We start from the raw sequence: 51,684 nt of genomic DNA, 5'->3' as shown, positions 1-51,684 counted from the left end.
GCTCCCCCCGGGGGGGGGGGGCCCGGGGGGGGGCGGCGGCGGACCTTGGGCCGCCCCCCCCGGGGGCGCCCGGGGGGGGGCCGGGGCGGGCCGCCCCCCCCCGCGTTCGGGTGCTCAGGGGGCGCGCAGGACGAGGGCGGCGTTGAAGCCGCCGAAGCCGCGGGCGACCACGAGGGCGGAGCGGACCCGTGACCGGCGCGGCCGGTCCCGTACGAGGTCCAAGCCGTGGTCCGGTACGGGCTGCTCGACGCCGACGGTGGGCGGGATGACACCGTCGCGGATCGCGAGCAGTGCCGCGACGACGTCGAGTGCCGCGCCGCCCGCGTAGAGGCGGCCGGTCATCGTCTTCGGGGCGGTGACAGGGACGCGGCCGGGCCCGAAGACGCCGGTGAGCGCCTCCGCCTCGCTCCGGTCGAATTCCGGCACGCCCATGGCGTCGGCGAAGACGACGTCGATCGCGTCGGGTTCCATCCGGGCGTCGGCGAGCGCGTTCTCGATGGCGCGGGCGAGGGTCGGAGGGCGGTCGCTTCCGGGGGGCGGGTCGAACGTCGCGGCGTAGCCGGCGATCTCCCCGTAGACGCGGGGGGCGCCGCGTTCGGCGGCATGGTCGGCGTCCTCGACGACGAGGAGGGCGCCGCCTTCGCCGGGGACGTACCCGCAGGCGTCGACGTCGAAGGGCAGGTAGGCGCGGCGGGTGTCGTCGCGGGTGCTCAGCCGGCCGGAGCTGAGCTGGGCGACGAGGCCGTACGGGCACAGGGAGGCGTCGGCGCCGCCGGAGACGACGAGCCGGGTGCCCTCGCGGATCAGGCGGCGCGCGTGCGCGAGCGCGTCGAGCCCGCCGGCCTGTTCGGTGGCGATGACCCCGCAGGGGCCGCGCATGCCGTGCCGGATGGAGATCTGGCCGGTGGTCGCGGCGTAGAACCAGGCGATCGACTGGTAGGCGCCGACGAACCGGGGGCCGCGGCCCCACAGGTTGACCATCTCCTTCTGGCCGAACTCGGTGCCGCCGGAAGAGCTGGCGGTCACGACGGCCATCTCGTACTCCGGCAGGGTGGCGGGGTTCACGGCGGCGTCACCGAGCGCCATGTCCGCCGCTGCGACGGCCATGTGGGTCCAGTGGTCGGTCTGGACGATGAGGCGGCTGGGGACGTGGTCGCGGGCGGTGAAGTCGCGGACTTCGCCGGCGATACGGACGGGGTACTGCGACGGGTCGAAGCGCGTGATGGGCCCGAGGGCCCGGCGCCCGGCCAGCGTCGCCAGCCAGTAGGCGCCGGTGCCCAGGCCGTTCGGTGTGACGGCTCCGAGGCCGGTGATGACGGCTCTGCTCACGTCATGCCGTCCCGGGGCGGGCGAGGAGCATGGCGGTCTGGAATCCGCCGAAGCCGCTGCCGACGCTCAGTACGACGTCGGTCCGGTGGTCCCGTGCGACGCGGGGCACGTAGTCCAGATCGCATTCGGGGTCGGGCGTGCGCAGGTTCGCGGTGGGGGGCACGACGTTGTGCTCGATCGCGAGGGCGCAGGCGGCGATCTCGATCGATCCGATCGCGCCGAGGGAGTGCCCGATCATCGACTTGATGGAGCTGACCGGGACCTCGTAGGCGCGGTGGCCGAGGCTGCGTTTGAACGCGGCGGTCTCGTGGCGGTCGTTCTGCTTGGTGCCGGACCCGTGGGCGTTGATGTAGTCGATGTCGTCGGGCCCGATACCGGCCCGCCGCATGGCGACGGTGATGGCCTCGGCCATCTCCCGGCCATCGGGGCGCAGGCCGGTCATGTGGAAGGCGTTGCTCCGGTTGGCGAACCCGATGCACTCGGCGTAGACGTGCGCGTCGCGCCGGCGGGCCCGGTCCAGGTCCTCCAGCACGAAGACCGCCGCGCCCTCGCCGAGCACGAAACCGTCGCGGTTCCGGTCGAAGGGCCGGGAGGCGTGTTCGGGGTCGTCGTTATTGGGCGACGTCGCCTTGATGGCGTCGAAGCAGGCGGAGGTGATCGGGGAGATCGGGGCGTCGGTGGCCCCGGCCACGACCACGTCGGCGGAGCCCTCCTCGATCAGCTGCACGCCGTACGCGACGGCGTCCAGTCCGGAGGTGCAACCGGTGGAGATGAGCCCGACGGGGCCTTCGGCTCCGCACTTCCAGGCGACCTCCGCGGCGAGTGTGCTCGGCACCATGTAGCCGTAGAGTTGCGGCACGCCGTACAGGTGGTCGACGAGCCAGTGGCGTCCGCCGTCGCTGAGGACGATGTACTCCTCCTCCAGCCCCATGGTGCAGCCCACCGCGCTGCCGAGGCTGACGCCGATGCGGGAGGGCGGCAGTTGGTCGAAGACCAGGCCGCTGTCCTCCATGGCCTCGCCGGCGGCCACGACGGCGAGCTGGGCGGCGCGGTCCATCCGCCGGATCTCCTGGGGCGACAGGCCTTCGGCGACCGGGTCGAAGTCACACTCGCCGGCCATCCGGGACCGGAACCCGGACGGGTCGAAGAGGGTGATGGTGCGGGTCGCCGTGCGGCCCGCGGTCAGCATGTCCCAGAAGGCCTTGGTGCCGATGCCTCCGGGGGCGGTCACGCCGATGCCGGTGATGACGGCCCTTCGATCTCGTGTCCTCATCCGTGGCCCACCTGGAGCGTCGGATCGGCGGCGTTCGGGAGCGGCTCGGTGTCGACGTGCCCCAGTTCGGGGCGAGGGGCGAGCGGGCTCAGGTGGAAGACGACGAGGGCCTGCTCCTCACCGTCGTTCTCCAGGCGGTGGCGGGCCTTGATGGGGACCATGAGGGAGTCGCCCGCATTGAGCCGGACCGGCTGGTCCTCGACCTTCATGACCATCGTTCCGCGGACGACGTACAGGAACTCCTCGGAGTACGGGTGGTAGTGCTCGGAGACGTGTTCGCCCGGTTCGAGCGTGAGCTGCCCCATGAATCCGGAGGTCGAGGCGACCGTCTTGGGGCTCAGCAGGACGCGGATGTCGCCGCCGCGCCGCCGGTTCGGCGCGACGTCCCGCGCGTTGATCTTCTGGGCTGGCGATGTGGACACGAGGGTGACTCCTGGATCGAAGAAGACTGGGCGGTCGGATGCGTCAGGTCGCCGACCAGACGTAGAAGGGCTGCGCCATCGCGTCTTTGGGCTCTTTCCAGTCAGGGTCGTACGGCCGCACGTGGTTGGTGAGCCGCTCGCTGAGGTCGACGTACAACGGGTGGCTGCGCGCCTTGTAGAGGTTGGGAGTGACGTCGTCCTCCGCCTCGACCAGATGGAAGTAGAGGTCGTGGAAGCGGAACAGGGTGCGGCGCGACACCCCGACCATGTGCGGGAGCTCGGTGGCGTCCGACTCGGCGAACAGCTTGGCCACCGCGTCGGCCTGGTCCGGTTCCATTCGGGCGACGATCAGGGTCCTGTTCGGCATGGTCTCTCCCTGGGCGTTTCGGGTGACGAGGTCGATGGGCCGCACCGGGCGGCGCGACCGGTGCGGTCAGGTGAACAGGCTGGGGAGGGCGGCTCGACGCCCGGTGCGGAGGCGCTGGTGCCGCGCCGGTGTCAGGGCCGGGCGGGGTGCGTCTCCTCCGGGTGGGTGTCGACGCTCAGCTCCGAGACGCTGCGCATCAGGGCCTCCTGGAACGTCGCGCGGAACTCTTCGGGCGTGCGGGCCGGCGCCCGGTGGGTGAGGTACGGCGCGAGCCTCTCCTCGGTCTGGTGCACGCCCTGCTGCGCGCCCATGTGCCGCGCGATCGCGAAGAAGTCGCCTTCGTAGTGGATGATCCGGACGAGGATGTCGTCCTTGACGAAGACGGCGGTGCCGAGCAGGCGTCCGGCCGGCTCTCCGTTCTCGTCTCGGAGGACCGGGGAGTCGACGCGCTGGAACCCGTCGAAGATCTCTGCGAGCTCGTCCTCACATCCCGGCTTGACCCGGTACCGGATGGCTGCGTACGGCATGACGTCCTCCCCTTGCCGGCGTGCTCCCCCGCCGACGTGCTCGCTGCGGCGTGCTGTCGACTCATCGCACACGCCTGGGCTTGAACCTGGCTCGATGCCACGTCCATCCGCGTCAGGCGACCCGGACCCGGCTGTGGTCTCCGAGGACGAAGCGGTGCGCCTGTGGGGTGGAGATCGCGGGTTTGATCTCGACGTCCTTGCCGATGAGCGAGTCGCGGATGCGCCGGACGCCGATCACCGAGGAGCGCTCCATCACGATCGAGAACTCCAGCTCGGTGTCGGTCAGCGTGCAGCCGGGGCCGATCGAGGTGAAAGGGCCGACGTAGGTGTCGCGCACGGTCGCGCCGGCTCCGACGACCAGCGGCCCGACGAGTCGGGATCCGGTGACCCGCGCGCCTTCCTCGATGACCACGCGCCCGGCGATCTCGGTGGCGTCGTCGAGGACGCCGTGGTTGTACGGCTCGAGGGTCTCCAACACGAGGCGGTTGCACTCGAGCATGTCCTCGACCCGCCCGGTGTCCTTCCAGTAGCCGGTGATGACGTGGGATCGGACGTCGGCGCCGCGTTCGAGGAGCCGGCCGATCGCGGTGGTGATCTCCAGTTCGCCGCGGTCGCCGGGCTTGATCGTGCGGACCGCCTCATGGATGGCGGGCGTGAACAGGTAGACGCCCACGATGGCCAGGTCGCTGCGCGGCCGCTCGGGCTTCTCCGCGACGCCGACGAGGCGGCCGGTCTCGTCGAGCTCGGCGACGCCGAACCGGGTGGGATCGTCGACGCGCGTCAGCAGGATGTGGGCGTCGGGCCGGGATCGGCGGAAGTCCTCGACGATGCCGCGTACGCCGTCGACGATGAAGTTGTCGCCGAGGTACATCACGAAGTCGTCGTCGCCGAGGAACTCCCGCGCGATCAGCACGGCGTGCGCGAGGCCGAGCGGTGCCTCCTGCGGGATGTAGGTGACGCGCAGTCCGAACCGTGAGCCGTCACCGACGGCACGCCGTACCTCATCGGCGGTGTCGCCGACGATGATCCCGACGTCCTGGATTCCGGCGGCGCGGATCGCGTCGAGGCCGTAGAAGAGGACCGGTTTGTTGCCGATGGGGACGAGTTGTTTCGCGGATGTGTGGGTGATGGGGCGCAGCCGGGTGCCGTGCCCGCCCGCCAGGACCAGTGCCTTCACTGCGGACCTCCACGAGATGGTCGTTTTCGGTGAGGTCATGCTCGCGGTGTCCGCTGGTCGTGCGCTCAAGGCGGATTGAGGCGGCGCCGAATAACTGGCCGGGGACTATCCGGCGGAATACGTAACGCGACAACCGAGTCGATTTCCGACATCGGAGATGAGTTGCTGGAATTCCCCTTTCAGGCGCGTCTCGCTGCCGCGTTCCGTCACCCCCACCAGCCAGCGCGTGCCGCCCGGGGCGACGTTGTAGACGCTGTAGGTGATCGCGCTGCCGCGCTGGTGGGGCACCACCGCGTGCTCGCCGCGGTACCACCAGCTCCCCTGCAGCCCGATGACGTGCTGGTCAGCGTCGACCTCGAAGCTCCACTCGACCGTCTCTCCGTCAGGGGTGGCCGTGATGTGCTGGACACCCCTGCCGGGAGACACCTGACCGGCCTTTTTCGACAGGCCGGGGAAGGAATGGATCAGCGCCTGCCAGGTTTCGTCGACCGTCGCTTCGACCACGGCGGAAACCGTCCACTCCGGCCGCTTCGACCCGCTCATTCGACAAAGTCCCCTTCCGGTCGTCCGTTGATCAGGAAACGGGAATCAGTTCCCCGTTCATGGAACCGGCGATGCCACCACGAGTCAAGCGGAAGAATCGATCAGGGTCGGTATGCTTGAAGCAGATACCAGGGCCGCGGAATGACCCTGCTCGGCAGCGTGACCGTCGAGTCGAACCGGAATCCCGCGCCCTCGATGAGGCCGACGAACTCCTCCTCCGTGCGCACCCGGCCGCCGGTGACGACCTGCAGGCCGACGCTCATGCTGTCGACGTCGGACGGCTCCGGCCCGCTCGGCCGTACCCAGTCGATGACCACGAGCCGGCTGCCGGGCGGCGCGCCGCGATAGCAGCTCGCCAGGATCCTGGCCACGTCCTCGTCGCCCCAATCGCACAGGACCTGCTTGATGATGTAGAGGTCGCCGGCGGGCGGCGCGTCGGCGAAGAAGCTGCCCTCGACGAAGCTGAGCCGGTCGGCGACGTCGCTGCCGGCCGTCGCCTCCCGGCCGCCCTCAACGATGCCGGGCAGGTCGAAGACCATGCCCTTGGCGTGGGGAGCCGCCCGCAGCACCCGGGACAGCAGAACGCCCCAGCTGCCACCCACGTCCACGATGGTCGAGTACGCCGACAGGTCGTAGTGCTCGGCGATGACCTCGCCGGCGTCGATGCTGAGGTCGGCCATCGCGGCCGCGTGCCACGACCGCTCCTGCGGGTGATGGCCGTAGTACTCGTAGAGGTTCTCGCCGGCCTCGTCCAGGACCATGCGGCCGGTCAGCACCGACTCGTGCAGCCGGGCCGCGCGGTTCCAGATGCCCGGCGTGGTGTTCATCAGGATGACGTTGCCGAGGCCGCCGTCTCCGGTGCGCAGATACTCCCCCACGGCGGTGAGCGCGTACCGGCCGTCGGCGTCGCGCTGTACCACCCCGAGGGTGGCGCACGCGCCGAGGAAGCGGCCGAAGGATCCGGGGTCCGCCTCGATCTCGGCGGCGAGGTCCGCGGCGGTCCGCGGTCCGCCGGAGAGGCGTCCGGCGAGGTCGAACCGGACCGCTGCCGAGAGGATCTGCGCGTCCCAGGGGCGGAAGACGATCCGGTTGAGCTGTTGGGCGGGATGGGGCTGGGCCTCGCTGCTGTCCGACGCCGCCGACATGGGCCACCTCCGATGGGGTCGCTGGTGCGGGATTCGTATGGCCGTACTGCTGTTCGAGGATGCGGACAGCGGCTCGAGACCAGCTCGACGGCCGCTGGCCGGGGATGAGTTCGGGTCGCCCGCGCGAGGTCGGTGAAGATCCATCCTCGCGAGGTCAGTGGAAGGTCACGGTCGTGTGCATGCCTTCGAACGCGCTCTTGACCCCCGTCTGGGGGTTCCGGACGAACGAGAGCAGGCTGTAGCGCCCCGGCTTCAGGTCGATCCGGAAGATGGCCTCGTGCCCGGGGGAGATCGCGAGCATCCCGCCGGCGGTCGCGCCGAACGGATCGGGTACCGAGGTGGTGTCACCCTTGCGCAGCGCGTCGAGGTAGGCCTGGACGTCCTCGTCCGTCGTGCCCGGCCGTACGGCGGCGATGATGAGCTCGTGCGGCTGCCGGGTGTGGTCGGTGACGCGCAGCACGGCGTGGGCGGACAGCCGTGGCGACACCGCGAACCGCTGGCCCGCGGGCGTTTCCCGCGCGTCGACCGTCCCGTTGTACCGCAGCGGGGTGTGCCGGCTCCGCGGCCCTTCGGCGACCTGGACGCGCTGCAGGTGCGTCCGGCCGCCGCCGCAGCCGTCCGTGGCGCCGTTCAGGGCCGTGTCGGACAGGTAGTAGGTCCCCGGTTCCAGGTGGGTGGTCACCGAGACGGGGGCGGCCGGGAAGACCGACGCGCCTCCATTGAAGTCGACGTCACGGTAGATGCCGCGCAACGCCGGGAGGGCGACCGCCGGATCGGTCGAGTAGCTCGCGCCGAACTCCGCGGCGACCTGGTCCATCGTCGCCGTTCCGCGCAACCGCAGCACCGACCACCAGCGGCCGTCGGCGACCGGAGTGCTCACCCGGAAGGTGACCGGGCCGGGCGCGAGCGGATCGGGGGTGGCGGCGCAGAAACCGTCGGCGGTGACCTCGACGGGGACGAGCGGTATGGCGTGGGGCGGCGCGGCGTGCGGCGCGGTGTCGCGTGGCGCGGCGTGCGCCGCCGGCACCGCGGTGAGCGCGGCGGCCGTCAGGGACAGCGCCGTCAGTGTTCTGGACGACCAGGACGGCATGAGTGGATCCTTTCCTCGAAGTGTCGCGGCCGGGCGACCGCTGGACGATGTGACGGTCTTCCCGGCCGCGTGCCGAGTCGTGGTGCCCGCGATCTCGACGCGCCCGGAGGCCCGTACGCCAGGAACCGGCTCAGCCGAGCACGGTCCGCAGGTAGGAGGCGGCCGGTTCGGCGTCCTGCAAGGCGCCGCGGAAGCCGATGTAGCCGTCGGGACGTACGAGGTAGAGACGGCCCTGTCGGGACCCCGAGGGGGCGTACACGTCTCGCAGGGCGGGTGCCGGGTCGCTGAGGACCATCAGCCGGGTCTCATGACCCCGGAGCACGGTCCGCAGTGCGGAGGCCGCCGCGCTCGCGGCGGGGTCGCGGTCGCGCGTCCACCCGCCCGGGTCTCGGAAGCCGTTCGCCAGGCTCTCCCCCGCCGGTCCGTCCGGGACCATGAGGAGGGTCCAGCGGTCGTCGTCCCGCCACTCGCGGAACAGCGAGGAGGTCCCGATCGGGGCGTCCGGCGCCCGTTCACCGGCCCGTGGGCCGTCGGCGTCGCCGAGCAGCTCGCGGGTCAGCGGGGAGTCGTGGTAACCGAAGCGCAACTGGGTGCGCTTGCGGCGGTTGACGGTCACCGCCCGCAGCAGTGCCTCGCGCTCCGGCGCGGGCTGGACGCCGAAGTCCAGTGACCGCTCGGTCCGCTCGAGGAGTTCGAGTGCGACCGGTCGGCGTTCCGCCTCGTAGCTGTCGACCAGCGTCTCCGGGGCTCCGCCGCGGATCACCGCGGCGAGCTTCCAGCCGAGGTTGACCGCGTCTTGGACGCCGGTGTTCATGCCCTGCGCGTACACGGGGGCGAACACCCGCGCGGAGTCGCCGACGAGGAGGCACCGGCCGACCCGGAACCGCGACGCGATGCGGTTCTGCAGCCGCACGCGCCACGCGAACCGGCCGTCCGACAGTCCGATGTCACCGACTCCGCACACCTCGCGCATCTCCGCCCCGATCTCCTCCAGGTCCGGGTCACCGCCACGCGCGGCCGCCTCGGCACGCCGTACGACGAAGACGCGATGCCGTCCGTCCGGCAGCGGAACGAACCCGGCGTGGCCGTTCGCGCCGAAGAACATGTGGGCCTCCCCCTGTTCCACCGGCAGCGGCAGCCGGATCCGGGCGTCGGCCTGCAGCACCCGCAGGCCGAACCGGCGCTGTTCCTCCCATTCGACGCCGAGGGCCTCGCGGACGCCGCTCGCGGCGCCCTGCGCCGCGATCAGCCACGACGTGCGGATCACTGTTCTCCCGCCGTCCGCGCGGCTCAGTGTCACCTCGACGGCGTCGTCCTTGCGCACGGGATCGGTCGCCGAGGTGCCGCGTTCCACCTGGACGCCGAGGTCGTTCAGCCGGCCTTCGAGGCGGCGTTCGGTGACCGCCTGGCTGATCAGCAGCGGGTAGGGGCGTGGGCTGTCCGGTTCGGCCATGTCGACGGTGCCGATCGCCTCGCCGAACAGGTGGTAGACGCGGTTCCGCAGCTGGACTCCCTCGTCGACGTAGTCGTCCACGGCGAGGCCGATGCCGTCGAAGACCTCGAGGGTCCGCTGGTAGACCGTGCAGCCCCGGCTGCTGTCCCGGGGGACGGCCAGCTCGTCGACCACCCGGCACGCGACGCCGCGCCGCGTGAGTTCGATCGCCGCGGTCAGGCCGACCGGCCCCGCGCCCACGATCAGCACCTCGGTGTCCATGGCGCTCCTTCGACGACTCGTCGGTGGCGGCGCGAACCCCGCCACGTGCGTCCGATGGTCGGGTCGGCCGCTCTCGGGCGGCTCGAGCGCCGCTGGGGTCCGTCGCCGGCGCGTCCGGGCGACGCTCCAGCGGTCTTCTAGCCCGCCTTCCTACGGTCGGTCTCGCCGCCGCGGGCGCCGCGGCCGCCGTGGAATCCGGAGGTCTTCCGATGGCTGGACGCCGAACGCGTCTCATGACCGCCGCTGTGACGCTGACGGCGTCCGCGCTGGCCACCGTTTCGCCCACCCCCGCACTCGCCGCCGTCCGGCCGGCGCTCGTCGCCGCGGGCGACCCGTTCGCGGGCTGTGCGGCGGACGCCGGAGGCGGTGACACGTTCGCCGCCGGCTCCCAGGCGGAGCCGTGGATCGCCGTCGATCCGGCCGACGAGCGGCACTGGGTCGTGGCTTGGCAGCAGGACCGCTGGGGATACGGCAGCGCCCGCGGCGCGGTGACCGCCGTGACCCGCGACGGCGGGCGGACGTGGCGGCGGGTCGTCCTGCCGGTGACGCTCTGCGCGGGCGGCCGGTACGGGCGGATCACCAACGTCTGGCTCGCCTTCGCGCCGGGCGGCCGGCTCTACGCGACGCTCGTCGCGGCCGGTGTGAGCCCGCTGAGCACGGGGATCGCGGTCCTGACCTCCGCGGACGGCGGAGACACGTGGAGCGGTCCGACGCAGATCGTCAGCGACCCGATGAGCGACTACTTCAATGACAAACCGGCCCTGACCGTCGATCCGTCCGACCCCCGGCGGGTCTACCTGGTCTGGAATCGGCGGCACCAGGCGGACGACCGGCACTCGCTGCTGTACAGCCGTAGCACGGACGCGGGACGCACGTGGGAACCCGCCCGGTCGATCTACCAGCCGTCGCAGGGCCGGGGCACGATCGGCAACCAGATCGTCGTCCTGCCCGACGGGACGCTGCTGAACGTGTTCCACGAAGCGCCGTTCGCGATCGGCGGCGCGAGTGCCGCGCCGTCCGGAGTGGCCGGAGCCGCACCTGCCGCCGCGACGGGCGACCAGATCCAGGTCATCCGCTCGGCCGACCACGGCGCCACCTGGTCGGCGCCGACCACGATCGCCGAGCCCCGGCTGGCCACCCCGGTCCTGCCCGGAACGACGACGCCGATCGTCGGTGGCTCGATCGTGCCGGACGTCACCGTCGACCGCCGGGGCCGGGTCTATGTCGTTTGGGCCGACGGGTCGTTGAGCGGCAGCGGCAGCGCGATCGCCCTGACCGTCTCCGCCGACGGCGGGCACTCCTGGACGCGCCCGGTGAAGATCAACCACACGCCCGACTCGGCGGCCGGCGGGACCGGGCAGGCGTTCCTTCCCCAGGTCGACGCCGCCCCCGACGGTTCGCTGGCGGTGGGTTACTACGACCTGCGCGACGACACCACCGATCCCGCGGTCGCGGCCGACCACTGGATCGCCCGCTGCCACGGCGACCGCTGCGCCGCCGGTGCCGCCGGATGGCAGGAGCGGCGCACCGGTGGACCCTTCGACCTGGGAACCGCCATCCGCTGGTTCGACGGGCCGTTCCTCGGCACGTACACGGGGCTCGCGCACACGAGGCATCGGTTCGTGGCCGCGTTCGTGATGACGGGCGGGGCCGCCGGCGACCCCCAGGACGTGTACGTCACGAGCGTGCCGTTCTGTTCCGCCCGCTCCTGCGCCTGATCCGCCATTCTCTATCGGAAGGAAGACGAAATGATCGCCGAACTGCTGGTCCGGTCGGGCACGAAGCTGGTTCGCATGTACCCGCCTGAGGGGCGGGCGTACTGGGCGGCGCGCTTCTGGGACCGTACCGCCGCCGAGCGCCATCCGCTGCTCGGCGACGAGTTCCGCGAACAGAAGGCGGCAATCGCCGACCTGCTGAAACGGTACGGGGCGAACGCCCGCAAGGTGATCGAGTTCGCCTGCGGGACCGGTGAGTTCACCGAGATGGTCGCGCGGCTCACTTCGGCCGAGGAGATCGTGGCGAATGACATCTCCGAGCAGGCGCTGCGACTGACCTCCGAACGGGTCGGCGACGACCGCCTGCGCCTCGTCCACGGCGACTTCTGGAAGGACCACGACCTGGGTACGGCCGATCTGGTCGTGTGCATCGACGCGGTGCATCACATCGGCGAGGTCGGGGCCGTCCTGCGGCGACTGCGCGAGTTCGTGGCCCCGGGTGGCGTGCTCGTCACGAACGTCTGGACCGTCGACCACTTCCACGAGTTCCAGCGGCAGCGCTACGGAGCCGTTCGCCACCTGGGCCGCTGCGCGCTGTTCTTCGGCAGCGCGGCGCTGATCCGGGCGACCGACGGGCGGGTGCGCACCGCCTCGTACCGCACCCAGCTGCTGACCCGCCGGGAGGTCACGGCCGTGGTCGAGGAGACCTTCGACGAGGTCCTCGCGGTCGCGCCCAGCCGCAACTTCATCGCCTTCGCCTGCCGGGCGTGAGGCAGACCGAGGCGTCACCGGCCGGCTCGTATCCAGAGATGAGGGATGTCATGCCTGACGACCAGACGTCCGTGCTGATCGTCGGAGGGGGGTTGACCGGGCTCTCGGCCGCCGTGTTCCTCCGGGTCCACGGAGTGCCCGTGACCCTGGTGGAGCGGCACCGCGGCGTCCTGCTGCATCCCCGCGCCCGCACGGTGAATCCCCGCACCCTGGAGCTGTTCCACCAGGCGGGCCTGGCCGAGGCCATCGTCGCCGGGCGGAACCGCGCCGCCGGCGAACTGATGATCACTGCGGAGACGCTCACCGGCCGCGAGCGTGTGCGCCGGGGGGCGGAGGCCCCGGACGGGGAGCACCTCATCAGTCCCTGCCCGTGGACGCCGATCGACCAGGACAGGTTGGAGGTCCTTCTGCGCGCACACGCGGAGAAGCTGGGCGCGAACCTGCGGTTCGGTGTGGAGCTGACCTCGTTCGAGCAGGACGACGACGGCGTCGTCGCGAGCGTGCGGGACGCCGCGGGCGGTCCAGCGGGCGTCGTCCGGGCGTCCTATCTGATCGCCGCGGACGGCTGCGGCAGCCCGGTCCGGCGCCGGCTGGGCATCGGACGTCCCGGCCCCGGCCTGCTCGGCAGCACGATGACCCTGGTCTTCGACGCCGACCTGGACGAGCACGTCCGCGGCCGGAGCATCGCGGTGTGCCATGTCGACCACCCGGCGCCGGGCACCGTGCTGCTCCCGCACGACGGCCGGGGCCGGTGGGTGTTCAGCACGCCGTGGGAGCCCGCGCGTCCTGGCGGTTCGGCGGACACCGATGGACCCATCGATCTGGACGACGAACGCGCGCTCCTGCTGATCCGTGCCGCGGTCGGCGATCCGGGGCTCCGGGCGCGTGTCGTGCCGCAGCTGGATGACGGCACGCGGTTCCTCCGGTACGACATCGAGGCGTTCGTGGCCGAGCGGTTCCGCGCCGGGCGGGTGTTCCTCGCCGGCGACGCCGCGCACGCGATGCCGCCGGTCGGGGCGCTGGGGTCGGGTACCGGGATTCAGGACGCGCACAACCTGGCGTGGAAGCTGGCCGCCGTGCTGGCCGGCCGTGCCGGTCCGGCGCTGCTGGACACGTACGAGGCCGAGCGCGGACCGGTGGCGGAGTTCACGCTCCGCCAGGCGCTGCTGCTGATGCGCGACCGCACCGGCCGCGATGTGCTCGGGACCGACGAGCCGGCCGCGGCGTACGACTCGGTCGTCTTCGGTTATCGCTACCCGGCGCCCGGCGGGGAGACCGCGGTGCACGGTGCCGGCGGTCCGGTGCCGGCGGCGGTCGCTCCCGAAGAGCTGACCGGCCTGCCGGGGACACGGGCCCCGCACGTGACGATCCGGTACGAGGGCCGGGTCTGTTCCACCCTCGACCTGTACGGCTCCGACGCGGTGCTGATCGCGGGTCCCGAGGGTGCGGAATGGGCCGCGGCCACCACCGCCGCCGCCGAACGGCTCGGGACGCCGCTCCGGGTCCATCGCCTCGGCGCCGACCTGGATGACCCGGACCAATGGTGCCGTCGGCACCGGGTCGGCCCGGCCGGAGCCGTGCTGGTGCGGCCCGACGGGTTCGTGGCCTGGCGCGCCGCCGACGGTCCGGCGGGTGTGGATCCGGACACCGCCGTGGCGGACGCCCTCAGCGGTCTCTGGTGTCTCGCGTGAATCGAGGGGGTTCCATGCGCGTTCTGTTCACCACCTTTCCCTCACCCTCCCATTTCTTCCCCATGGTTCCCCTGGCCTGGGCACTGCGCACCGCCGGTCACGAGGTCGCCGTCGCGGCTCAGCCGGCGTTCCTCCCCGTCGTGACAGGGACCGGCCTGCCGGCCGTCCGCGCGGGCGAGGACGCCGACATCAACGCGGTCTGGTACGGCGACGCGGAGGGCGAGCCGTCCTGGAAGAACGATGAGGAGCGGCGGGCCGCCCGTGCGATGCGCATGTTCGCCGTGGTCGGCTCCGCGATGGCCGACGACGTGATCGGCTTCGCCCGGCGCTGGCGCGCCGACGTCATCGTGTACGAGCCGCGCGCGTACGCCGGTCTGGTCACCGCGGAGCGGCTCGGGCTGCCGCTCGTCCGCCATCTGTGGGGCACCGACTACACGTACGGGCGCTGGTCGACCGAGGGCCCGGCGCTGGCACCGCTGCTGGAGGCTCACGGCGTACCCGGCTCCGACCACCTGGGAGCGCTGACCGTGGACGTCTGCCCGCCCGCTCTGCAGCTGGCCGCCGCACCGAACCGCAGGCTCATGCGGTACGTGCCCTACAACGGCTCGGGCGTCGTCCCCGACCTGCCCGCGGAGCCGGGTGACCGGCCCCGGGTCTGTGTGACGTGGGGGACGACCTTCGTGAAGTACACCGGGCACCTCGACCCGGTGCGCGTGACCGTCGAAGCCCTGGGCGGGCTGGACGTGGACATCGTCGTCGCCATCGGAGCGGGCTACCGCGACCTCCTCGGCACTTTGCCGCCGCGGACGCGGGTCCTGGAGTCGGTGCCGCTCAACCTGGTGCTGCCGGCGTGTAACGCGATCGTTCACCAGGGCGGGGCCGGAACGACGCTCACCGCGGCCGTCCAGGGGGTGCCGCAGCTGGTGGTCCCGTCATTCGCCGACGAGCCGGTCAACGCCCGGCAGGTCGTGGCCGGGGGCGTCGGTCGTTCCCTCCCGCTCACGGAGGCCACCGCGGATCAGGTGTTCACCGAGATGCGCGCGCTGCTCGACGGAGCGCAGTACGGCGCGGCCGCACGCCGGGTCCGCGACGAAGCGTCCGCGCAGCCGTCCCCCCGGTCGTTCGTGGCGGCCATCGAGGACATCGCCGCGGCACGCGTCTGACTGGAACAGGGGCCATGACCCGGCCGGGGACGTCCCCGGCCGGGCCGTGTCCGTCACCGGGCCCGGAACTCCAGGACGGTCAGCCCCGCGGCGCTGCGGTCGGCGACGAACGCCAGGCCGGCGGCGCCCGCGAGCTCCTGGAACTCCTCCAGCGTCCGCTCCCGGCCGCCGGCGAACACCATCATGTCCATGTCGAGGAACTTCACGACGTCGAGCGTGTTGGGGGGTTCGACGATGTGCTCGATCACGAACAGCCGGGCGCCGTCGTTGCCCAGCGCGCGGCGCGCGTTGGCGAGGATGCGCGCGGCGTCGTCGTCGGGCCAGTCGTGCAGGACGAACTTGAGCACGTAGGCGTCGCATCCGGCCGGGAACTCCGTGAAGAAGTCGCCGGCGATCAGTTCCACCCGGTCCGCCACACCGCGCTCGCGCAGCAGCGGCAGTGCGCCGTCGACCGCGCTGGGGCGGTCGAACAGGACTCCCTTGCACTGGGGGTGACGCACCAGCAGTTCGGCGAGCAGGTATCCCTGTCCCCCGCCGACGTCGGCGACCCGCGAGAAGGAGGACAGGTCCAGCAGTCCGCCGATGACACCGACGCCCCGCCGATTCGTCGCGGTCATCGCCCGGTGGAAGATCTCGGCGGAGTCCGGGTGGTGGTCGAGGTAGCCGAAGAGCGACTCGCCGAACACCTCCTCGAACGACGGCCGCCCGGTCCGCGCGGTGTGGGCGATGGCCTCGTACGGGCGCCAGAACATCTCGGTGCCGTTCATCAGGACCAGGTCCCGGAGGCTCTGCGGGGCGCCGGCGCGCAGGAAGTCCGACATCGGCGTCAGTTCGTACTCCCCGCCGGGGCGCTCGACGAACACGCCATAGGCGGTGGCGCACCGAAGGATCCGGCGGAGCGCGAGCGGGTCGGCGCCCGTCAGCCGGGCGAGCTCGGTCACCGGTTTCGGTCCGTCGGCGAGGTGGTCGGCCACACGGAGGTCGGTGAGGACCCAGATGACCTGAGCGATGACCCGTCCCATGGTCAGCATCATGAGCCGGTGCCGAGGGGGCAGCGCCGCGAGTACTCGAAAGGCCTCGGAGTCCGCCGTGACCGGAGTGTCTTTCATGTAAAGTTCTCCCGCTTCATTGACCGAGGCGTTTTCCGCCATCGTTGGTCCCTGCCTGCAGAAGTGTGCGCTGCTCCGCTCGAGCGGCACTGGACCCGCCTACCGGCCCGGCCTCACCACCCGGACCGTGATGGTCGAGGACTCCGAAGAAATCGAGGATCGCTCGAACGACGGTCATCTCACGCCATTTACGCATCGATCTCCACGAATCAGGATCATATTATGGCGATTGATTGATTTCTGCGGCGAGAACCCGGGAGCCGATGATGCAGGAATTCCGTCATGCGGTCGTAACCGGCGCGTCCGGTGGTATCGGGGAGGCGTTCGCCCGTGAGCTCGCCGCCCGCGGCTGCGACCTGATCCTGGTGGCGCGCGGCGTCGACCGGCTGGAGGCACTGGCCGAGGAACTGCAGGGCCGGCACGGAATCACGGCCGACGTCCTCCCCGCCGACCTCGGCGACCCGGTGCAGGTGGAGAAGGTCGCCGCCCGCGTCACCGACGCGGCCGGGACGCTCGACCTGCTCGTCAACAGCGCCGGCGCGCTCGGCGCCATCGGTCCGCTGTTCGTTCAGGACGCCGAGGCCGTCCGCCGGAACCTCGCCCTGAGCACTCTCCCCATTGTCGGCCTGACCCAGGCGGCGCTGCCCGGAATGATCGCCAACGGGCACGGCGGTGTGATCAACGTTTCCTCGGTGATGGCGTTCCTGCCCGCGCCGGGTGGCGCGGTGTACTCGGCTTCCAAGGCGTTCGCGACCTCATTCAGCGAGAGCGTGCACGGCGAGGTGAACTGGCGGGGCGTGCACGTGACCGCGGTCTGCCCGGGGTCCACCGGCGGGACCCGCCTGCACCGGTCGGCGGGTCACCGGGAATCGGGCCGGCTCGGCCGGCTCCTGGACGTGGGTGACGTCGCGCGGGAGGGACTGGCCGCCGTCACGGCCGGTCGTCCGATCTGCGTGCCGGGTCTGGACTATCGCTGGCGGGTGGCCATGTCCCGCCTCCTGCCTCGCGGCCTCGTACGGGCGCGGTACTACCGGCGCTGGGGCCGCCGTGTCCCCCGCTAGACGGCCCCGGCCACCCCGCCGTCCTGACCGGCCCGGGCGGACGTACGCGCGGCCACGCGCACCGGCCCGGGCCGCCGTGCGTCCGTGGGTCAGGTCGGATCGGGTGCCGAAGGGATGAGGTCGCGCATCGGCGCGGTGGCGAACTCCCGCATTCCCTCGGCGAAGCCGACGGCGGGCCGCCAGCCGAGCTCGCGGATCAGGCGTTCGGGTGAGGCGAAGATGTGGCGTACGTCGCCGACGCGGTACTCACCCGTCACGACCGGTGCCGGTCCCCCGGCAGCCGACGTCAGCGCCTCGGCGAGGTCGAGGATCGTCCGAGGCGTGCCACTGGCGACGTTATAGGTGCGGAGCCCGGGCTCGTCGCGGCGGAGCGCCGCGACGTTCGCGGAGGCGATGTCCGCCACGTGGACGAAGTCCCGGCGCGAGCCTCCGTCCTCGTACACGTGCGGGCTGCGTCCGGCGGCGAGGTCCGACCGGAACGTCGAGGCGACGCCCGAGTAGGGACTGTCGAAGGGCATCTCGGGCCCGTACACGTTGTGGTAGCGCAGCGCGACCGCCCGGCCCCGTGTCTCGCGTGCCCACGCGGCCACCAGGTTCTCCTGCGCCAGCTTGGTGACGGCGTAGACGTTGTGCGGCGGGTCGAGGAGATCCTCCTCGGTGACCGCCTCGGCCGCGACCTCGGCCCCGCACCCGGGGCAACGCGGCTCGTAGCGGCCCTCCTCCAGGTCGGCCACGGACCGGCGAGGGGATCGTACGCGGCCGTGCTCCGCGCAGCGGTAGCGGCTGTCCCCGTAGATCACCACCGAACTGGCCAGCACCATCCGGTCGATCCCGGCACGCGTCATCGCGTGCAGCAGCATCGCCGTGCCGAGGTCGTTGCAGCCGACGTACAAGGGGGCGTCGAGGATCTCCCGCCCACGTCCGACCATCGCGGCCTGGTGGCTGACCAGGTCGATGCCGTCCAGCGCGTCGTCCAGCGCGGCGGCGTCCCGCAGATCGGCGTGGACGAAATCCACGCCCTCCGGAATGCGCGGCGGGTTGCGGTGCACGCCGGGGATGAGGGCGTCGAATACGCGTACCTCATGCCCCTCGTCCCGGAGCGCGGTCACGACCCGGGACCCGATGAAGCCGGCACCGCCGGTTACCAGAATTCGCATGAAAACACCGTTCACTATGAGGTTCCACCAGCTTTTAAGCCTGCATCGAGTAACCGGTGAAACCGTGCGGACGACCGAACAGAAAACAACGGGAGACGCACCATGGCAGAGGAGAATTTCTCGGCGGCGGTCATCGGAGCGGGCGGTTTCATCGGTTCCCGGCTCGCCGCGGCGTTGACCGAGAGACGCGGGATCTCGGTCACCCGGTTCACGCGATCGGACCCGTTCCTGTGCGACGGCGGGCCGGTGCCGGCCCTGCAGGCCGCCGACGTCGTGTGCTATCTCGCTACGACGATCAATCCGGCACTGGCCGAGCGTCACCCGGAGCGGGCCGACGCGGACCTCCACCTGTTCCGCGGGCTCATCAACGGGTTGCGGGCCACCGGACGCCGGCCGACGGTGGTGCTGACGAGCACGGCCGGGGCCCTCTACGACCCCACCGCGCCGCCCCCGTACGGGGAGGACGCACCGCTCCGGCCGACCTCCGAGTACGGACGGGCCAAGCTCGCGCTCGAGCGGGCCCTGCTCGCCGCTGAGGACGCCGTCCGGCCCGTCGTGCTGCGCATCGCGAACGTGTACGGCCATGGCCAGCGGACCGGGACCGGGCAGGGTGTCATCGGGCACTGGATGGAGTCGGCCGCGGCGTTTGCGCCGCTGCGCCTGTACGGGAGCCTGGCCACCGTGCGGGACTACGTCTACGTCGACGACGTCGTCGACGCCACGATCCGGGCGTGCGACGTCGCCGTACGGCGGCCCGGCGGCCCGCTCGTGGTGAACGTCGCATCGGGCCGTCCGGTGGCGCTCGGCGAGTTGTTGCGCATCATGTTCGCGACGATCGGCCGCAAACTCCCGGTCGAGTTCGCCGGCGCCCGTACGTTCGACCGGCGCGACGTCTGGTTCGACACCACGCGGGCACGGGAGGTGCTGGGCTGGCGCCCGCGCACCTCCCTGGAGGAGGGGATGGCGCTGACCTGGCGGGCGCGGAACATGATCGCCGCCCCACGGTAGGGCCCGCGAGGACCGTGAACGGCGCGGCCGGGGGACGCCGGAGGGCGTCCCCCGTGCCCCGGCGCGCAGGCCGGTGGCGCCGGTCAAGTACTCTCCATCCCCGCGTGGTCGACGAGGGCGCTCCGCTCGGCGGACGCTCCGGTCATCTCGTGGATGATCCGCATCGTCGTCATCGTGCCGGACGACCGGAACGGGTGCAGCTTCGTCCGGTGCTCCAGGTGCCCGTCGCTGTGCTCGAACTCCCGGAAGCTCGGCTCGTCGATCCAGTCGCTGACCACGTAGTAGACGCCGTCCTCGTCGAGGCTGCGCGACAGCCACTGGCGGATGTTCGCGGGATGCCCGGTGATCGCGTGGCCGACCTTGTGCCAGGTCTCCTCGAAGTCCTGCTCCATGCCCGGGTGAATGTGCATCCGCAGCATCACGCGGAAGACCTCGCCGCGCTCCCCCATCTCAGATGCCCCCGTCCACGTTGATCGTCTCGCCCGTCACGAACGAGGCCAGGTCACTGGCCAGGAACAACACGACCCCGGCGATGTCGCTCGGCCGGCCGAGCCGACCCAGCGCGGTGAGGCGCTGGTACCGCTCACGTACCTCGGGCGGGGTGTCCTCGTCGGTCTCCACCGGGCCGGGCGCCACGACGTTCACCCGGTACCCCTGGCCGCCGAGTTCCTTGCAGAGGGATCGGGTCAGCCCGATGAGCCCGGCCTTGGAGGCGGTGTAGTGGGCGCGCAGCGGGATCCCGACGGTGGCCACCCGTGACCCGACGTTGATGATGGAGGCTCCGGGCGACAACAGCGGCAGCGCCGCCTGCACCGCCAGGTAGGTGCCGGTGAGGTTGACATCGAGGATCCGGCGCCACTCGTCGACCTGCAGCTTGTCGAACGGCACGTGGCTGATCGCCCCGGCGTTGTTGACGAGGACGTCGATCGCGCCGAGCCGGTCGCGGCACTCACCGATCAGCAGGTCGATGCCGGCCTGTGTGGAGACGTCGGCGCGTACGACCTGGTGGCCGCCTCCGAGGTCGGCGAGTTCTTTGGAGAGGCTGCGCACCGCGTCGCTCTCCTGCCGGTAGCAGGTCACGACCGTGGCACCGGAGCGCGCGAAGGCCAGGACGATCGCCCGGCCGATGCCGCGGGTACCGCCGGTGACCAGCACCTTCTTGCCGCTGAGGTCGAACCGCGCGGCGGGCGCGGCCGCCAGCGCGGCCTCCTCGACCAGCCGCTTGATCCGCTCCATCTGGATCGCGGTGTTGCGGTTGAGCCGCTCGGTCATGCCCGCGTCGTCCAGCGGCGCGCCCGGCTTCATGTGGAAGTCCTGGACCCACCGCATCCGCACGCCGCCGGCGACCTGCTCGTACTCCCAGTGAATCTTCATGTACTCGAACACGCCGGTCTCGACCCGGTGTGAGCGTACGGTGCGGGTCTTCGGGTCGGGCGTCCGTTCGGAGACCCAACTCCAGACGGTGCCGTTCTCGTCGGGGTGCAGGGCCAGCCGGAACCGGATGGTGTCCCCGTCGCGCTCGAGGATCTCCGCCTCGGAGTACTCGCTGAACAGCCGGGGCCAGTTCTCGATGTCATTGGTCATCTCCCACACCAGGTCCATCGGCGCGTTGATGACGATCGCGTTGTCGGTGTGTCCCGCCATGTGCGTTCCTCCGGTCGGGCCGGCGTTGATTTCCAGGCCTTCGTACGGGTTCCGGCCTATGGCACGGTCCCGCGGTGGGCTTGAACTCCACTGGAGCCGCGATGGAAGCGGCTGCGGTCAGGCGAAGACCTCGGACTGGGCCATCATTCCCATCGATGAATGATCGAGCAGGTGGCAGTGGTAGAGATAGAGGCCGGTGTACCTCTCGTACCTCACCCTGATCCGCACTTCGCCGCCGATCGGCACCGGCACGGTGTCCTTCCACCCGGCCTCGTGACCGGAAACCGGTACCCCGTTTCGGTCGATGACCTGGAAATGAGTTCCGTGCAGATGGAGATTGTGCGGAACGGACGGCTTGACATCCTTGTTGACGATTCGCCATTCCTCGGTCTCGCCCAGTTTGATTCGCTGATCGATCCGGTCCATGTCGTACGACTTACCGTTGATCTCGAACATCCCGGTCGAGAAGTTCAGGCCCATGACGACGTCACGGTGGACCGAGGCCGGACCGAGGCCGGGCGCGGTGCCGAGCCTCGACGGGATGCGGCTGGGATCGTGCACACGGGTGACGACGTCGAAGCGCATGAGGTCCGACGCCTGGCCGGTGAAGGCGTCGGTGTCCCGGAGCGTGAGCCGCGCCCCTGGCGCGAGGTCGCCGAAGTCGACGACGGCGTCGACCCGCTCCCCCGGCGACAGGGACACACTGGTGGCGCGTACGGGTGCCGGCAGCAGGCCGCCGTCGGAGGCGATGAGCCACATCGGCCTGCCGTCGCTCAGGCTGAGGGTGAAATAGCGCGCGTTCGAGCCGTTGATCAGCCGCAGCCGGTACTTACGGGCGGCGACGCGATGGTAGGGCGCCCAGCGCCCGTTCACCAGGAGCGTGTTGCGGTACCGGAAGTCGTCCATCTCGAAGACGAGGCCGCCCTGGCCGTCGAATCGAGCATCGCGCAGCATCAGCGGCAGGTCGTAGCGGCCCGCGGGCAGGCCGGTCCGCCGCGGCTCGTCGAGCAGGTAGCAGCCCGCCAGGCCACGGAAGACCATCTCGGCCTCCATGTGGTGCGTGTGGTCGTGATACCAGAGCGTCGCGGCGGGCTGGCGGTTCGGGTAGACGTAGTCGCGGGCGGCACCCGGCGGGATCGGGTCTTTCGGGTGCCCGTCGCTGCTGGTCGGCACGTGCGCCCCATGCAGGTGCACCACCGCCTCCATTCCCAGGGCGTTCGTCTGCCGTACCACGACCCGCCGGCCGGGTCGGGCGCGGATCGTCGGGCCGGGAAAGCACCCGTCGTACGTCATCACCGGGGTCTGGACGCCCGGAAGGATCTGAGCGTTCGCCTCCCGCATGGTCATCTCGTAGTAGTCCGTCGTGGCCGTCCGGCGCGTGGGGCGTTTGACCGGCGGAACGATGAGCGGCAGGGAGAACGGTGGCGCGTCCACCGCCCGCGCCGACGCACCATGCGCGACGCGCGGCAGGAACAGCGCCACGCCGCCCAGCGCACCGAACCTCAGAGTCTGTCTGCGATCGAGCATTGCGGCACCCTTTCTCATCGTCCCGAACGCAGAGCACTGTGCCGTCGACAGCTCAAGAGTTGCTTGAGAACGGTTTACCGCCTTCGTCGCCGGGGTCGGCGGCGAGGACCGTTACCGTCTCTATTGAGAGTCGAGGAGATCTTGCGATGCTTGAACACCCACCGTTCCGGCGAACGGCCGGAATTCGGTTCACGAAGAAAGGATGTGACATGGCAAGGAACGTGGTCGTGACCGGCGCCGCCGGATTCATCGGAAGCAATTTCGTCCGATACTGGCGGGCGACCCGACCCGGCGACACGATCATCGCCATCGATGCCCTGACCTATGCCGGCAACATCAAGAACCTCGCGGATGTCCAGGACGAGATAATCTTCGTGCACGCCGATATCACCGATGAGCGGCGCATGCTGGACGTGCTGGGCTGCCGGCCGATCGACGTGGTGGTGAACTTCGCCGCGGAGTCGCACAACAGCCTCGCCGTGCTGGAGCCCTCGCGGTTCTTCGGAACCAACGTCCTCGGCACCCAGGTGCTGCTGGAGGTCTGCCGGCGGGTCGGCGTCGGGCGGTTCCACCAGGTGTCGACCTGCGAGGTGTACGGCGATTTAGCGCTGGACGCCGTCGAGGCGTTCACCGAGCAGAGCCCGTACCGGCCGCGCACGCCGTACAGCGCGAGCAAGGCCGGGGCCGATCACGCGGTACGCGCTTACCACAACACCTATGGCATACCCGTGACGATCTCCAACTGCGCCAACAACTACGGCCCGTACCAGTTCCCGGAGAAGGTCCTGCCGCTGTTCATCACGAACGCGCTCTCGGGAAGGTCCCTTCCCATGTACGCGTCGACGCGCAACCGGCGGGAGTGGATCTCGGTGACGGATCACTGCGCCGCGATCGCGTTGATCATCGAGCGCGGGACCCCTGGCGAGACCTATCACGTCGGGACCGGTGAGGAGGCGAGCGTGGAGGAGATCGCCGACCTCGTGCTCGGCGAGCTCGGCGCGCCCGGCGCGCTGAAGACCGTGGTGCCGGATCGTCCCGGGCACGACCGTCGCTACCTGCTGGACCATCGGAGGATCGAACGAGATCTCGGGTGGCGGCCCACGACGCCGCTCGAGGAGGGCGTGCGCGAGACGATCCGCTGGTACCGCGACCACCGCGACTGGTGGGAGCCGCTGTTGACACGACGCCTGATCACCGAGGAGACGTGGTTCTCGACCACCCGGAAGTGACCGGGCGCCGCCGACGGCACCACGGGTGACGGATGGCACCGATGGATCGGACCGGAAAAGAAGCGGCGCACCCGCCGTCCGGCGGGTGCGCCGCTCTCATCGTTCGGCGGGTGTTCCACCCCGTCGTCGTTCAGTACGCCGCCGTGACCTGGTAGACGCCGAAGGACCGGCCCGACCCGCGGTCCTGCAGGGGGCGGAGCGGCGCGGTCGTACCCCGGTGCTCGGCGCCTTCCTCCCATGTACGGAAGGCGGCCATGTCCTGCCACTCGCTCATCACCACGAAGGCACCAGGCTCGTGCACCGAACGCAGCAGGACGTTGCCGAGCAGGCCGGGCGTCCCCTGCAGCGCCCGGCTCACCCGGTGGTACGCCGCCTCCACCGCGTCGGGGTCCTGACCGGGCGCGCTCGCGTAGACGAGGACGCAGACCCGCCCGGTCCTGTCTTCACCCTTCCGTACCACCGTCCCGCCTTCCGTCACGCCGCCGCGGTTCGGGAGTTGACGTACACGACGACGTTCCCGGGCGTGCGCATCTCCTCGACCGCCCCGTCCGGGATCGGCACGTCGAACTCCTGCTGGATTCGCGAGGCCATCTCCAGGAGGGCCAGCGAGTCATAGCCCATGTCCTCGAAGGTGACGTCGCTGATGTCGGCGTCCGAGCCGACGGATTCCGCCTCGCCGGCGCACTCCCGGAGGATCCTGCGCACGTCATCGATGGTGAACTCGGCCATAGACCTTCTCCGCTCGGGTGCGTGTCCTTCGGTAACTCTGACGTGCCGCGCTCGAACGCGACTGGATCGGCGATGGAGTGCGGCAGGTCACAGCTCCAGCTGAACCTGCGCGTGCAACAGTCCGTCACGCGAGGGGCGGCGCAGACCGATCTGCCCGGGCGGCTGCGGGCGTACGCCGGGTCTGCGGAGCACGGCACCGCTCAGCGGTACGGCCGGCGCCCCGTACGGCGCCGGCGGATCGTGCACGTCGGTCACGCCTTCGCCGGCCGGCTCCGGCCGCCTGTCCCCCGCCGTCTCCACGAACTCCATGTCCAGGCGTTCGCGCGCGTAGAGGCGGGTCAGCTCGGGCAGCGCGTAGCGGATCTCTCCGCCGTTCCCCGTCTTCGCGATCTCGAGCAGGTGGCAGCCGACCAGCCGGATCAGCTGCATTTCGACGACGTCCGTCCCGCTGCCGATCAGACCCGCCGCGGTGGCCGCCGAGAAGTCGGGCGGCGGCAGCAGGCTGATCAGACGGAACGCGCTACGGTCGCACGGACTGAGCCGGCGGTAGCTGGCGTCATACCGCGCCCGCACGTCGAGGTCGGCGAAACTGAGCTCGTCCAGGCGTCTTCGTCCGTCCTCGAGCTGGGCGACCATCTTGGCGAGCGGCCAGGTGGACGCCGCGGCGAGCCGTGAGCCGACGCTGCGCAGCGCGAGCGGAAGACCGCCGCACAGTTCGTAGATGCGTTCGGCGGCGTCCCGTTCGGCCTCGACCCGGTCCGCCCCGACGATCGGTTTCAGGAGGCTCATCCCGGCGTCCGGGTCCAGTGCTCCGAGGCCGATGTGCCGTACGCCGGGCAGCCCGTGCAGGCCCCCTCGGTTGGTGATGATGACGGCGCAGTGCGGCGTCGCGGGAAGCAGCGGGACCACCTGCTGCACCGACGCGGCGTCGTCCAGGACGACGAGGACCCGGCGGCCCGTGCTCCACGTGCGGAAGAGCTTGCTGCGTTCCGCCTGGCTCTCCGGCACCTGGTGATGCGGGATTCCGATGGCGCGTGCGAACTCCGCCAACACCTCCCGCGGGTCGGCGGGATCGTCGGTCGACCCGCGCAGATCCGCGTAGAGCTGGCCGTCGGGGAAGGCAGACCGTTCCAGGTGCGCCGCCCGCAGTGCCACCGCCGTCTTGCCCACCCCCGGCATGCCGGAAATGGACACGGCGCTGGCCGCCGTGCCGCCGTGCGCCGAGGAGATCAGGCTCTCCCGCACCTGTTCGAGGACATCGTCCCGCCCGACGAAGTCGGGGATGTCAGGCGGCAGCTGAGCCGGCACCATGAGCCGGTCCGGGCTCCGGGCCACGATCGGAACCTCCTGGAGGGACTCGACTGTCGGGTCGGAGCTGAGCAGGGCCAGGTGCAGTCGCTGCACCCACTGTGGGGGCTCCAGGCCGAGCTCGTCGACGAGCACCCGCCGCAGGCGCTGGTAGACCTCCAGGGCCTCGTACCGACGGCCCGAGCGGTGCAGGGCGAGCATGAGGTTGGCGTAGAACCGCTCGTGCAGAGGGTGTCGCGACACGAGGACCTTCAGCTCGCTGATCAGCGCGAGGTGACGGCCGAGCCGGAGGTCGGCCTCGATCCGCAGCTCCAGCACCCGGAGCCGCTCCTCTTCCATGCGCGTGACGTAGGCGGAGAGAATCTCGCCGACCGTGACGTCGGCCAGGGCCGCGGGACCGCGCCAGAGCGCGAGTGCCTGGGACAGGGCATCGGCGGCCCCCGCGGCGTCGCCGGAATCCAGCGCGGCCCGACCCTCGGCGGCCAGTCTTTCGAACTCGAAGACGTCACCCTCCTGAGGCGGAACCTCGAGCACATACCCGGAGACCCGCGTGTGCAGGTGCGCCCCAGGGCACCGCTCCAGCACGTCTTTCCGGAGCTTGTAGATGTAGGTCTGCAGCGTGGTCATCGCGCTGCTCGGGGGTGTATCGCCCCAGAGTTCGTCGATGAATTCCCCCACCTGCACGAACTTTCCGGAGCGCAAGAGCAGGAACGCGAGGACCTGCCGCACCTTGGGTGCTGTCGGAGTTATTTCATGGGCGCCGTCAGCCACCCAAAGTGGCCCGAGGATCCGAAATTTCATCGTCGCTCCCGTAATGTCATTGTCGACAGACGATTCTTTTCGTCGAAGTTTTCTGGACCGGATGGTGACACGACGACACCTAGTCGATTTAAGTAATAGCTCCAGTAGGGCCATCCCTTGCTTTCATGCCACCTATCATCAGTCCCCGAATCTCCCGAAGCAACAGCAGTGCTATGAATCTTTCCTTTACAGCATGAGAAAGCTCGGGTATAATTCAGGGTTCGCCGCGTTGCATACCGCCCGTCGAGGCCGCCGGCATTCGAGCCCACTGCATACGTCCCCACAGCCCGATCCGACTTCCGCCACCCTGCCCGTTGCACGCTAGAAACGGACTCGAAGCAAGCTGGACGAGGCGCTGATAGTGAGCCACGGAATAGCGGTCCACGAAATAGTCCACCGACACTGATCAGTGCACGGCGGGCGCGACCACGACTCACGCCCCCGCCCCCAGAGCGGCATTTAACACTGAGCGCAATAACATGCCGACGGAGCGAAGTCATCGACACAGAACCGACGGCGACGGATCAGTCACGGATCGTCGGCCAATCGGTTCCATGGAATTGGATTTCCGCGCGAAGATCATCAATGGAATCGCGCCGACGCGCCGGCTCCCGCCGACCATTAATGATCTTCTACCACCGCCGAATATGTCGAATGACGCATAAGCGGACCGTCCGCCGCCGCCGATACGGTTGGCCACATCCGGCTAGAACCGCGTGAATCCGCTCCACCGCCTCTCGAGGAGGCCGTCCTACCGTCGGTCCTCGGACGCCCCCCGGGACTCCGCACGGCGCGGAGGCGGGCACCCTCGTCACCCGGACCGGACGGAGTACGGCATGCGACTTCATGTTCTCTTCACCGGCGAGGTCCGCAGGACCGGCGCCCCCGTGCTGGCCTATCTCATCCGTACCGGCGAGACCGACGTCCTGGTCGATACCGGCTACACGCGCGAGCGCGTCGGCGCGTACCGCGACGACCCGGACGAGCCGATCCGGCTGGACGACGGCGAAGACGTCCTCAGCCGGCTCGCGGAACTGGGCATCGCACCGGACGACGTCGGTTACGTCATCTGCACGCACTTCGATCCCGACCATGCGGGAAACCACGACGCCTTCCCCGGCGCCGAGTTCGTGGTCCAGCGGCGACACTACGAGTGGGCACGTTCGGTGGCCTCGCCGCGTCTCGCCGCCACCCGTGAGCTCTGGGACCGGCCGGACCACCGCTACCGGCTCATCGACGGCGACGTCGGGCTACTGCCCGGAATCGAACTCATCGAGTCCAGCGGGCACGTCCCCGGACATCAGTCCGTGCTGGTCCGTCTCGCCGGCGAGGGGCCGATCCTGCTGGCCGCCGACGCCATCCCGACGACCGAGGCCCTCGACCCGATCCATCGGCCGATCTATCCCCTCGATATGGACGAGGCCGAGGTTCGCGCGTCGACCGAGAAGCTGACGGCCCTCGCCCGCTCCGAAGGAGCACAGATCATCCACGGTCATGACGCGGTCGCCGCGAAGAGCCTGCGGGCGTTCCCGTCCTTCTATTCCTGACCCACCCGGACGACCTTTCCCTTCCGCGCCCGGTCGGCCCTGTGCCCGGCTTCGGCCGGGCGGCCGCCGCCGCCCTCGATTGGAGCGAACGATGAGCGACGATCCAGTACGCGTGGTCGTGCACTACCGCAACCCGGCGTCCCCGGAACGCGCCGTGCAGACCGCCTATCAGGCCGCGCGGGACATGCTTCGCGGCACGCCCGGCCTCGTACGCCATGAGTTGCTCCGCTCCACGGCGGGGGATGACGTCTTCGCCCTCCTCATGGAGTGGGAGGACACGGCCGCCTATGAGGCATGGGAGCGGGAGATGCGACGGCAGGGCCACCCGTCGCCGCTACGGCCCTATCAGGACCGCTCGCGGCCGGGTGGCCACTATGAGGTCTACACCGTCACCGAACGATGAGTCCGCGCACCGGGCCGACGTCCCGGGTGGTGGGCGCCTCTGTCGCCAGCAGCCGGGCGAACACCCTGGCCGCCGAGTCGACCGAGACGGTCAGGGGAGCCTCGGCGGATCGCCAGGCGATGAAGCCGTCCGGGCGGACCAGGAGCGCGCCGGACGATCCGATGCCGTGCGCCTCGCACAGATCCTCGTCCACGGCGACCACCTCATGCCCGGCGCGGTGGACGTCCAGGCCGACGCCGATCCGTTCCGCGGCGGAGGCGAACGCCTCCGCCCAGGCGCCGTCGTACGGCCCGGTGAGCAGGACGAAGTTCCGCCCGTACAAGTCGATCGTCGACGCGGACCGGCCGTTCACGCGCACGTCGACGTGTGGGGCGCGCGTGCCGGGCAGACCGGACGGCCCCGGCTCCCACGGGTCGGCGTCGGCCGGAAGGCCCGGGTCGACCGCCGCGGAGCGGTACCGCTGACCGAAGGCCACAACGGTGTCCGGCCGAATGGCAGGGTCCGGCGGGACGCTCGGGCCGCCGGCGATCCGCGGCCGGTCCTTGGACCGCAGCACGGCCTGCTCCACCGTCGCCGCGCCGGCCGGGCGCCGCTCCTCGTCGTACGTGTCGAGCAGCCCAGGGCCCGCCCTGCCGGACAGGACCAGCGCCAGCTTCCATGCGAGGTTGTGCGCGTCCTGCACGCCGGTGTTCGACCCGAAGGCACCCGAGGGCGGCATGACGTGGGCCGCGTCACCCACGAGGAACACCCGTCCGTGGGCGTACCGGCGAGCCGTGCGGCCCGCGGACTCCCACGGTGCCACGCCCTCGATGGTCACCTCGACATCGGGGACACCGGCCGCCGCCCGTACCAGTGCGACGCAACGGTCCGCGGTGAACTCCGGCGACGCGCCCGGCTCGAACGGCACGTGCAGCAGCCATTCCTCGGCGTTGTCGACCGGCAGCAGGCCGCACCGCGCCGGGCCACTGATCGTGTAGCACATCACGAAGCGCCGACCGCGCAGCGGTTCGCGCAGGTCCGCGCGGAACCGGACGTTGACGAAGTGCCCGAGCGTCCCGGGCCCGTCGGCCCCGATCCCGAGGGCGTCGCGGATCCGGCCGCCCGCGCCGTCCGCGGCGATCAGGTAGTCCGCCCGGATCCGGCGCCGGACGCCGTCCGCGTCCCGGACCTCCGCCCACACCCCGTCCGCGTCCTGGTCGAACTCCGTCAACTCCGTGCCGAAGCGCAGATCGGCGCCGAGTTCCGCCGCGCGCTCGCGGAGGATGGGCTCCACTTCGTGCTGATGGCACAGGCACCAGTCCGTCGGGCTCCGCCACCGGCCGTTCGCCACCGGATCGCTGTTGTAGGCCTCCTCCAGGGCGCCGTACTCGCGTCCGGCCAGCGACTCGGCGGCGATGATGCCCTCGTTGGCCCGGAGCGCCAGCGCCGACCCGGTGGAGCGCATCCTGTCCTCGATGCCCACCTGGCGGTACAGCTCCATCGTCCGCGCGTTCACTCCACGTGCCCGTGGATGCGGTGACAGCCCGGTGTTGCGCTCGACGAGCACGGACCGGATCCCGTGCCAGGACAGGAAGAGCGCCGCCGACAACCCCACCAGGCTCCCGCCGACGATCAGGACCGGCGTCCGCTCCTCGTTCACCGGCCCGCCTCCGTTCGGTCGTCGATCAAGGCCGTCGTGTGCTTGGCGTCACGGAACAATGGATCCTCCAGGACGTTTCTCAGGAAGCCGGCGGTCGTGGCCATGCCCCGGCCGGCGATTCGGAACTCCCCGAGCGCCCGGTCGGCCCGGGCGATCGCCTGCCGCCGGTCGGGCGCCCAGACGGCGACCTTGGCCAGCAGGGAGTCGTAGTCGGCGGTCACGCGCATCCCCGCGTGCCCGTGCGTGTCCACGCGGACGAACGGGCCGCCCGGCGGCACGAACTCCTCCAGCAGTCCCGCCGTGGGCAGGAAGCCGCGGCCCGGGTCCTCGGCGTTGACGCGGCACTCGATCGCGACCCCATGGGGACGGACGTCCTCCTGCTGCAGCGACAGCCCGTACCCCGCGGCCACGCGCAGCTGCTCCCGTACCAGGTCGACGCCCGTGACCAGTTCCGTGACGGGATGCTCCACCTGGATACGGCAGTTGGCCTCCATGAAGTAGAAGTCGCCGTCGTGGTCGACGAGGAACTCGTACGTTCCGGCGCCCGCGTAGCCGACCGCGCGCGCCGCCTCCACGGCGGCCGCGCAGATCCGATCGGCCGATCCGGCGGGAAGGCCCGGGGCGGGCGTCTCTTCGATGAGCTTCTGACGGCGCCGCTGAATGGAGCAGTCCCGCTCTCCGAGATGGAGGACGTTGCCCTGCCCGTCCGCGAGGATCTGCACCTCGATGTGCCGGGCGGTCTCCAGGAAGCGTTCGATGTAGACCCGGGAGTCGCCGAACGCCACGTTCGCGCCCGCGCGCGCCTCGGCGTACGCCCGCGGCAGGCTCCGCGGATCGCGGACGACGGTCATGCCCCGGCCGCCACCGCCCGCCACCGCCTTGATGATGACCGGGTACCCGATGTCGTCGGCGATCTTGGCCGCCTCCTCGGGCGTCGAGACCGGCAACAGGCTGCCCGGCAGCACCGGCAGTCCCGCCGCCTGAGCGATCTCGCGGGCCCGCGCCTTGTCCCCGAGCCCGCTCAGCACGGAGGCCGGGGGCCCGATGAAGGTCAGTCCCTCGGCAGCGCAGATCTCGGCGAAGTCCGGGTCCTCGGACAGGAAGCCGTACCCAGGGTGCACGGCGTCGGCACCGGCGTGCCGGGCCGCCGTGACGATCGCCGCCGCGTTCAGGTAGCTGCGGCGGGACGCAGGCGGGCCGATCCGTACGGACTCGTCGGCGAACCGCGTCACCGCGGAGTCCTCGTCGCTGTCGGAGTAGACCGCCACGGTCCGGACTCCCATCTCCCGGCAGGTACGGGCGACCCGGAGCGCTATCTCCCCGCGGTTCGCGATCAGGACCGTTGTGAACATGCGTGCCTCCCAGTCGTGGTGTCCGTTCGTCACGCGGGCGCGATCAGAAGGAGCGCCTCTCCGTACTCCACCGGTGAGCCGTCCGAGACGAGCACCTCGACGACGCGACCCGCCCGGTCGGCCGCGACCGGGTTCATCAGCTTCATCGCCTCCACGATCGCCACCTGCCGTCCGGGCTCCACCACGTCTCCGACCTCGACGAAGGGCCGGGCGTCCGGCGACGGGGCACGGTAGAAGGTCCCCACCAGCGGGGCCTCGATCGCGACCAGGGCCTCGGTGTCCGGTGATTCGGACGACGGCCCGGTCGTCGGCTCGGCGGACGACCCGGCGTACGCGGCCTCGGCCACGGGCAGGACGGTCGCCTGGGCGCCGCCGGAGACCGCGGCCGGTTCCGACCACTCGATCTCGACGACGGAGTCCCCGGCTCGTACCCGTACACGCCGGAGCGGGCCCGGCGCCGCGCGGATGAGGTCCTTGGTCTGCCGGCACAGTTCGTCGATGCGGCTCTCGCTCACGGTGAAGAGGTCATCGGTCATAACGTTCTCCTTGGGTTCGCCGACCTCGTCGTCGCTCGGGGCACGCCTACCGCCCCTCTCCGCCGCGCGGATCCGACGCCGGCGAGTCGACTCCGGTCCTACCGTCGTCCAGGCCGTACCGGCGGAACCGCAGCCGGCGAAGACGCACCAGATCCGCAGGGTCGGTGGCGCGGACCTCGCGCAGTGCCGCGAGGAGCGCGGCGCGCAGCAGCCCGCCGGCCGCCGCCGGATCCCGGTGTGCGCCGCCCTCGGGCTCCGGGACGACCGCGTCGACGATCCGGTGGCGGAGCAGTTCCCGTGCGTCGATCCGCAACGCGGCCGCCGCCTCCGGCGCCGCCGCCTGGTCCTTCCAGAGGATGGCGGCGCATCCTTCCGGGCTGATCACCGAGTAGATCGCCCCTGCGCAGGCGAGCACGCGATCGCCGACCGCGAGTGCCAGGGCGCCGCCGCTGCCTCCCTCTCCGGTGACGACGGACACGATCGGTACCGGCAGTCCGGACATCAGACGGATGTTCTCGGCGATCGCCCATGCCTGTCCGCGCTCCTCGGCCTCGGTGCCGGGGTGGGCACCGGGCGTGTCGACCAGGGTGATGACCGGCAGTCCGAGCTTGGCCGCGAGCCGCATCAGGCGGGCCGCCTTGCGGTATCCCTCCGGCATGGCCATGCCGAAGTTGCGAGCGATGCGCTCGGCGGTTCCGTGGCCCTTCTCGTGGCCGATCAGCACGACGGGCTCGTCGCCGAGCCGGCCGACTCCCCCAACGATCGCAGGGCAGTCGCCGACCAGCCGGTCGCCGCGCAGCTCCTGGAAGTCGGCCAGCAGGTGGTAGACGTAGTCGAGCGTGGTGGGCCGCTCTTGGTGCCGGGCAAGGCCCACCGCCTGCCAGGGGTCACCGACCGCCACTCGGTCCGGGTCCCGGATCAGCCCGGCCTGCCCGTCGTCGCCCGCGTCCCCGGGCATCTCCTCGTCGGCGTGGGGGCGCCGGTGGTCGTCGGCCCCCCTGAGCGCACCGTCGTAGGCGCCCCGGGTCACACCGCCATCGGCCGCGCGGGGCCGGTGGTCGTCCGCCTCGCCCGGCGCACCCCGGCCGGCCTCGCCCGGCGCCGCCGGTTCCGGCCCGGCGGTGCGCTGTACGCCGAGCAGGGACGCGATGACCGGCCGCAGCTGCGATCGGGGGACGACCCGGTCGATCATTCCCCGCTCCCGCATGAACTCCGCGGTCTGGAAGCCCTCCGGCAGTTCCTCCCGGATGGTCTGTTGGATCACCCGTGGGCCGGCGAACCCGATGCGCGCGTCCGGCTCGGCGATGATGACGTCGCTCAGCGTCGCGTACGAGGCCGCGACGCCGCCGTAGGTCGGGTCGCTGATCAGCGAGATGGTGAGTATCCCGGCCTCGTCGAGTTCGACGAGCGCCTGGCTCGTTTTGGCCATCTGCATCAGCGCGTAGGCGCCCTCCTGCATGCGCGCGCCGCCCGACGCGGTGACGATCAGCAGGGGCGCCCGCCGCCGTGACGCCGTTGCGGCGGCGAGGGCGATCGCCTCCCCCACCGCGACTCCGAGGCTGCCGCCGAGGAAACGGAAGTCCATGACGGCGGCGACGAGAGGGTGCCCCATCAGCGTCCCCATGACGCAGGTGACGGCCTCGGTCAGGCCGGTACGCTCGCGCGCGTCGCGGAGCCGGTCCGGGTAGGGAACGGAATCGGTGAAGCCGAGCGGGTCCTCGACGACGGCCGCCGGCTCGATCGGGACGGCGGTGTCGGGGTCCAGCAGTTGGGCGATCCGCTCCGGGGCCGTGAGCCTTGCGTGAGCGCCACATCCATGGCACACCCGCAGGTCCCGCTCGTATCGCCTACCGTAGATCAAGTCCTGGCACCGGGGGCAGCGGACCCACTGCGCCGGGCCGGAGGCCACTGATAGTGCGGTCACCAGGGCAGCGTCGCGCGGCCGCCTCAACGGCTGCTGGAAGACCGCTGGGACGGCGAACGCAGGACCGTGGGGCGGCGCGGCGATGAGCGCTCGACTCGATCTCCAGCGCGCCGGTCCACACTGCCGGGCACGAACACCCCAGGTGATTGGCAGGAGTTCTGTGTGCCCGCGACGACGTGACCGCTCTTCCCGGAGGCTGAGGCCGCTGCGGAAGGCGATGCGGTACCTGTGGGAGGGGCTCGGCAAGATGGGCGCCGGCGCGTTCCCGATGCCGCCGGCTTACGTGTTCGACGAGGGCGAAGGCGCGCGGCCGGTTCCCGAGGAGCCGACGCTTCCCGCGGGGCACCCGGAACGGGCGACGCCGCACGTGCCGCCCAGCCCCGCGGAACGCCGGATCTGGGCCGACCTGAACGATCTCGGACACTGAGGCGGCACCGTTCGTCCGGCGTGGAGGCGCGGGTCCGGCCCGCGGCGTCGCCCCGGTGGGCACGGGCCACCACCTGCCGTGGCGGTGGCCCGCGCTCTACGATGCTCGACCCGCGTCAGGGCGACGGGTGAGTGGCGATGGCGTCGCCGAGGCGGTGGACGCGCAGCGCGTTGGTCGAGCCGGGGATGCCGGGGGGCGAGCCGGCGACGATGACGACGCGGTCGCCCTTCTGGAGGCGGCCGATCTCGAGGAGCGCGGCCTCGACCTGGCGGACCATCTCGTCGGTGTGGAACACCTCGGGGACGATGAAGGTCTCGACGCCCCAGACGAGGGCCAGCTGGCTGCGGGTCTCGGGGCGGGCGGTGAAGGCCAGGAGGGGGATCGGCGAGCGGTAGCGGGACAGGCGGCGCGCGGTCTCACCGGTCATGGTGAAGGCGACGAGGGCCTTGGCTCCGACGGTGGCGCCGACCTCGGCGGCGGCGCGGGCGATGGCCCCGCCGACCGTCTCGGGGACGCGGTCGAGGGAGTGGGTGGCGCGGAGGGTGTGCTCCTCGGCGGCGCAGACGATGCGGCCCATGGTCTGGACGGACTCGATGGGGTAGTCGCCGACGCTGGTCTCGCCGGAGAGCATGACGGCGTCGGCGCCTTCGAAGACGGCGTTGGCGACGTCGGAGGTCTCGGCGCGGGTGGGGCGGGGCGCGCTGATCATGGATTCGAGCATCTGCGTCGCGACGATGACCGGGCGGGCCTTCTCGCGGGTGAGCTCGATGGCGCGTTTCTGGACGATGGGGACCTGCTCGAGCGGGAGCTCCACGCCGAGGTCGCCGCGGGCGACCATGATGCCGTCGAAGGCTTCGACGATGTCCTCGAGGCGCTCGACGGCCTGCGGCTTCTCGATCTTGGCGAGGAGGGGGACGGTGCGTCCCTCCTCTTCCATGATGCGGCGGGCGGTCGTGGCGTCGTCGGGGCTGCGGACGAAGGACAGGGCGACCATGTCGACGCCGAGTTGGAGGGCGAAGCGCAGGTCGTCCTCGTCCTTCTCGGTGAGGGCGGGGACGCTGACGGCGACGCCGGGGAGGTTGAGGCCCTTGTGGTCGGAGACCATGCCGCCGACGAGGACGCGGGTGCGGACACGGGGGCCGTCGACGGCGGTGACGTTGAGGACGACGCGGCCGTCGTCGATGAGGACGGTGTCACCGGCGTTGACGTCGCCGGGGAGGCCGCCGTACGTCGTGGAGACCATGCTGCGGTCGCCGGGGACGTCCTCGGTGGTGATGGTGAACTCGTCGCCCAGGGTCAGGCGGACCGGGCCGTCGGCGAACCGGCCGAGCCTGATCTTGGGTCCCTGGAGGTCGGCGAGGATGCCGACGCCGTGCCCGGTGGCGTTGGAGGCTTCGCGGAGATATCGATAGACCTCCGCGTGCTGCTGCTGGGTGCCATGGCTCATGTTGAGCCGGGCAACGTCGATCCCGGCCTCCACGAGAGCGTTGATGCGCTCCTGGCTGGAACAGGCGGGACCTATCGTGCTGACGATCTTTGCTCGGCGACTCACGCTACAACCCTAGGTAGTTACTGGGCGGTACGCGTATTCATGCAGGTCGGCGTCGCCCAGTGTTCACGTATTGGTCTAGACCGAAGGGGTCGACACGGGCCCCTTGGTCCAAATGTGAGGGTATGCCGCGTCGCGACGAACAGGCAGCCGGATCCGAAAGTCGGGCTTGCCCGGTTTCGCGGCGTGAACAGCCGCGCGCCCGTCCATCCGGCCGCTCAGGACCGACCGCGGGAGCCGCCACCCGCCCCGCGATCGGCCGGGCGGATGCCGGGGCGGGCGGCCGGCACGCCATGTGCCGACCGGCCGGGCCGGCGGCTCAGGCCGCGAACGTCTCGACGAGCTCCTGGCAGAAGGCCTTGAGGTCGTCGGGCTTGCGGCTGGTGATGAGGGTGTTGGAGCCGGCGGTGCAGCGCGTGACCTCCTGGTCGACCCAGGTGCCGCCCGCGTTGCGGATGTCGGTCCGCAGGCTGGGCCAGGACGTCAGGGTGCGGCCGCGTACGACGCCGGCCTCGACGAGGGTCCAGGGCGCGTGGCAGATCGCCGCCACCGGCTTGGCGCTGTCGAAGAATCCCTTGGCGAAGGCGACGGCCTTCGGCTCGGTGCGCAGAAAGTCGGGGTTGGCGACGCCGCCGGGGAGGACGAGCGCGTCGAAGTCGTCGGCCGAGACCTCGTCGACGGTGGCGTCCACGGGGAAGGTGTCGGCCTTCTCGAGGTGGTCGCGGGCCTGGACCCGGCCGCTGCCGGTGGAGACGAGCCGTGGCGTGCCACCGGCCTGCTCGACGGCCTTCCAGGGCTCGGTCAGCTCGACCTGCTCGATCCCGTCGGGGGCGACGAGGAAGGCGATCGTCTTGCCGTGAAGGTTGGTGCTCATGGGTCGGTACCTTCCAGAATGATGCTTGAGGCCGTTCGCCAAGAGCCCTGCCCGGCATGGGAGCCGATATTCACGTTCCGGTGTGACGTTCGGAACAGAGCGCTCATCCGGGCGGTGGACCGGCGCCGCCGGCGCCGTGCCCGGTCCGTGGCCGCCTCCCCCGCTGAGCACGGTCGATCATCGATCGGCCCGACAATAGCCCTTTCTCGCCACAAATTGTAGAAACAGCCAGTCAGGTTAATTGTCCGAATCAACGTTTCCGTCATCCGATCATCGGACGTCGTTCATACGTTCGCGTTGCACCAGGCCCTTGAATGAGCCATTTTCTATGGGGTGTTTTCGTGGTCTCGATTCGACGGGAGCGTACATATGCCGGAACTCACCCGCCGCCGCCTGTTCAGTTCGGCGGGAGCGCTGGCCGCGGCGGCGTTCGCCGCGGAGTTCCTGCCTCCGAACCTGCGGCGGGCGATGGCGGACGCGCCGCCACCGGGAAAGGGCCGGCTCGGCGACATCAAGCACGTCGTCGTCCTGATGCAGGAGAATCGCTCGTTCGATCATTATTTCGGGACTCTTCCCGGGGTGCGGGGTTTCTCCGACCCGGCGGCGATCACGCTGAGCACCGGCCGGTCGGTCTTCCACCAGCCGGATCCGGAGAATCCGGCGGGCTATCTGCTGCCGTTCCACCTGGACACGCGCACGACGAACGCGCAGGCCATCCCGTCGACCAACCATGCCTGGAAGGTCCAGCACCAGGCGTGGAACGACGGCAGGATGGACAACTGGCTGCCGGCGCACCGGGCGGCCGACGGGGCGAACGCGCCGTACGTGATGGGCCACTACACCCGAGCGGACATTCCGTTCCAATTCGCCCTGGCCGAGTCTTTCACGATCTGCGACAGCTATTTCTGCTCGGTGCTGGGGCCGACCTGGCCGAACCGGCTCTATCTGATGAGCGGCACCATCGATCCGGGCGGCGAGCAGGGCGGGCCCGTCACCGGCAACCGGATTCCTGTTCCGTGCCGGTGGAAGACCTATCCGGAGGCGTTGACCGACGCCGGGGTCGACTGGCGGGTCTACCAGGAGGTCGACAATTACGGCTGTAACGTACTCGAACGGTTCGAGTCGTTCCAGAACGCCCCGGTCGACTCGGCGCTGTTCCGTAACGGGCTCCGTACGTACGCCGCGGACCAGTTCGAATTCGACGCGGCCCACGACCGGTTGCCGACCGTGTCCTGGATCATCCCGACGAGCTACCAGTCCGAACATCCGGACTACACCCCGGCCGCCGGCGCCGACTATGTGGCGAGCAAGATCGACGCGATCGCGTCCAACCCCGCCGTGTGGGCCAAGACGCTGTTCATCCTCAACTACGACGAGAACGACGGGCTGTTCGACCACGTCCCGCCCCCGGTCCCTCCGGCGGGTACTCCAGATGAGTTCGTCGAGGGCCTGCCGATCGGCGGCGGCTTCCGCGTGCCGTGCATCCTCGTCTCCCCATGGACGCAGGGCGGCTGGGTGGCCCGCGAACCGTTCGACCACACCTCGACGCTCCGGCTGCTGGAGCGGTTGACGGGGGTTCCGGCGCCGAATGTGAGCGCCTGGCGGCGGCGGGCGTTCGGGGACCTGACGTCCGCGCTGGGGGTGGCGGTGCGCGGCCGGCCGCCGCGGTTGCCTCCGACGAAGCGGGAGCTGGCGCAGGCGGCGGACGCCGTCGATCGGTTGCCGACCCCGGAGTTCCCCGGTGCGGCGCAGTCCCTGCCGCACCAGGAGAAGGGCCCTCGGCCTCGGCCCCGGGGCTGAGCCGCGGCGGACCGGAAGGGATCCACACGTGCGAAAGCGCATCTCACGGCGGCGTCTCCTCCTGACGGCGGGCGGCGTCGCGGGCCTGGTCATCCTCGCCGTCCCCGCGGGCTCGGCGGCGCAGGGGCCCCGGCCGCGGCCCAGCCCGAGCAACAGCGCGCCCGGCGAATCGAGGTGGGAGGCGCCGGGCGAGCAGCCGCAGGCGCGGCGGGCGGCCGGCCCGTACGTCGCCTATGTGGCGCTGGCCGGCGGGTACACCGTGGCCGCCATCGACGTCGCGACCCACCGGATCGTGGCGAACAGCATCCCCACCGACGCCGCGCAGGGCGTCGCGGTGACCCCGGACGGCGCGAAGCTGTACGTCGCCGACACCGGCCAGTTCGACGTGCTGGTCGTCGACCCGGCGACCGGCGCCGGACGCCGGCTGCGCGTCGGCCCGTTCCCCCGGAGCGTCGCGATCTCACCGGACGGGACGAAGGTGTACGCCGCGGTCACCGGCGGGGACACCGGGAAGGGCGGTTCGGACACGGTCGCGGTGATCAACGCCCGGTCCGACACGGTCGCGCGGTCCGTACGGGTCGGGACGGCGCCCCGCCAGGTGGTGTTCGCGGCGGACGGGGCGCGGGCGTACGTCACGTACGACTCCGGGGTGGCGGTGCTGGACGCCCGGAAGGACCGGGTGGTCCGCGTAATCCGCGACCCGGCCGGTCCGCAGGGCGTCGCGGTGGACCCGGCCGGCCGGACGCTGTACGTGACGGAGCCCCGGGCGAATACGGTCGCGGTGCTCGACGCGGCGAGCGGCCGGGTGCGCGGCCGGATCGCCGTCGGGGACCAGCCGTGGGGCGTGGCGGTCACGCCGAACGGCGCCAAGGCCTATGTCAGCCGGATGAACGCCGATGCCGTGGCGGTGATCGACACGGCGACGCGGCGGATCCGGCGGACGGTCACGGCCGGCCGGAATCCGGGGACGGTGGCGATCACGCCCGACGGCACGGAGGCGTGGGTCGGCAACGTGACGTCCGGCAACGTCTCGGTGATCAGCACGGCCTCGGACTCCGTCATCGCGTCGATCTCCGGCAGCCCGGGAGGAAGGCCGCTGCACGCGGCTCCGCTCGGCATCGCCTTCGCCAGGAACGCCGGTGAACCGCCCCCGGCGGCCCGTAGCCCCGGACAGGTCAGGCCCAGGGCGGACCGCCAGGGCCCGCCGGCCGGGCCCGTGGGCGGCCGACGGCGGATCGCCGACGGCCACGGGGACGCACGGCCTTTCGCGCAGGGCGACGGCGGGTGGGTCGTGCCACCGGAGGTGTTCGCCCCCGCGCGAGCTGAAGACGCCGAGGACGCACTGCCCGCGGACGCGGTCGGCTACGGCGCGGACGCCGTCCCCTGGGTGTCCCCGGTCGGCGGGGTGACGGCGGAACCCGCCTCGAAGGACGCGCTGCGGGGTGACGGCGAGGAGGAGTCCGGGATCCGGATCGAGGACATCGCGCCCGACCTGACGCCGCTGATCGGTACGGCACCGGACCTGGTCGTCGCGGCGCTTCTTCCCCGGTCCGAGGCCCTGGAGACCTACGACCGCCGCATGCCGTACCCGTAGGGGATCAGGTCACGCCTTCGGCCACGGCGCCATCTCACACCGCGGCGCGCGGGGCTGGAGGATCCTGATGGGCTCTATGACTGCTTGTCCTCGTCGCCGCCGAAGCCCCAGTCGGCGCTCTCGTCGAGTTCCGCGAAGCGCTGGGTCAGGCTGTACCAGTTGCCGGAGTCGTCGCGGAAGATCGCTTCGATGCCGTACGGGCGCCGCTGCGGCTCCTGCAGGAACTCGACGCCCCGGGCGGAGAACGCGCGGAAGTCGCCCTCGCAGTCGTCCGTGGTGAAGGCGCCGGCGCCCAGGACTCCCTTGGCGATGAGCGCCTTGAGCTGCTCCGCGGACTCCGGGTCGAGTGCGGGCGGGCCCGGGACCATGAGGGTCAGGTCGAGTTCCGGGCGGCCCTTCGCGCCGACGGTGACCCATCGGGGCCCGTCCTCGCCCATCCGCATGTCGTTGCGCAGTTCCAGGCCGAGCTTCTCGGTGTAGAACCGCTTGGCCGAGTCCTGGTCGAGCACCCAGACGGTGGCCAGGCCGAGATTGGTGATCACGTGAGCTCCTCGATTCGGGGGTTTGCGCTGTTCAGGATAGGGATCAGCGTCGTGCGGCGGCTTCTCCGATATTGCTCACTCGGGCCGAAAGCCGCCGGCCCAGAACAGCGCGAAGCAGCCCGGGATCGGGGCCGGTCCCGACCGGTGCTCGCGGGCGCGGAACTCCGTCGGCGTCATTCCGACCTGCCGCTTGAAGCGGGTGCAGAAGGTCCCGAGGCTCGTGAAGCCGACGACGAAGCAGATCTCGGTCACCGTCAGGTTGGCCGAGCGGAGGAGTTCCTGGGCGCGCTCGATCCGGCGGCGGGTGAGGTACCGGCCCGGCGTCTCCCCGTACACGGCGCGGAACCGCCGGACGAAGTGATAGCGCGAGTAGCCGGCCCGCGCCGCGACCACGTTCAGGTCCAGCGGCTGGGACCAGGATCGGTCCATGAGGTCCTTGGCCGCCCGCATCCGCCGCAACGCGGCGATGTCCACGGACCGGGGCGCGCCGTCCGGCTCCGCCGCCGCACCCTCGTCGGCCCGCGCCGGGCACGTCGGTGCCGGCGGCGCGTTTCCGCTGGTCGAGGCGGTGTCCATGGCGGTGATCCTGCCACAGCCCCCCGACACGGCGACGCGGCGGATTGAGTACTACTGCTCATGTGGCCGAGCTCGGGGCGGCCGACCATGGGCGTATGAACACCACGGTCAAGTCGAGCACCACGGCCGCGTTCCTGGTCCAGGCGGCCATCTCGTTCGGGATCTCGTTGACGGCCTGCGCGATCGGCATCGCCTACCTGCCGGTCGGCGGATGGATCAGGGCGTTCCTGGGGCTCGCGTTCCTGTACGCGGTGACCTCGACGTTCACGCTCGCCAAGTGCGTGCGGGACCGGCAGGAGACGGCCACGATCACCGGTCGCGTGGACCAGGCCCGGCTGGACAAGCTGCTGGCCGAGCACGATCCGTTCAGGGCCCAGCCCTGACCGGCCCGGCCGGGCGGGGCGTCGTCAGTCCGGTTCGGCGGTGTCCTCGTACGGCCGGGTGGTCGGTCTCTTCGGTGACAGGCCGGTGTACTCCCCGGCGAACGCCAGCAGGTCTACGGTGAGGGCGCGTTCCCTGCTCGCGGGAGAGGCCGCGTGGGCGGTGCCGGGTTCCCGGCGCATCAGGATCGGCCGGTCCCCGCTGGTGGCGTGCTGAAGGGCCGCGCACATCTTGGTGACGTGCGCCTCTCCGGTCTGCAGGTCGGTCACCGCCCCCGCGAGGAGGAACGCGGGATAGGGGGTGCCGGGCGTGACGTTGTGGTACGGCGAGTATCCGAGCAGCCAGCGCAGTTGGTCGGGCCGGGAGGCGGTGCCGAACTCCTCGGTCCAGGTGCGTCCCAGGCCGAAGCGCTCGTAGCGCACCATGTCGCACAGCGGCCCGGCCGCGATGACGGCGGCGTACAGGTCCGGTCGCCGCACGGCGGCGGCGGTGACCAGCAGTCCCCCGCCGGACTGGCCGTAGCTCACCAACCGGCCGGGCGTGGTCCGGCCGGTGCGGATGAGCCAGGCCGCGGCGTCGTTGAAGTCGCTGATCGCGCGGCGCTTGTACGGTCCGCGGCCGGCCTCGTGCCAGTGCCGGCCTCCTTCGCCGCCGCCGCGTACGCAGGCGACCGCGTAGATGCCGCCGGCGGCGACCCAGGCGGCCGCCAGGGGGAAGAACCACGGGCGCATCGGCATGCCGAAGCTGCCGTAGCCGTACAGGAGGGTGGGCCGGGGACCGTCGTCCTCGCCGGCCGGGGTGAACAGGAACAGTGTGACCTCGGTGCCGTCGCGGGCCGGGTAGCGGACGCTGCGGCTGAGGATCTCCGGGGCGGGTCCGGCCGTCGTGGCGCCGGTCTCCCGTTCCAGCGTCCCGTTCAGGGCGTCGTAGCGGTGGACGGCCGGGGGTGTGGTCGGGTCGCAGTAGCCGAACCAGGCGTGGCGGCCGTGCGGGAGGTTCGTGCGCAGCGACGACACGACGCCCGCGCCGGGAAGGGGCAGGCGGGTCAACGGCCGGCCGCTCGCCAGGTCGTGCAGGGTCACGGTGGAGACGCCGTGGCGGGCGCGGGCGACCAGCAGGAGGGGACGCGGCAGTGCCGGGTCGTCCAGGACCAGGCATTCGTCGAGCGGGGCCTCGGGATCTTCGGGCACCAGCGTGCGCCAGGCGGCGGGGCGGGGATCGCGCCGGTCCGCCCGGCAGACCCGGCCGCACGGGGCCTGGTGGTCGGTGACCAGCAACAGGTCACCGTCCGCGAGGAACCTCGGCAGGACTCGGGCGGGGGTGGTGTGCCGGTCCACGATTATGGTGAAGCAGGGGGCCGCCGGATCGGTGAGTTCGGCCACGTACACGGCGTTGGGCGAGGCGGGCCCGGCCGACGCGGTGATCGCCAGGTGCCGGCCGTCGGCGCCGACCGCGAGCCCGTAATAGTCGTCCGGGGCGTCGTCGCCGCCGAACACGACCGTGTCGGCCTGCCAGGGCGTGCCGATCCGATGCAACCGCACCCGCCGCTGCAACCGTGTGTCGCCGTCGGCCAGTTCCTCGTCGGGGGCCCGGCCGACGTAGTAGAACGCGTCCCCGCCCGGCAGCCAGGCGAGCGAGGTGTTGCGCGTACGGGGCAGCGGCCCGTCCACGGTCTCGCCGGTCCGCGCGTCCAGCACCGTGATCTCGTTGCCGGGCTGTTCGCCGACCTCCAGCTGGACGGCCACGCGGTGGCCCTCGCGCGAGGGCCACCAGGCGTACAGCCCGGTGTGGCCGGACGGGTCGATCCGCGCCGGGTCGAGCAGCACCCGTCTGTTCCCCTCGGCGTCGACCACGAGCAGGCGCCGTTGCTCGTCCTCCGGCCGCTGCTCGGCGTAGAACCTGACCTGACCGCGCACCATCGGCGGGTCCGACACGCCGAAGGAGGACACCTCGTCCACCAGGGCCGCCCACGACCGCCGCTGGTTCCAGCGGACGCGGCACGCGCGGAAGAGGCGGTCCTGGGCGGCCGCCCAGGACCGCACGTCCGCGTGGCGGCCGTCCTCCAGCCAGCGGAAGGGATCGGCGACCGGGATCCCGAACAGGTCCTCCACGAGGTCGTCGCGCCGAGTCACAGGGTAGAACGATCGCGCCACGAACGGCTCCCTCCGCCGGATCACCCGCCTGACATGAGCGGAGGTACTGCGGTGGCCCCGCAGTACCTCGCCTCACTGAGTCAGGACTCGCCGCGAAGAATGTCCTGCTGCCAGCCGCGTACGCCGCCGAAACGGGGCGCCGGACCGGTGGAGCTGTATGGCATGTAACGACTCATGACAGCCTCCCGGATCCCTCCGATTTCGCCCGTAATGGGCGTTTATGCTGAACCCATCTCCGCACTCACGATCGATAAACGAGGGGCGGCGCGCCGGCGGGTCCCATCGGAGCCTCGATCGGTCTCGCACGGTAAAACGCTCCGCAAGAGCGGAGAACGTACCGGGACGCCCGCGTGAAGGTCGGCGTTGTGCGGCGCCATTCAACGACCTTCCGGATAGATCCGCCTTCACCGCCAGACCACCGATATGTAAAGGTTCGTCGTCGGCGTGGACCCGGCACGGACCCGGACCGCTCATCGAGGCGAAGCCGGCGGACGCTCCTGTGACGAGAACCGACCTCCGCTCGCGTGGAGCGGAGGCCGGTCACTTCGTCAGAGGCGGGCGGATGTCACCGCCCCCGGAACTTCGGGATGAGTCCTCACGAGGACGTGGGCTTCTCGCCGAAGACCCTGCGCTGGGCCTTCGCGAGGCCCTCGTCCGTGTAGCTCCTCCGGACGTCGCCCGACGTGGTCTCGCCCGGCTCGTCCAGGGATGCGAGGTTGTTGACGACGATGCCCAGAGCCAGCTCGTCGGACATTTCCCCGTCTCGTCGCGTCATGGTGGATCTCCTTTGTGTCTCGCGCCTGCTCGCGCTGATCATCACGACGCTGTGCGGATTGTGGATGGCCTCGCTGTACGCGAGCGCCAGAGGCACCGAGGCGGGGCGGCAGACGGCCCGCGAGCTGCAGAGCCGTACGGCGGCCGTCGTCTACAGCGCCCGTCCCCTGGCCCTGGCGGGGCCGGGTGTCCAGGTCGAGCGATTACCGAAGGGCTCCGTCTTCGGGTACCGCTACAGCGGCCTGCGGGTACTGACCGCCCGTGGCGACCGCTACTACCTGCTGCCCGTCGAGTGGACCGACAGGATCAGCGCCACGTACGTCCTGCACGAGGGCGACGACCTGCGCGTCGAACTCTACGCCGGCACCCGCTGAGCGAATCGGTGCGGCCTGGACCGCGGCCGGGGATGTCTGATGGGATCGTGTCATGAACACCAAAGGACATGACATCGACGTCAAATCCGCGTCGGACCAGGTCGTGGTGCGGATCAAGGACACCGTCGTGGCCACCTCCTCGCGGCCCGTGGTGCTGACCGAGACCGGCTGCCCCGCGCGGTACTACCTGCCGCCGGAGGACGTGAACATGGAGCTGCTCAGGCCGTCGTCGACGACGTCGCACTGCCCGTTCAAGGGGGACGCCGTCTACTGGTCGGTGCGGACGGACGACGGCACGACCGAGGACGTGGTGTGGTCCTACCCCGAGCCGTTCCCGAGGGTCGAGCGGATCGCGGGCCTGCTCGCCTTCTGGGCCGAGCGGCCGGGCGTCACCCTGGAGGTCAACGGGCAGCCCGCGTAGCCGCCGGCCGCCGTCGAAAAATCTTCAAGTTCGTCGCGGGCGGATGTCGATCCAGCGCCGGGCCGTTCGACGCGTCAGCGAAAGCGCGAAGACGGACCCCGAAGGAGCACGACATGACCGCCTCGACCGCCACCGCCCCCTCCGCCGCGACCTCGACCGTCCTGTCGGCGGACGGCACGCCGATCGCCTTCACCCGGACCGGCCGGGGACCCGCCGTGATCCTGGTCGACGGCGCCCTGTGCTCCCGGGAGTTCGGCCCCATGGGCAAGCTCGCCGAGGAGCTGAAGAGCCGGTTCACCGTCTACACCTACGACCGGCGCGGCCGCGGCCAGAGCGGTGATGCCTCCTCGTACGACCCGGCGCGCGAGGTCGAGGACCTGGCGGCCCTGATCGAGGAGGCGGGTGGTTCCGCGCTCGTGTGCGGTGTGTCCTCCGGGGCCGCCCTGGCACTGGAGGCCGCCCGCCGCGGCCTGCCGATCAGCCGGCTCGCCCTGTACGAGGCGCCCTTCATCGTCGACGACAGCAGGACGCCCGTGGAGGACGACTACGTGGCCGACCTGAAGCGGGCCATCGCCGCGGGCAGGCCGGGCGACGCGGTCCGGCGCTTCATGCGCGTCGTGGGGATGCCGGCCGTCATGGTGGCCCTGATGCGCTTCATGCCGGGCTGGTCGAAGCTGAAGAAGGTCGCTCACACGCTGCCGTACGACGCCTCGTTCGTGGACGAGTTCATGAAGGGCCGTCCGCTGCCCGCCGATCGCTGGGCGTCGGTCACCGTGCCGACGGCCGTGATCGACGGCGGCAAGAGCCCGGCCTGGATGCGCAACGCCAACGCCGCCCTCGCCGCCGCCATCCCCGGCTCGGCCCACCGGACCCTGCCGGGCCAGACCCACATGGTGAAGGCGGACGTCCTCGCGCCGGCGCTGACCCGGCACTTCACCGCCTGACCTCCGCCCCGGCGTGGCGGTGTCGGTCACGGTCCGCTCCGCTCGTCCCGGACCACGTCCGGGACGAGAAGGGATCACCTGGTCCAAGAATCCGTGGCAGGCGCGGTTATCCTAGTACTAGGATAAAAGTGTGGTCGCCGACCTGACGCCCGCCGAGTTGACCTTGCTCGGCCTGCTCGTGGAGAAGCCCAGACACGGCTACGAACTGAACGAGGTCATCAGCGCGCGCGGCATGCGCGAGTGGACCGAGATCGGCTTCAGCTCGATCTACTACCTGCTGACCCGGCTTCGCGACCGTGGCCTGATCACCGAGGTCGACACGGCACGAGCCGCCCGGGGAAAGGCCCGCCGGGTGTACGGACCGACGGCCGAGGGACGCCGTGCGTGCGCGCGGTCGGCGGAGGCGGCGCTGGCCGAACTCCAGCCGATGTTCCCGCCGGTCCTGGTCGGCCTGGCCAACCAACCGGTCATTCCGCCCGAGCGCCTCCGGGCCGCGCTCGACAGGCGTGCCGCGGCCCTGACGGAGAAGATCGCCGCCATCGAAGCGGCCCGCGACGCCCAACCCGACCTGCCCGGTTTCGTCCGTGCCACCTTCGACTACGCGCTGGGCCAACTGGCCGCCGAACAGCAGTGGCTGGCCGCCTACCGGGCGGCCGAACCCGGCAACCGATCCCCCGACACGCCCAGGAAGGCAGACGGCCATGACCCGCTATGACGTCAAACGAGACCTCAAGCAGTGCTACGCGCCGAGGAACACCGACTGGGCGCTGGTCGACGTGCCCACGCAACGGTTCATCGCCGTCGACGGTCACGGCGACCCCAACACCAGCGCCGACTACGCCCGCGCCGTCGAGGCGCTGTACGCCGTCGCCTACACGATCAAGTTCACCAGCAAGAACGCCCTCGGCCGGGACTTCGTCGTCGGGCCGCTCGAAGGGCTGTGGTGGTCCGACCGCCCGGAGGTGTTCATCACCCGCGCCAAGGACGCCTGGCACTGGCGCATGCTCATCAGCCAGCCCGACTGGATCACCGACGACCTCATCGACGAGGCCAGGCAGGCCGCGCTGACGAAGAAGGGTCTCCCGACGATCGCCCAGGTCCGCCGCGAGACCCTGACGGAGGGCACCAGCGCCCAGGTCCTGCACATCGGACCGTACGACGACGAAGGACCCGTACTCGCCAGGCTCCATCACGAGTACCTCGCCGCCAACGACCTGCGGATGACCGGGCACCACCACGAGATCTACCTCGGCGACCCCCGCCGAGCCGAGCCCGCCAAACTCAGGACCATCATCAGGCAGCCCGTTCGGACGGGCTCGATGATCGTCAGTGCGCCTTAGCGCCCGGCGACTCAGCCGTCGGCCAGAACGGCCTGAATCTCCAGGCCGATGTCGATCTCGTCACCGAGGACCACGCGGTCTCCCTGGAGCGGGACGTTGAACTGAATGCCGAAGTCCGAGCGCAGGATGCGCGTGGAAGCGGTGAACCCGGCGCGCATCCCGCCCCACGGGTCGACGCTGGTGCCGTGGAACTCGGTGAGCAGCCGTACGGGGTTGGTGATGCCGCGGATCGTCAGCTCGCCGTCCACGCCGTAGCGTGGGTGCCGCGCGCGACGGCCGGTACGGGCCGAGGCCACGCCCGTCGTCGTGAAGGTCATGGTGGGATGACGCTCCACGTCCATGATCTCCGAGGACCGCACGTGGGCGTCGCGTTCGGCGTTGCGCGTGTCGATGGACGCGATGGCGATCTCGGCGGTCGCGGTGGACAGGAACGGGTCGGCGGCGATCTCGATGGTGCCGCCGAACTCGGTGAAGCTTCCGCGCACCGTCGTCATGAGGTGCCGGATGCTGAAGGTGATCTCCGAGTGGGCCGGATCGATGGTCCAGGTCCCGGTGGTCAGGCCGGGTGGAGCGGCCGTTTCCGTCATGTCACTCCCCGATGGTTACGTTCCGCCCCCTGAGCACCAATCTAGTCGAATCGACCACACAAGGCACATTGAGTGCCATACCGCCCAGGACGCCGACCTGCGCAAACCGTCGGGGACGGCCACGACCACCACCCGGCCCACGGCGGATCCGAACGACTCCGCGACCGCGCGCCGCGCCCCGCGCGGAAGTCTCGGCGAACGGTCCCACCGATGCCCGGATCAGGGCGCATCGCCCCATTGGCGCCCGGCAGCCGCGCCGCATCACCGAGCCTTTTGTACGTCCCGCGCCGCCGGCTCGGCCGCACGGACCGGCGGAGGCAGCCTTTGACGTCCTTGCTGCCGGGACAATCTCGACGATCCGGACGTTCGACCGGCAACATCGACGGCAACATCCGCTCAGGAGGAGCCCGTGGCGCCAGGAAGGTAGTCGCGCCAGAACGGGACCGTCGCACGCGGCCGCCGCTCGACCGTCCCGTCACGGTGCGACGTCTCGGACTCGAACTCCTCGCCGATGTAGTCGACCAGGTCGGCCCCGTAGTAGATGATGTCCCGGCCGCGCATCGAGAGCACCGGATGTCCGAAGGAGCCGCGCCCGGCCGGCAGGAACCGGTGTGCATAGATCGGAACCATCTTCGGCACCCGCGCCAGCTTCGACCGAGCCAACCGCACGGCCTCCTCGGGGACGCCCGGTCGCTCGCCCCAGTCGTGCTGCCAGTGCCCGCGCCGAACATCGTCCAAGAAGCATTCGATCGGCCAGTCGAGGTGTTCCCGCAGTCGGTCAGGGTCGCCGTTGCGCCAGTCCGGCCAGGGCTTGTCCCACATCTGCCCCTCCTCCGGCGGGTGACTGACCGGCAGCCCCGCCGCGAGGAAGCCTCGGTGATCGTCCGCGAACTCGAACCCGTACTCGCCTTCGATGCGAGCGAACTCCGCGTCGCTCAGGCCGGGCTCGATCTCACACCAGCCCAGCCGCGCCAACCGGTGCGCGGCCTCCGCCCCCAGCCGAAGGCCCTGTTCGTCGATCACCAGCGCACCATAGCGACCGACGACTCGTTACTTCTTGCTGACCTCAGCACTCAACCGTGCAACCTCCACACAGTCACCGCCCTGGCCGCTGCTGCGACTGCTCTTACGCCATTGGACCGCGCCGCTCATCACTCTCCGATCAGCTCTGCCATCATCCGGACGGAGTCATCAGGCGGGAGCGCACAGGCGCGCAAAAGGTCGAAAGCGATGCGACATTTCGCGACCTCCTCCGGAAGCCCGGTGATATGCCCGTCGCCGAAGGCTTCAGCGTAAACCAGCATCGTCTCGTCGGGGAGACTGAACAAGGTCATCGGTCCGCTGGTTCCGGGATGCGCGCCGGCCGCGAACGGAAGCACCTGGAGAATGACGTGCGGAGACTGCGAGACGTGTACCAGCCGGGCGATTTGGTCCCGCATCACCTCGGCTCCCCCGAAGGGGCGGCGGAGCACGGCCTCGTCGAGGACGACCCACATGAACGGCGGATTCTTTCGCGTGTGGATCTCCTGGCGGCTCATGCGTGCGGCGACGTGCTTCTCGATCTCCTCATCGGTATCGCGGGGGCGTCCCGCGCGCAGTTGGACCCGGGCGTACTCCTCGGTCTGCAGGAGACCTGGCACGGCCTGAGGCTCGTACTTCAGCATCTCGGTGGCCTCGGACTCGACTTCGACGAAGGGGCGGAACCACTCCAGGTAGGAGTGCTTGATGATCCGCTTCCAGAGGCGAGCGAGGGCGCCGTTGGTGTTCAAGACCTGGTCGCAGGCCTTGATGAACTCGATGCGGGGGGCGCGCCTGCCCGTCTCGACCATCGCGACCATGGACGGGGAGATGTGGATCGCGCGGCCCAGCCGTTCCTGGGTGAGACCGGCCTGCTCACGGTAGAAACGCAGCTCGTCGCCCCAGTAGGCGAGCGCCGTGAGGCCGGAGACGGTGGCGGCGGCCGGCTTGCCGGATGTCTTCGATGTCACTGCGGGGCTCCTCACCTCGTACGACGCCGTCCGCCGTCGGGGGCACCGCCCTCACGGCGGCTTCACCATGGACGCGAATGACTACTCGGTGTAAGTATGCAACGACAGACTGTGCGACATGACGAAGATTTTCACATTCACCGGCCTTGAGCAGGAGGTGGCGGAGCTCGCCGCCGAAGAGGCGCCCCGGCGCTTCGCGCTCTGCTGGGTCGACGCCGAGCAGGACGACGGGGGAATCCTGTGCTGGGGCATCCAGCTCCGCCACGGCGACGCCCTGGTCTACCGCGACTCCGGAGGCTGGTTCGGACAGTTCGAGAACGCCGAAATGGCCCGGCGCCTTCTCTCCCGTACGCGAACGGTCACGCTGGTCTGGATCGACGCTCCGGAAGGAGGATCACACTGACGGCCCTCCGCCAACAATGCAAAGGGCGCGGCCGATGGCCGCGCCCTCTCGCTTGATGGCGGCGTTGGTTTACAGGCCTTCCTTCATGGCGTTGAGGGTCCTGTACGCCATCGCCAACATGAGGTCCCGATCCAACTCCGGGCTCGCGGTCTCCACCTGCTCGATGTTCGCATGGGCACGCGCGATCATGAACTCCGGCGTCCCGGGCACGTACAGCTCGCTCTTGAACGTGCTGGCGAGCCCGGGCAGGCCGAGCGTGTAGGCCGGCAGCCACCGGTTGAACAGACGCTGGCCGCAGACGCGCTCCATGGTGAGCAGGCGACCGTTTTCGCGAAGCGCCACCGGATCATGGAAGATCTCGCCCCAGATCAGCGGCCGCGCGTTGCACCAGGACATCTGACCCCGGCGGACGTTCACCCACTGCATCATCTCGTCGATGAGCCGCTTACGCAGGAACACGCCAGGCGGGACGGCCTGCGGGTCGCTGGGGCCCAGGCTCGCCGCCATGCCCCGCGCGCTGCTCATGGTGCGCAGCTTGCAGAGGGGGAATGGCTTGCCGTCCTTGCCGATCCGCTCTTGGGTGAAGAACGGATTCTTCCCGTCCCAGAAGAACATGGACGTCGCCCCGATGACGACCAGGCGAGTGAAGAGGGGCCGGGCCGCTTCGCAGATCTCCCGGTCCCACTTGCGCTTCTCCCAGCCGTTGACGTAGGCCGGCCCGCGCTTCTTCGTTGATGGCGGCGCGTCCAGGACGTCCACCAGCCGGTGGAACGATTCTTCCATCGACATTATGCGAGGAATGTTCATTTTCTTTGTTGGAGCACCGTTGACTGCGGTGCCCGCTCTCCCACCCGTGATCGTCCCGGTGTCGGGCCCGACGGCAAGTGGAGGCGCGGACGTCGGCGGGTGAAAAGCGCCACATGCGGACCCCGAGGGCCCAGCTCCTGAGCGCGTCGGCGGACTAGTACTACATAGCTAGATCTGGATGACCTGGAGGCGCAGTCGTCGCTTGACGTGGTGCCTGCGTGCTTCGGCTTGATGGGCGCGCCGGACGAT

At 70.8% G+C, this 51,684-nt stretch carries 52 protein-coding genes; 19 read left to right on the top strand and 33 right to left on the bottom strand.

The window, feature by feature from the left end:
• Nucleotides 1-114 precede the first annotated feature (114 nt).
• The 10 genes from AB0K82_RS23245 to AB0K82_RS23200 all read right to left on the bottom strand — a co-directional run bounded on the left by AB0K82_RS23245 (nt 115) and on the right by AB0K82_RS23200 (nt 9,587).
• Nucleotides 115-1,329: a ketosynthase chain-length factor gene (locus AB0K82_RS23245; protein ID WP_364400122.1), complete on the bottom strand. Its 1,215-nt coding sequence runs from the start codon at nt 1,327-1,329 to the stop codon at nt 115-117.
• Nucleotide 1,330: 1 nt separating this feature from the next.
• Nucleotides 1,331-2,602, bottom strand: a complete 1,272-nt coding sequence (locus tag AB0K82_RS23240; protein ID WP_364400120.1) for a beta-ketoacyl-[acyl-carrier-protein] synthase family protein — start codon at nt 2,600-2,602, stop codon at nt 1,331-1,333.
• On the bottom strand, nt 2,599-3,024 hold the full coding sequence (locus AB0K82_RS23235) for a cupin domain-containing protein (protein ID WP_364400118.1): 426 nt from the start codon (nt 3,022-3,024) through the stop codon (nt 2,599-2,601). Before AB0K82_RS23235 ends, AB0K82_RS23240 begins: the two co-directional genes overlap by 4 nt.
• A 43-nt stretch (nt 3,025-3,067) precedes the next feature.
• Complete coding sequence (locus tag AB0K82_RS23230) at nt 3,068-3,391, bottom strand: TcmI family type II polyketide cyclase (protein WP_364400115.1); 324 nt, start codon at nt 3,389-3,391, stop codon at nt 3,068-3,070.
• A 131-nt stretch (nt 3,392-3,522) separates the two neighbouring features.
• Nucleotides 3,523-3,918 carry a SchA/CurD-like domain-containing protein gene (locus AB0K82_RS23225; protein ID WP_364400112.1) on the bottom strand — a complete coding sequence of 132 codons (396 nt, stop codon included), beginning with the start codon at nt 3,916-3,918 and terminating at the stop codon, nt 3,523-3,525.
• Between the two features lie 112 nt (nt 3,919-4,030).
• On the bottom strand, nt 4,031-5,095 hold the full coding sequence (locus AB0K82_RS23220) for a glucose-1-phosphate thymidylyltransferase (RefSeq protein ID WP_364400109.1): 1,065 nt from the start codon (nt 5,093-5,095) through the stop codon (nt 4,031-4,033).
• A 105-nt stretch (nt 5,096-5,200) separates the two neighbouring features.
• Entirely contained in the window at nt 5,201-5,638 is a 438-nt protein-coding gene (locus AB0K82_RS23215) for a hypothetical protein (RefSeq protein ID WP_364400107.1), read from the bottom strand.
• Between the two features lie 101 nt (nt 5,639-5,739).
• Entirely contained in the window at nt 5,740-6,783 is a 1,044-nt protein-coding gene (locus AB0K82_RS23210; RefSeq protein ID WP_364400104.1) for a methyltransferase, read from the bottom strand.
• Between the two features lie 154 nt (nt 6,784-6,937).
• On the bottom strand, nt 6,938-7,873 hold the full coding sequence (locus AB0K82_RS23205; protein ID WP_364400101.1) for a hypothetical protein: 936 nt from the start codon (nt 7,871-7,873) through the stop codon (nt 6,938-6,940).
• A gap of 130 nt (nt 7,874-8,003) precedes the next feature.
• Nucleotides 8,004-9,587 carry an FAD-dependent monooxygenase gene (locus tag AB0K82_RS23200; protein ID WP_364400099.1) on the bottom strand — a complete coding sequence of 528 codons (1,584 nt, stop codon included), beginning with the start codon at nt 9,585-9,587 and terminating at the stop codon, nt 8,004-8,006.
• A 233-nt stretch (nt 9,588-9,820) separates the two neighbouring features.
• Here AB0K82_RS23200 and AB0K82_RS23195 point away from each other — a divergent pair, with 233 nt between their 5' ends.
• The 4 genes from AB0K82_RS23195 to AB0K82_RS23180 are packed head-to-tail and all read left to right on the top strand — an operon-like array spanning nt 9,821 to nt 14,927.
• The gene (locus AB0K82_RS23195; RefSeq protein WP_364400096.1) at nt 9,821-11,305 is read left to right on the top strand and encodes a sialidase family protein; all 1,485 of its coding nucleotides are present in this window, start codon (nt 9,821-9,823) and stop codon (nt 11,303-11,305) included.
• 30 nt (nt 11,306-11,335) lie between these two features.
• A complete protein-coding gene (locus tag AB0K82_RS23190) occupies nt 11,336-12,073 on the top strand; it encodes a class I SAM-dependent methyltransferase (protein ID WP_364400093.1) in 738 nt (245 codons plus the stop codon).
• A 50-nt stretch (nt 12,074-12,123) separates the two neighbouring features.
• A complete protein-coding gene (locus tag AB0K82_RS23185) occupies nt 12,124-13,764 on the top strand; it encodes an FAD-dependent monooxygenase (protein WP_364400092.1) in 1,641 nt (546 codons plus the stop codon).
• Nucleotides 13,765-13,778: 14 nt separating this feature from the next.
• Nucleotides 13,779-14,927, top strand: a complete 1,149-nt coding sequence (locus AB0K82_RS23180) for a nucleotide disphospho-sugar-binding domain-containing protein (RefSeq protein WP_364400089.1) — start codon at nt 13,779-13,781, stop codon at nt 14,925-14,927.
• 53 nt (nt 14,928-14,980) lie between these two features.
• Here the strand turns inward: AB0K82_RS23180 and AB0K82_RS23175 are convergent, their stop codons facing one another.
• A complete protein-coding gene (locus AB0K82_RS23175) occupies nt 14,981-16,036 on the bottom strand; it encodes a methyltransferase (RefSeq protein WP_364400086.1) in 1,056 nt (351 codons plus the stop codon).
• Between the two features lie 266 nt (nt 16,037-16,302).
• Between AB0K82_RS23175 and AB0K82_RS23170 the strand changes: the two genes are divergently transcribed.
• Nucleotides 16,303-17,097: an SDR family oxidoreductase gene (locus AB0K82_RS23170; RefSeq protein ID WP_364400083.1), complete on the top strand. Its 795-nt coding sequence runs from the start codon at nt 16,303-16,305 to the stop codon at nt 17,095-17,097.
• A gap of 89 nt (nt 17,098-17,186) precedes the next feature.
• On the opposite strand, the gene AB0K82_RS23165 is transcribed toward AB0K82_RS23170, so the two are convergent.
• Complete coding sequence (locus tag AB0K82_RS23165) at nt 17,187-18,254, bottom strand: NAD-dependent epimerase/dehydratase family protein (protein WP_364400081.1); 1,068 nt, start codon at nt 18,252-18,254, stop codon at nt 17,187-17,189.
• A 102-nt stretch (nt 18,255-18,356) separates the two neighbouring features.
• Here AB0K82_RS23165 and AB0K82_RS23160 point away from each other — a divergent pair, with 102 nt between their 5' ends.
• The gene (locus AB0K82_RS23160; protein WP_364400079.1) at nt 18,357-19,262 is read left to right on the top strand and encodes an NAD-dependent epimerase/dehydratase family protein; all 906 of its coding nucleotides are present in this window, start codon (nt 18,357-18,359) and stop codon (nt 19,260-19,262) included.
• An 83-nt stretch (nt 19,263-19,345) separates the two neighbouring features.
• Here AB0K82_RS23160 and AB0K82_RS23155 read toward each other — a convergent pair whose 3' ends face one another.
• From AB0K82_RS23155 to AB0K82_RS23145, 3 genes are all read right to left on the bottom strand, one after another.
• Nucleotides 19,346-19,711: an antibiotic biosynthesis monooxygenase family protein gene (locus tag AB0K82_RS23155; RefSeq protein ID WP_364400077.1), complete on the bottom strand. Its 366-nt coding sequence runs from the start codon at nt 19,709-19,711 to the stop codon at nt 19,346-19,348.
• Between the two features lies 1 nt (nt 19,712).
• Nucleotides 19,713-20,906, bottom strand: a complete 1,194-nt coding sequence (locus AB0K82_RS23150) for an SDR family oxidoreductase (RefSeq protein ID WP_364400074.1) — start codon at nt 20,904-20,906, stop codon at nt 19,713-19,715.
• 117 nt (nt 20,907-21,023) lie between these two features.
• Nucleotides 21,024-22,433 carry a multicopper oxidase domain-containing protein gene (locus AB0K82_RS23145; protein ID WP_364400071.1) on the bottom strand — a complete coding sequence of 470 codons (1,410 nt, stop codon included), beginning with the start codon at nt 22,431-22,433 and terminating at the stop codon, nt 21,024-21,026.
• A 209-nt stretch (nt 22,434-22,642) separates the two neighbouring features.
• Here AB0K82_RS23145 and rfbB point away from each other — a divergent pair, with 209 nt between their 5' ends.
• A complete protein-coding gene (rfbB, locus tag AB0K82_RS23140) occupies nt 22,643-23,662 on the top strand; it encodes a dTDP-glucose 4,6-dehydratase (protein WP_364400068.1) in 1,020 nt (339 codons plus the stop codon).
• Nucleotides 23,663-23,792: 130 nt separating this feature from the next.
• Here the strand turns inward: rfbB and AB0K82_RS23135 are convergent, their stop codons facing one another.
• The 3 genes from AB0K82_RS23135 to AB0K82_RS23125 all read right to left on the bottom strand — a co-directional run bounded on the left by AB0K82_RS23135 (nt 23,793) and on the right by AB0K82_RS23125 (nt 26,428).
• Entirely contained in the window at nt 23,793-24,122 is a 330-nt protein-coding gene (locus AB0K82_RS23135) for an antibiotic biosynthesis monooxygenase (protein ID WP_364400066.1), read from the bottom strand.
• A gap of 14 nt (nt 24,123-24,136) precedes the next feature.
• Nucleotides 24,137-24,391 carry an acyl carrier protein gene (locus tag AB0K82_RS23130; protein WP_364400063.1) on the bottom strand — a complete coding sequence of 85 codons (255 nt, stop codon included), beginning with the start codon at nt 24,389-24,391 and terminating at the stop codon, nt 24,137-24,139.
• 87 nt (nt 24,392-24,478) lie between these two features.
• A complete protein-coding gene (locus AB0K82_RS23125; RefSeq protein WP_364400060.1) occupies nt 24,479-26,428 on the bottom strand; it encodes a BTAD domain-containing putative transcriptional regulator in 1,950 nt (649 codons plus the stop codon).
• Nucleotides 26,429-27,336: 908 nt separating this feature from the next.
• On the opposite strand from AB0K82_RS23125, the gene AB0K82_RS23120 reads away from it, so the two are divergent.
• Together AB0K82_RS23120 and AB0K82_RS23115 are read left to right on the top strand one after the other, a co-directional pair.
• Nucleotides 27,337-28,047, top strand: coding sequence for an N-acyl homoserine lactonase family protein (locus AB0K82_RS23120; RefSeq protein WP_364400057.1), 711 nt, complete (start codon nt 27,337-27,339; stop codon nt 28,045-28,047).
• A gap of 91 nt (nt 28,048-28,138) precedes the next feature.
• Nucleotides 28,139-28,450, top strand: coding sequence for an antibiotic biosynthesis monooxygenase family protein (locus AB0K82_RS23115; protein WP_364400055.1), 312 nt, complete (start codon nt 28,139-28,141; stop codon nt 28,448-28,450).
• On the opposite strand, the gene AB0K82_RS23110 is transcribed toward AB0K82_RS23115, so the two are convergent.
• The 4 genes from AB0K82_RS23110 to AB0K82_RS23095 are packed head-to-tail and all read right to left on the bottom strand — an operon-like array spanning nt 28,437 to nt 33,901.
• Nucleotides 28,437-30,089, bottom strand: coding sequence for an FAD-dependent monooxygenase (locus AB0K82_RS23110; RefSeq protein WP_364400052.1), 1,653 nt, complete (start codon nt 30,087-30,089; stop codon nt 28,437-28,439). The two genes, AB0K82_RS23115 and AB0K82_RS23110, sit on opposite strands and share 14 nt — an antisense overlap.
• The gene (locus AB0K82_RS23105; RefSeq protein ID WP_364400049.1) at nt 30,086-31,441 is read right to left on the bottom strand and encodes an acetyl-CoA carboxylase biotin carboxylase subunit; all 1,356 of its coding nucleotides are present in this window, start codon (nt 31,439-31,441) and stop codon (nt 30,086-30,088) included. Before AB0K82_RS23105 ends, AB0K82_RS23110 begins: the two co-directional genes overlap by 4 nt.
• 29 nt (nt 31,442-31,470) lie before the next feature.
• Complete coding sequence (gene accB, locus AB0K82_RS23100; RefSeq protein WP_364400046.1) at nt 31,471-31,977, bottom strand: acetyl-CoA carboxylase biotin carboxyl carrier protein; 507 nt, start codon at nt 31,975-31,977, stop codon at nt 31,471-31,473.
• Between the two features lie 46 nt (nt 31,978-32,023).
• Nucleotides 32,024-33,901 carry an acetyl-CoA carboxylase carboxyltransferase subunit alpha gene (locus tag AB0K82_RS23095; protein WP_364400043.1) on the bottom strand — a complete coding sequence of 626 codons (1,878 nt, stop codon included), beginning with the start codon at nt 33,899-33,901 and terminating at the stop codon, nt 32,024-32,026.
• Nucleotides 33,902-34,118: 217 nt separating this feature from the next.
• Here AB0K82_RS23095 and AB0K82_RS23090 point away from each other — a divergent pair, with 217 nt between their 5' ends.
• Nucleotides 34,119-34,328: a DUF6059 family protein gene (locus tag AB0K82_RS23090; RefSeq protein WP_364400040.1), complete on the top strand. Its 210-nt coding sequence runs from the start codon at nt 34,119-34,121 to the stop codon at nt 34,326-34,328.
• A 115-nt stretch (nt 34,329-34,443) separates the two neighbouring features.
• Here AB0K82_RS23090 and pyk read toward each other — a convergent pair whose 3' ends face one another.
• Complete coding sequence (gene pyk / locus AB0K82_RS23085) at nt 34,444-35,880, bottom strand: pyruvate kinase (protein WP_364400037.1); 1,437 nt, start codon at nt 35,878-35,880, stop codon at nt 34,444-34,446.
• A 316-nt stretch (nt 35,881-36,196) separates the two neighbouring features.
• On the bottom strand, nt 36,197-36,751 hold the full coding sequence (locus AB0K82_RS23080; protein ID WP_364400034.1) for a type 1 glutamine amidotransferase domain-containing protein: 555 nt from the start codon (nt 36,749-36,751) through the stop codon (nt 36,197-36,199).
• A gap of 369 nt (nt 36,752-37,120) precedes the next feature.
• Here AB0K82_RS23080 and AB0K82_RS23075 point away from each other — a divergent pair, with 369 nt between their 5' ends.
• On the top strand, nt 37,121-38,551 hold the full coding sequence (locus tag AB0K82_RS23075; RefSeq protein WP_364400031.1) for an alkaline phosphatase family protein: 1,431 nt from the start codon (nt 37,121-37,123) through the stop codon (nt 38,549-38,551).
• Nucleotides 38,552-38,579: 28 nt separating this feature from the next.
• Nucleotides 38,580-40,145, top strand: coding sequence for a YncE family protein (locus AB0K82_RS23070; protein ID WP_364400028.1), 1,566 nt, complete (start codon nt 38,580-38,582; stop codon nt 40,143-40,145).
• Nucleotides 40,146-40,219: 74 nt separating this feature from the next.
• Here AB0K82_RS23070 and AB0K82_RS23065 read toward each other — a convergent pair whose 3' ends face one another.
• Both AB0K82_RS23065 and AB0K82_RS23060 read right to left on the bottom strand, forming a co-directional pair.
• Nucleotides 40,220-40,687: a VOC family protein gene (locus AB0K82_RS23065; protein WP_364400025.1), complete on the bottom strand. Its 468-nt coding sequence runs from the start codon at nt 40,685-40,687 to the stop codon at nt 40,220-40,222.
• Between the two features lie 75 nt (nt 40,688-40,762).
• Complete coding sequence (locus AB0K82_RS23060) at nt 40,763-41,263, bottom strand: helix-turn-helix transcriptional regulator (RefSeq protein ID WP_364400022.1); 501 nt, start codon at nt 41,261-41,263, stop codon at nt 40,763-40,765.
• Between the two features lie 95 nt (nt 41,264-41,358).
• Here AB0K82_RS23060 and AB0K82_RS23055 point away from each other — a divergent pair, with 95 nt between their 5' ends.
• Entirely contained in the window at nt 41,359-41,646 is a 288-nt protein-coding gene (locus AB0K82_RS23055; RefSeq protein WP_364400019.1) for a YiaA/YiaB family inner membrane protein, read from the top strand.
• Between the two features lie 24 nt (nt 41,647-41,670).
• On the opposite strand, the gene AB0K82_RS23050 is transcribed toward AB0K82_RS23055, so the two are convergent.
• Nucleotides 41,671-43,776 (bottom strand): prolyl oligopeptidase family serine peptidase, encoded by a 2,106-nt coding sequence (locus AB0K82_RS23050; protein WP_364400016.1) that lies wholly within the window; start codon nt 43,774-43,776, stop codon nt 41,671-41,673.
• 616 nt (nt 43,777-44,392) lie between these two features.
• Complete coding sequence (locus tag AB0K82_RS23045) at nt 44,393-44,572, bottom strand: hypothetical protein (protein ID WP_364400013.1); 180 nt, start codon at nt 44,570-44,572, stop codon at nt 44,393-44,395.
• Here AB0K82_RS23045 and AB0K82_RS23040 point away from each other — a divergent pair.
• The 5 genes from AB0K82_RS23040 (at nt 44,571) to AB0K82_RS23020 (ending at nt 47,650) form a co-directional block, all read left to right on the top strand.
• Nucleotides 44,571-44,945, top strand: coding sequence for a hypothetical protein (locus AB0K82_RS23040; protein WP_364400010.1), 375 nt, complete (start codon nt 44,571-44,573; stop codon nt 44,943-44,945). The genes AB0K82_RS23045 and AB0K82_RS23040 overlap by 2 nt on opposite strands.
• Nucleotides 44,946-44,997: 52 nt before the next feature.
• Complete coding sequence (locus AB0K82_RS23035; protein ID WP_364400007.1) at nt 44,998-45,366, top strand: DUF427 domain-containing protein; 369 nt, start codon at nt 44,998-45,000, stop codon at nt 45,364-45,366.
• A gap of 113 nt (nt 45,367-45,479) precedes the next feature.
• Nucleotides 45,480-46,310: an alpha/beta hydrolase gene (locus AB0K82_RS23030; RefSeq protein ID WP_364400004.1), complete on the top strand. Its 831-nt coding sequence runs from the start codon at nt 45,480-45,482 to the stop codon at nt 46,308-46,310.
• A 130-nt stretch (nt 46,311-46,440) separates the two neighbouring features.
• Complete coding sequence (locus AB0K82_RS23025) at nt 46,441-47,025, top strand: PadR family transcriptional regulator (protein ID WP_364400001.1); 585 nt, start codon at nt 46,441-46,443, stop codon at nt 47,023-47,025.
• Complete coding sequence (locus AB0K82_RS23020) at nt 47,012-47,650, top strand: GyrI-like domain-containing protein (RefSeq protein WP_364399998.1); 639 nt, start codon at nt 47,012-47,014, stop codon at nt 47,648-47,650. Before AB0K82_RS23025 ends, AB0K82_RS23020 begins: the two co-directional genes overlap by 14 nt.
• Before the next feature lie 11 nt (nt 47,651-47,661).
• Here the strand turns inward: AB0K82_RS23020 and AB0K82_RS23015 are convergent, their stop codons facing one another.
• The 4 genes from AB0K82_RS23015 to AB0K82_RS23000 all read right to left on the bottom strand — a co-directional run bounded on the left by AB0K82_RS23015 (nt 47,662) and on the right by AB0K82_RS23000 (nt 50,225).
• On the bottom strand, nt 47,662-48,237 hold the full coding sequence (locus AB0K82_RS23015) for a YceI family protein (protein WP_364399995.1): 576 nt from the start codon (nt 48,235-48,237) through the stop codon (nt 47,662-47,664).
• A 396-nt stretch (nt 48,238-48,633) separates the two neighbouring features.
• A complete protein-coding gene (locus AB0K82_RS23010; RefSeq protein ID WP_364399992.1) occupies nt 48,634-49,260 on the bottom strand; it encodes a hypothetical protein in 627 nt (208 codons plus the stop codon).
• Between the two features lie 27 nt (nt 49,261-49,287).
• Nucleotides 49,288-49,389 carry a DUF397 domain-containing protein gene (locus tag AB0K82_RS23005; protein ID WP_364399989.1) on the bottom strand — a complete coding sequence of 34 codons (102 nt, stop codon included), beginning with the start codon at nt 49,387-49,389 and terminating at the stop codon, nt 49,288-49,290.
• Entirely contained in the window at nt 49,389-50,225 is an 837-nt protein-coding gene (locus tag AB0K82_RS23000; protein ID WP_364399986.1) for a helix-turn-helix transcriptional regulator, read from the bottom strand. The genes AB0K82_RS23005 and AB0K82_RS23000 overlap by 1 nt, the downstream gene beginning before the upstream one ends.
• Before the next feature lie 118 nt (nt 50,226-50,343).
• Here AB0K82_RS23000 and AB0K82_RS22995 point away from each other — a divergent pair, with 118 nt between their 5' ends.
• A complete protein-coding gene (locus AB0K82_RS22995) occupies nt 50,344-50,628 on the top strand; it encodes a hypothetical protein (protein ID WP_364399983.1) in 285 nt (94 codons plus the stop codon).
• A 69-nt stretch (nt 50,629-50,697) separates the two neighbouring features.
• On the opposite strand, the gene AB0K82_RS22990 is transcribed toward AB0K82_RS22995, so the two are convergent.
• Nucleotides 50,698-51,411, bottom strand: a complete 714-nt coding sequence (locus AB0K82_RS22990; protein ID WP_364399980.1) for a sugar transferase — start codon at nt 51,409-51,411, stop codon at nt 50,698-50,700.
• Between the last annotated feature and the right edge of the window lie 273 nt (nt 51,412-51,684).

This window comes from Actinoallomurus sp. NPDC052274, from assembly GCF_040679475.1.
GTDB lineage: Bacteria > Actinomycetota > Actinomycetes > Streptosporangiales > Streptosporangiaceae > Actinoallomurus > Actinoallomurus liliacearum.
The sequence above is the reverse complement of the archived record's forward strand: the minus strand, read 5'-3'. Positions and strand labels throughout refer to the sequence as shown.

What these genes read in the sequence shown, in the direction of transcription:
- AB0K82_RS23160 (WP_364400079.1), top strand. Translation starts at nt 18,357, where the DNA reads ATGGCAGAGGAGAATTTCTCGGCGGCGGTCATCGGAGCGGGCGGTTTC.
- AB0K82_RS23170 (WP_364400083.1), top strand. Translation starts at nt 16,303, where the DNA reads ATGCAGGAATTCCGTCATGCGGTCGTAACCGGCGCGTCCGGTGGTATC.
- AB0K82_RS23190 (WP_364400093.1), top strand. Translation starts at nt 11,336, where the DNA reads ATGATCGCCGAACTGCTGGTCCGGTCGGGCACGAAGCTGGTTCGCATG.
- AB0K82_RS23150 (WP_364400074.1), bottom strand. Translation starts at nt 20,906, where the DNA reads ATGGCGGGACACACCGACAACGCGATCGTCATCAACGCGCCGATGGAC.
- accB (WP_364400046.1), bottom strand. Translation starts at nt 31,977, where the DNA reads ATGACCGATGACCTCTTCACCGTGAGCGAGAGCCGCATCGACGAACTG.
- AB0K82_RS23060 (WP_364400022.1), bottom strand. Translation starts at nt 41,263, where the DNA reads ATGGACACCGCCTCGACCAGCGGAAACGCGCCGCCGGCACCGACGTGC.
- AB0K82_RS23020 (WP_364399998.1), top strand. Translation starts at nt 47,012, where the DNA reads ATGACCCGCTATGACGTCAAACGAGACCTCAAGCAGTGCTACGCGCCG.
- AB0K82_RS23005 (WP_364399989.1), bottom strand. Translation starts at nt 49,389, where the DNA reads ATGAGCGGCGCGGTCCAATGGCGTAAGAGCAGTCGCAGCAGCGGCCAG.
- AB0K82_RS22995 (WP_364399983.1), top strand. Translation starts at nt 50,344, where the DNA reads ATGACGAAGATTTTCACATTCACCGGCCTTGAGCAGGAGGTGGCGGAG.
- AB0K82_RS23145 (WP_364400071.1), bottom strand. Translation starts at nt 22,433, where the DNA reads ATGCTCGATCGCAGACAGACTCTGAGGTTCGGTGCGCTGGGCGGCGTG.
- AB0K82_RS23075 (WP_364400031.1), top strand. Translation starts at nt 37,121, where the DNA reads ATGCCGGAACTCACCCGCCGCCGCCTGTTCAGTTCGGCGGGAGCGCTG.
- AB0K82_RS23040 (WP_364400010.1), top strand. Translation starts at nt 44,571, where the DNA reads ATGGTGGATCTCCTTTGTGTCTCGCGCCTGCTCGCGCTGATCATCACG.
- AB0K82_RS23030 (WP_364400004.1), top strand. Translation starts at nt 45,480, where the DNA reads ATGACCGCCTCGACCGCCACCGCCCCCTCCGCCGCGACCTCGACCGTC.
- AB0K82_RS23210 (WP_364400104.1), bottom strand. Translation starts at nt 6,783, where the DNA reads ATGTCGGCGGCGTCGGACAGCAGCGAGGCCCAGCCCCATCCCGCCCAA.
- AB0K82_RS23240 (WP_364400120.1), bottom strand. Translation starts at nt 2,602, where the DNA reads ATGAGGACACGAGATCGAAGGGCCGTCATCACCGGCATCGGCGTGACC.
- AB0K82_RS23230 (WP_364400115.1), bottom strand. Translation starts at nt 3,391, where the DNA reads ATGCCGAACAGGACCCTGATCGTCGCCCGAATGGAACCGGACCAGGCC.
- AB0K82_RS23090 (WP_364400040.1), top strand. Translation starts at nt 34,119, where the DNA reads ATGCGGTACCTGTGGGAGGGGCTCGGCAAGATGGGCGCCGGCGCGTTC.
- AB0K82_RS22990 (WP_364399980.1), bottom strand. Translation starts at nt 51,411, where the DNA reads ATGGAAGAATCGTTCCACCGGCTGGTGGACGTCCTGGACGCGCCGCCA.
- rfbB (WP_364400068.1), top strand. Translation starts at nt 22,643, where the DNA reads ATGGCAAGGAACGTGGTCGTGACCGGCGCCGCCGGATTCATCGGAAGC.
- AB0K82_RS23015 (WP_364399995.1), bottom strand. Translation starts at nt 48,237, where the DNA reads ATGACGGAAACGGCCGCTCCACCCGGCCTGACCACCGGGACCTGGACC.
- AB0K82_RS23225 (WP_364400112.1), bottom strand. Translation starts at nt 3,918, where the DNA reads ATGCCGTACGCAGCCATCCGGTACCGGGTCAAGCCGGGATGTGAGGAC.
- AB0K82_RS23120 (WP_364400057.1), top strand. Translation starts at nt 27,337, where the DNA reads ATGCGACTTCATGTTCTCTTCACCGGCGAGGTCCGCAGGACCGGCGCC.
- AB0K82_RS23200 (WP_364400099.1), bottom strand. Translation starts at nt 9,587, where the DNA reads ATGGACACCGAGGTGCTGATCGTGGGCGCGGGGCCGGTCGGCCTGACC.
- AB0K82_RS23155 (WP_364400077.1), bottom strand. Translation starts at nt 19,711, where the DNA reads ATGGGGGAGCGCGGCGAGGTCTTCCGCGTGATGCTGCGGATGCACATT.
- AB0K82_RS23055 (WP_364400019.1), top strand. Translation starts at nt 41,359, where the DNA reads ATGAACACCACGGTCAAGTCGAGCACCACGGCCGCGTTCCTGGTCCAG.
- AB0K82_RS23185 (WP_364400092.1), top strand. Translation starts at nt 12,124, where the DNA reads ATGCCTGACGACCAGACGTCCGTGCTGATCGTCGGAGGGGGGTTGACC.
- AB0K82_RS23165 (WP_364400081.1), bottom strand. Translation starts at nt 18,254, where the DNA reads ATGCGAATTCTGGTAACCGGCGGTGCCGGCTTCATCGGGTCCCGGGTC.
- AB0K82_RS23115 (WP_364400055.1), top strand. Translation starts at nt 28,139, where the DNA reads ATGAGCGACGATCCAGTACGCGTGGTCGTGCACTACCGCAACCCGGCG.
- AB0K82_RS23045 (WP_364400013.1), bottom strand. Translation starts at nt 44,572, where the DNA reads ATGACGCGACGAGACGGGGAAATGTCCGACGAGCTGGCTCTGGGCATC.
- AB0K82_RS23205 (WP_364400101.1), bottom strand. Translation starts at nt 7,873, where the DNA reads ATGCCGTCCTGGTCGTCCAGAACACTGACGGCGCTGTCCCTGACGGCC.
- AB0K82_RS23105 (WP_364400049.1), bottom strand. Translation starts at nt 31,441, where the DNA reads ATGTTCACAACGGTCCTGATCGCGAACCGCGGGGAGATAGCGCTCCGG.
- AB0K82_RS23175 (WP_364400086.1), bottom strand. Translation starts at nt 16,036, where the DNA reads ATGAAAGACACTCCGGTCACGGCGGACTCCGAGGCCTTTCGAGTACTC.
- AB0K82_RS23180 (WP_364400089.1), top strand. Translation starts at nt 13,779, where the DNA reads ATGCGCGTTCTGTTCACCACCTTTCCCTCACCCTCCCATTTCTTCCCC.
- AB0K82_RS23195 (WP_364400096.1), top strand. Translation starts at nt 9,821, where the DNA reads ATGACCGCCGCTGTGACGCTGACGGCGTCCGCGCTGGCCACCGTTTCG.
- AB0K82_RS23215 (WP_364400107.1), bottom strand. Translation starts at nt 5,638, where the DNA reads ATGAGCGGGTCGAAGCGGCCGGAGTGGACGGTTTCCGCCGTGGTCGAA.
- AB0K82_RS23035 (WP_364400007.1), top strand. Translation starts at nt 44,998, where the DNA reads ATGAACACCAAAGGACATGACATCGACGTCAAATCCGCGTCGGACCAG.
- AB0K82_RS23130 (WP_364400063.1), bottom strand. Translation starts at nt 24,391, where the DNA reads ATGGCCGAGTTCACCATCGATGACGTGCGCAGGATCCTCCGGGAGTGC.
- AB0K82_RS23080 (WP_364400034.1), bottom strand. Translation starts at nt 36,751, where the DNA reads ATGAGCACCAACCTTCACGGCAAGACGATCGCCTTCCTCGTCGCCCCC.